Raw genomic sequence first — 56,396 nt, forward strand, 5'->3', positions numbered from 1 at the left:
GCCTGAGTGGCGACTACCATTGCTCCGGAGATGCCCAGCGACTGTGCGACACCAAACTGGAACTGGCTGAACATCATGTTGCTGACGGTGTTGGAGCCAGCCAGGAAGGCGCCGAGTGCGCCTACGGCGGGGGCGAGCAGCGGGTAGATGGCGCCGACGCTATCGGCGACGTAGCGCGCCATGACGATCGGCATGCTGGCCAGCTCGGCGCCGTTGACGCCGGAGTTGATCAGGATGCGCACCATCGGCACGGTGAACAGCAGGACGAAGCCGGCGCTGAGCAGCACGCCGCTGGATTCCTTTACCGCAGCCTTCAGCTCGGAAACGCGCATGCCGTGCAGGAAGAAGGTGATCAGCACCACCATGACGAGGATGCCGCCCGGGAGGTGCAGCGGCTCGATGCCTGCACTGACGCCGGTCTCGCCGAGGATGTTGGCAAAGGCGATGGAGACGGACTTCAGCGTGGCAGTGACCTGCGGGAATACGCGGCTGATGACCAGGATCGCACCGACCAGCACATAGGGCAGCCAGGCGCGGAAGGCGCTCATCGGGCGCGCCGCGATGTCGTCCAGCTTCATTTCGATGGTACCCAGCCATTCGGCCGGCCACTCTTTGGCGTCGGCGAAATCCCAGGTGCGCTTCGGGGTCAGGAAGTTGAAGCGTGCCGCGGTGGTGACGATAGCGAGACCGACCAGGCCGCCGAGCAGCGACGGGAACTCCGGGCCGAGGAAGATACCGGTGGCGGCGTAGGGCAGGGTGAACGCCAGACCAGCGAAGATCGCGAACGGCAACACTTCGAAGCCGGCTTTCCAGCTCTTCTCCTTGCCGAAGAAGCGCGTCAGCATCAGCACCATGACCAGCGGCATCACGGTGCCGACGATGGCATGGGTGATCGCCACACTGCTGGTGATCTGCTGCAGGAAGGCTTGCCAGCTGGAACCCTGGGCTGCCAGCTGCGCACCGATGGTGGCGGTATCCAGACCGCTATTGATGCCCACGACGATCGGCGTACCGACCGCGCCGAAAGACACCGGCGTGCTTTGTACCAGCATGCCGAGCAGGACCGCAGCCATCGCCGGGAAGCCAACCGCGACCAGCAGCGGCGCGGCGATGGCGGCCGGGGTGCCGAAGCCGGAGGCGCCTTCGATGAAGCAGCCGAACAGCCAGGCGATGATGATGGCCTGGATGCGGCGGTCAGGGCTGATGGTGGTGAAGCCGGCGCGAATGGCGGTGATGCCGCCAGAGTGCTTCAGCGTGTTCAGCAGCAGGATCGCACCGAAGATGATCCACAGCAGGCCGAGGGTAATCACCAGGCCCTGCAGCGTGGAGGCGATGATGCGGGTGAAGCTCATGTCCCAGATGAACAGGCCGATTGCCGCGGTGAACAGGTAGACCAGCGGCATGGCGCGGCTGGCGGGCCAGCGCAGGCCGATCAGCATCACGGCCGCGAGCAGAATGGGAGTGAAGGCGAATAGTGCGAGCAGTCCGTTGGACATGTCAGGCGTCCCCTACGGTTCGATTCATACGGGGCCCTGAGTGGACCGTGGAATGGTTGTCGTGCACAGATCTCATGCTGAGTCCTCTTATTGTTAGTCGCCTCTGTAAATTGGTAATACCAATTACCAGAAGCGAATGGCCAGCGTAAGAGCTGCGTCTGGGAGCGTCAATCAGGTGGGCATAGACTTTGGTCGCAGCCGCTGACCTTGTATGGCCGTGAGCCGACGGCTAGCATTCTTCGACTGGTAAGACCATTTCGAGGTGGATATGGACGTGGGCATGGTGCGTCAGCGGCGGCTGGCCGACGATATCGTCGCGCAGTTGGAAACCATGATTCTGGAAGGCACCCTCAAGGCCGGTGAACGGCTGCCGGCCGAGCGAATGCTGGCCGAGCGCTTCGGGGTGTCGCGGCCCTCCCTGCGCGAGGCGATCCAGAAGCTCGCGGCCAAGGGCCTGCTGATCAGTCGGCACGGTGGCGGCACCTTCGTCGCCGAGTCGCTGGGCTCCACCTTCAGCGACCCGTTGCTGCACCTGCTGGAAAACAACAGCGATGCCCAGCGCGACCTGCTGGAGTTCCGGCATACCCTGGAGGGCAGCTGTGCGTACTATGCGGCGCTGCGTGCGACCGAGGTGGATCAGAAGCGACTCACGGAGGCCTTCTCGGCATTGCAGGATTGCTACACCCGTGAGGGCAAGGTGACTCGCGCGGAAGAGGGCGCGGCCGACGCGCAGTTCCACCTGGCGATTGCCGAGGCCAGCCACAACGCGGTGCTGCTGCACACCATTCGTGGCCTATTCGATCTGCTCAAGCGCAACGTGGTGACCAATATCGGCGGCATGTACGCCCTGCGCGACGAGACTCGCGACATGCTGATGAGCCAGCATCGCGAGTTGTACGAGGCGATCATGGCGCGGCGTGCGGTGGAGGCGCGCGACGTCATCCATCGGCACATCAACTATGTACAGGAAGTGCTTGCCGAAGGTCAGCAGGAAGCCCAGCGGCTGGCGCGCGCGCAGCGTCGGCAGGAGCGGGTAGGGGCATCGCAGAAGGCAGGCTGAGACGTGAGCGAGGCAAGGCTGGCGGGCGAAGCGGTGCTGCCTCGCCCGGGACCGATCAGTCGTCCTTGCCCTTGGTACGCATGGCGCGCTGGATTTCCCGATCGGAATCTCGCTCCTTCTCGGTGTGGCGCTTGTCGAATTCCTTCTTGCCCTTGGCCAGGGCGATCTCGCACTTGATCATGTGCTTCTTCCAGTACAGCGACAGTGCTACGCAGGCGTAGCCCTTCTGCTGCACGGCACCGAACAGCTTGCCCAGCTCACGCTTGTTGAGCAGTAGCTTGCGAGTGCGGGTCGGGTCGGCGATGACGTGAGTGCTGGCGCTGGTCAGCGGCGTGATGTGCGCGCCCATCAGCCAGGCTTCGCCATCTTTGAGCAGCACATAGCTGTCGACCAGCTGCGCCTTGCCGGCGCGCATGCTCTTCACTTCCCAGCCGGCGAGGACGAGGCCGGCCTCGAACTTCTGCTCGATGAAGTAATCGTGTAGCGCTTTCTTGTTCAGCGCGATGGTCCCGGGGGACTGTTTCTTCTGTTTGGCCATAGGGGCGGCATTATAGGGAGTCCCGTTGCGGCTGGCGACAGCCTGCAACAGCGCCGGCGGCAGAAACTTGAGGGGCAGCCGCTAATCCCCGACAATGTGCCCGCTTCGCGCTGAGCGGCTTCGGCAAATGGTCGAGCCGCGGGTGCGGGCTGGCTGCGCCGACGTCTGGATGGCGCGCAATGAAACGACGACGTAGAAGGTCCGCATGACGACGCACATTCAACGTTCCGCGCTGCTGCCTTATCCCGCACACGCGCTGTTCGACATGGTCAACGACGTAGCCAGCTATCCGCAGTTCCTGCCCTGGTGCTCTGCGACCGAGGTGCTCTCCAGTAGCGAGACCGAAATGCATGCCAGCATGACCGTGGCCAAGGCTGGGCTCAGTCAGCGCTTCATGACGCGCAACGCGCTGGAGCTTGGCAAGCGCATCGAGATGAAGCTGGAAGAGGGGCCGTTCAGTCACCTGCATGGCATCTGGGAATTCAAGGCGCTGGGTGAGAAGGCCTGCAAGATCAGTCTCGATCTGACCTTCGATTACGCCGGGCCGCTGGTCAAGGCGACGCTTGGTCCGCTGTTCAATCAGGCCGCCAATACCCTGGTGGACGCCTTTTGCGAGCGAGCGAAACAGCTCTATGGATAAGCCGTCGATTGCCGTCGAAGTGGTCTATGCGCTTGCCGACAAGCAAAAGCTGCTGCAGATGACCGTGCCTGCCGGCACCACCGTCCGCGAGGCTGCGCTGCGTTCAGGGCTGGATGCACATTTTCCTGGTCTCGACCTCGCCAGCGCGCCGCTGGGAATATTCGGCAAGGCGGTGCCCAAGCCTGAAGAGCGGGTGCTGGCAGAGGGCGAGCGCGTCGAGATCTACCGGCCGCTGATAGCCGATCCGAAGGAGGTCCGTAAGCAGCGTGCGGCGAAAGCGGCGAAGAACAAGGCAGAGGATGCTTGAACGCTAGATAGCAAAACGCCCGGACTCGCCGGGCGTTTTTTCATTCGGTTTCCAGTGGTTCTGGAATCGGTACCGGAACGGCTTCCGCTTCGTCCACTTCGCGCTGGATCTGCTCCAGCAGCGATCCGGGCGCGGGGCGCTCTTCCGGCTGGCGGGGCGTGGCTGCGGGCGTGCTCGGGGCCTGAGGCTGGCGGCCGAGAATCTGTTCGTCACGGCTGACACCCGGCATGAAGTCACCGGCCAGGCCTGCGAGCTGATCGTTGGCATTGAACACCAGGCTTACGCGCTCCTGCTGGCGCTGACTGCCGCCGGGCTGAATGCTGTAGAGGTAATCCCAGCGATTGGGGTGGAAGGTGTCGGTGATCAGCGGGTTGCCCATGATAAACCGCACCTGCTGACGGGTCATTCCAGGTCGCAACTGGTCTATCATGTCCTGCGTGACGACATTGCCCTGTTGAATGTCGACCTTGTAAACCCCGGGAAATGAACAACCGGCGAGTGCGAACAGACCCACGAAGGTGAGGCTGGCCAGCATGAGCTTGGTGTTTTGCATCGGTGGGTGACTTCCACTATCTTGGCTGGGCAAAGAACCCGGATCATACCCGTATTGGAGGAGGCTGCGAAACAGCAGCAGCGAGAAAGCCAACCATGGTTGAAAATAGCGAACTACGTAAAGCAGGTCTCAAGGTAACGCTGCCGCGGGTCAAGATCCTGCAGATGCTGGATACGACCGATCGCCGTCACATGAGTGCCGAGGACGTCTACAAGGCATTGATGGAAGCGGGCGAAGATGTCGGTCTGGCGACCGTCTACCGTGTGTTGACTCAGTTCGAGGCGGCCGGCCTGGTAGTTCGGCACAACTTCGATGGTGGTCATGCCGTCTTCGAGCTGGCCGATAGCGGGCATCACGACCACATGGTCTGCGTCGATACGGGCGATGTCATCGAGTTCTTCGACCAGGAAATCGAAAAACTGCAGAAAGAAATCGTCAAGCGTCACGGCTACGAGCTGGTGGATCACAACCTGGTGCTCTACGTGCGCAAGAAGGACTGAGCCTCATAGATGTTGAAAAGGCGGCCATGGGCCGCCTTTTTTATGTCGCTCTGCCGGGCGTCAGGCCTGTGCGGAAGTGACCATCTGCCGGGCATGAGCCAAGGATTGTTCGGTCAGGTCGACGCCGCCGAGCATCCGTGCGATCTCCTCGACGCGTCCGGCTTGGTCCAGCTCGGCCACGGCCGTGCGGGTTTCATCGTTGCCGCGGGCCTTGTGCACGAACAGGTGGTGGTGTCCTTGCGCAGCCACCTGCGGCAGGTGCGTGACGGTCAAGACCTGGCCGCGCTCGCCGAGGCGGCGCAGCAGTTGGCCGACGATTTCCGCGGTAGGGCCGCCGATGCCGACATCGACTTCGTCGAACACCAGCGTCGGCACGCGCGACGTTTGTGCCGTGATCACCTGGATCGCCAGGCTGATCCGTGACAGCTCGCCGCCCGACGCGACCTTGGCCAGCGGGCGCAGTGGCTGGCCGGGGTTGGCGCTGACCAAGAACTCCACCTGTTCCAGGCCGTAGGGCGTGTACTCGCCTTCTGCTGCCGGCTTGAGCTGTACGCTGAAGCGCCCGCCGGGCATGCCCAGGCGCTGGATTTCTGCCTCGACCGCGCTCGCCAGCTCTTCGGCGGCTGCCTGGCGGTTGCGGCTCAGTTCGCCGGCTTTCTCCTCGTAGTGGCGAGCGTAGGCCGCCAGCTCTTCGCCGAGGCGCTCGACCGCTTCGTCATCGGCATTCAGCCCTTCCAGTTCTTCCAGCAGCTGCTGGTGCAGGTTGGGCAGTTCGCTCGGCTGTATGCGGTGCTTGCGCGCCAGGGTGTAGATGGTGTCCAGACGCTCCTCCAGCATCTGCTGGCGTTCCGGATCGGCGTCGAAATGGTCGACGAAGCGATTGAGCTCACCGATCGCCTCTTCGACCTGGATCTGCGCGCTGGCCAGTAGGTTGACCGCTTCGCTCAGTGCCTGCGGCTGATTCTGGAAGGCGGTCAGCCGCTGCAGGCTGCTGGTCAGGACAGAGAGCACGTTGCCGGCATCGCTTTCGCTGCACAGTTCCATGACCTGGCGGCAGGCGCCGAGCAGCTGTTCGGCGTTGGCCAGGTTCTTGTGTTCCTGTTCGAGCTGCTCCAGTTCGTGCTCGCCCAGCGCGAGATTCTCCAGCTCTTCCAGTTGATAGCTGAGCAGCTGGTGGCGTGCGCGCTGCTCGTCGCTGCTGTTGCTCAGCCGCTCCAGGGTCTGGCGCGTCTGCCGCCAACGCTGCGCGGCCAATTGCACCTGGCGCGCCAGTTCCTGGCTGCCGCTGTACTCGTCGAGTAGGCGCCGGTGGGTGTCGCCCTTGAGCAACGACTGGTGCTCGTGCTGGCTGTGGATATCGATCAGTAGTTCGCCCAGCGCCTTGAGGTCTCCCTGCGGGCAGGGCGTGCCGTTGATGTAGCCGCGCGAGCGGCCTTCGGCGGTGATCACCCGGCGCAGGATGCAAGGACCTTCGCTGTCCATATCGCGTTCGGCCAGCCAGGCGCGGGCGTCGGGGATGTCGTCCAGGTCGAAGCTGGCGAGGATGTCGGCTTTGTCCGCACCGATGCGCACCACGCTGCTGTCGGCCCGGTCGCCGAGGGTCAGGCCGAGGGCATCGAGCATGATCGACTTGCCCGCACCGGTTTCACCGCTGATCACGCTCATGCCGCGTTTCAGCTCGAGGTCCAGGTGTTCGACGATGGCGTAGTTGTGAACCGACAGATGAACCAGCATGGCGAGGCTCCCGATTTTGCGTGGCTGGCTATTTATACAGTGGTTTTCCTGCCGCCCACAAGCGCATAAGGATGAATGTGCCGTTGCTCGTCATTTCCCCCGCTGTACATCGCCTCATGCCCTTGAAGCCGGTTTTCGCGCCCCCATATAGCGGCACAAGCGCGGGCTGCTGCCCGCTGATCGTACTGAGAGGAGGACCCATGGCCGACGAGCAGAATCAGGATAACCAGAACCCGGAAACGCCAGAGCAATCGCAAGCGGACGTAGCCGAGGACCTGGCGGCCCGCGTGCAGTCGCTGGAGGAGCAGCTGGCGGCTGCGCAGGATCAGTCGCTGCGCGTGGCGGCAGAGCTGCAGAACATCCGTCGACGTGCCGAGCAGGATGTAGAGAAGGCGCACAAGTTCGCGCTGGAAAAGTTCGCCGGTGACCTGCTGGCGGTCGCCGACAGCCTGGAGCGCGGTCTGGAGCTGTCGAATCCGGACGACGAGGCGGTCAAGCCGATGCGCGAAGGCGTCGAACTGACCCTCAAGCTGCTGCTCGACACCCTGGCGCGCCATCAGCTGGAGCAGCTGGATCCGCATGGCGAGCCGTTCAATCCCGAGCATCACCAGGCCATGGCGATGGAGGAAAGCACCCACGTCGAGCCGGGCAGTGTGCTCAAGGTGTTCCAGAAAGGTTATCTGCTCAACGGCCGCCTGCTGCGTCCGGCAATGGTCGTGGTCAGCAAGGCGCCTGCCGACGCGCCGCCTTCGATCGATGAGAAGGCTTGAAATCGGCGTACCCAACCCCATCTGGTAGCCAAGCGTTTTTGTGTTACCCGCAGCCGGTAGACGGGCGCGGATCAATCGAAATTTGGAGAGCGAATTAAATGGGCAAGATCATCGGTATCGACCTGGGGACCACCAACTCCTGTGTCTCCATCATGGAAAACGGCAACGTCAAAGTCATCGAGAACGCCGAAGGCGGACGCACCACGCCGTCCATCATCGCCTACACCAACGATGGTGAGACGCTGGTTGGCCAGTCGGCCAAGCGCCAGGCAGTCACCAACCCGCAGAACACCCTGTACGCAGTCAAGCGCCTGATTGGCCGCCGTTTCGAAGAAGACGTCGTGCAGAAGGACATCAAGATGGTGCCCTACAGCATCGTCAAGGCCGATAACGGTGATGCCTGGGTGGAAGTGAAGGGTCAGAAGATGGCCCCTCCGCAGATTTCCGCCGAAGTGCTGAAAAAGATGAAGAAAACCGCCGAGGATTACCTGGGCGAGTCGGTCACCGAAGCGGTCATCACCGTGCCGGCCTACTTCAACGACAGCCAGCGTCAGGCCACCAAGGATGCCGGTCGCATCGCAGGTCTGGACGTCAAGCGCATCATCAACGAGCCGACTGCGGCCGCGCTGGCCTATGGCATGGACAAGGCCAAGGGCGACCACACCGTGATCGTCTATGACCTGGGTGGCGGTACCTTCGACGTGTCGGTGATCGAGATCGCCGAAGTCGACGGCGAGCACCAGTTCGAGGTGCTGGCTACCAACGGTGACACCTTCCTCGGTGGTGAGGACTTCGACATCCGCCTGATCGATTACCTCGTCGACGAATTCAAGAAAGAAACCGGCATGAACCTCAAGGGCGACCCGCTGGCCATGCAGCGCCTGAAGGAAGCCGCTGAGAAGGCCAAGATCGAGCTGTCCTCCAGCCAGCAGACCGACGTCAACCTGCCGTACATCACGGCTGACGCGTCCGGCCCGAAGCACCTGAACGTGAAGATCTCCCGCGCCAAGCTGGAGTCGCTGGTCGAGGATCTGGTCGAGCGCACCATCGAGCCTTGCCGCATCGCGCTGAAGGATGCCGGCATCGATGTGTCGAAGATCAATGACGTGATCCTGGTCGGTGGTCAGACCCGCATGCCGCTGGTGCAGCAGAAGGTCGCCGAGTTCTTCGGCAAGGAAGCGCGCAAGGACGTCAACCCGGACGAAGCCGTGGCCATGGGTGCTGCCATCCAGGGCGCCGTGCTGGCGGGCGACGTCAAGGACGTGCTGCTGCTCGACGTATCGCCGCTGACCCTGGGTATCGAGACGCTGGGCGGCGTGATGACTCCGCTGATCGAGAAGAACACCACCATCCCGACCAAGAAGTCGCAGGTGTTCTCCACTGCCGACGACAACCAGAGCGCCGTGACCATTCACGTGCTGCAGGGCGAGCGCAAGCAGGCCGCGCAGAACAAGTCGCTGGGTCGCTTCGATCTGGCCGAGATTCCGCCGGCTCCGCGCGGCATGCCGCAGATCGAAGTCACCTTCGATATCGACGCCAACGGCATCCTGCATGTGTCCGCCAAGGACAAGGCCACCGGCAAGCAGCAGTCCATCGTGATCAAGGCCAACTCGGGTCTGTCCGAGGAGGAAATCGAGCAGATGGTGCGTGACGCTGAGGCCAATGCCGAGGAAGACCGCAAGTTCGAGGAGCTGGCTACCGCACGCAACCAGGGCGATCAGCTGGTGCACGCCACCCGCAAGATGCTTACCGAAGCCGGCGACAAGGCCAGCGACGATGACAAGGCGGCGATCGAGAAGGCGCTTGGCGAGCTGGAAGTTGCCATCAAGGGCGACGACAAGGCTGAGATCGAAGCGAAGATCGCCGCGGTGTCCCAGGCCTCCACTCCGGTTGCGCAGAAGATGTACGCCGAGCAGGCTCAGGCCGGTGAAGGCCAACCCGCAGGTGAGCAGGCGAAGCCGGGCGACGACGTGGTCGACGCCGAGTTCGAAGAGGTCAAGGACAACAAGTAAGCCCCGGCTTGCTTCCGCTCCAGCCCGCCCCGACGCCATTGGGGCGGGCAAGACCGCCACGCGGGGGCTTGCTCCCGCGTCGGCGTGTCTGGAAGGCATGAAATTGAGGGTTCAGGATAGTTATGGCCAAACGCGATTTTTACGAGGTGCTGGGCGTCGAGCGCGGCGCCAGCGAGGCGGAGCTGAAAAAGGCTTACCGTCGCCTCGCCATGAAGCATCACCCCGACCGCAACCCGGGCGACAAGGCGGCTGAGGATGCCTTCAAGGAGGCCAATGAGGCCTATGAGGTGCTGTCCGATCCGAGCAAGCGTGCTGCCTACGATCAGTACGGACACGCCGGCGTCGATCCGCAGATGGGGGCGGGCGGAGCCGGTTATGGCGGCGCCAACTTCTCCGACATCTTTGGCGACGTGTTCAGCGATTTCTTCAGTGGTGGTCGTGGCGGCTCCCGCGGCGGCGCTCAGCGCGGCAGCGATCTGCGCTACACGCTGGAACTCGATCTGGAAGAAGCTGTGCGCGGCACCACGGTGACCATTCGCGTGCCGACCCTGGTCGAATGCAAGACCTGCGATGGCTCCGGGGCGAAGAAGGGTACCAGTCCGGTGACCTGTACCACCTGTGGCGGCATCGGCCAGGTGCGCATGCAGCAGGGCTTCTTCTCCGTACAGCAGACCTGCCCGCGCTGTCATGGCAGCGGCAAGATGATTTCCGACCCTTGCGGCAGCTGCCACGGCCAGGGTCGCGTCGAAGAGCAGAAGACGCTCTCGGTCAAGGTGCCGCCGGGCGTCGATACCGGCGACCGCATTCGCCTGTCTGGTGAGGGCGAGGCCGGAACCCAGGGCGGGCCGGCGGGCGACCTCTACGTGGTGGTCAACGTGCGCGAGCACGCGATCTTCCAGCGTGACGGCAAGCACCTGTATTGCGAGGTGCCGATCAGCTTCGCCGATGCGGCGCTGGGTGGTGAGCTCGAGGTGCCGACGCTGGATGGCCGGGTCAAGCTGAAGATCCCGGAAGGCACCCAGACCGGCAAGCAGTTCCGCCTGCGCGGTAAGGGTGTGGCGCCGGTGCGCGGTGGCGCAGCGGGCGATCTGATGTGTCGCGTCGTGGTCGAAACGCCGGTCAACCTGAGCAAGCGCCAGCGCGAGATGCTCGAGGAGTTCCGCGGCACGCTACAGGGCGACACCTCCCATTCACCCAAGGCCAGCGGCTGGTTCGAGGGTGTGAAGCGCTTTTTCGGTGATGTTTGAGTCGAGCTGAGGGCTTGAGGTCCGGTGCCTGGTGCATCGGCCTCGCCGTCGGTTTCCGGCTTGCAGCTTGGAGCTGATGTTATGCGACGTATTGCAGTGACGGGCGCCGCCGGGCGCATGGGCAAGACACTGATCGAGGCGGTGCAGCAGACAGGCGGCGTCGCCGGTCTGACCGCGGCCATCGATCGGCCGGACAGCACCCTGGTCGGTGCCGATGCAGGCGAGCTGGCAGCCATCGGGCGGCTGGGCGTGCCGCTGACCGGTGATGTCGCCAAGGCGGTCGACGAGTTCGACGTGCTGATCGACTTCACCCACCCTTCGGTGACGCTGAAGAATCTGGACGTCTGCCGGCGCGCCGGCAAGGCCATGGTGATCGGCACCACCGGCTTTTCGCCGGAAGAGAAGGAGCGCCTCGCGGCGGCGGCCAGGGAGATTCCGATCGTCTTCGCGGCCAACTTCAGCGTTGGCGTCAATCTCTGCCTCAAGCTGCTGGATACGGCGGCGCGGGTGCTGGGCGACGATGTGGACATCGAGATCATCGAGGCCCATCACCGGCACAAGGTGGATGCGCCGTCCGGCACTGCGCTGCGCATGGGTGAGGTGGTGGCCGAGGCGCTTGGGCGCGACCTGCAGAAGGTCGCCGTCTATGGTCGCGAAGGTCAGACTGGTGCGCGGCCGCGCGAGACCATCGGCTTCGCCACAGTGCGTGCCGGGGATGTTGTGGGTGACCACACCGTGCTGTTCGCCGCCGATGGCGAGCGTGTCGAGATCACCCACAAGGCTTCCAGCCGCATGACCTTCGCCAAGGGGGCAGTGCGCGCCGCGCTGTGGCTGGACGAGAAGCCGGCGGGCCTCTATGACATGCAGGACGTGCTCGGGCTGAAATGATTCGTTGCGCGCACTGGCTGTGCGGTGCCCCGTTCGGGTGCGCTGGGCGGCGATTTCGGCTGGACCGGAAAGGCGGTTTTGTGTAAGCTTCCCGCTTTAGTGTGTCCACTAAAAGTTGCGCAGAAATGAATCAAACAAAAAGCGGGATGACCTTCACACGTCATCCCGCTTTTTTACAATCTGCGTTTGCTCCAGCCTTGATCTACGGGAGGTCTCTTGACTAAGCCAGCCCTTACGCCAGCCATTCTGGCTCTTGCCGATGGCAGCATCTTTCGCGGCGAATCCATCGGCGCCGATGGGCAAACCATTGGTGAGGTGGTGTTCAACACCGCCATGACCGGCTATCAGGAAATCCTCACCGATCCCTCCTACGCCAAGCAGATCGTTACCCTCACATATCCCCATGTCGGCAACACCGGCACTACGCCGGAAGACGCCGAGTCCTGGAAAGTCTGGGCCGCTGGTCTGGTGATTCGCGACCTGCCATTGATTTCCAGCAACTGGCGCAACAAGCAATCACTGCCCGATTACCTCAAGGCCAACGGCACCGTTGCCATCGCCGGCATCGATACCCGTCGGCTGACCCGTATCCTGCGCGAGAAAGGTGCGCAGAACGGCTGCATCCTGGCTGGCGCCGACGCGACCGAAGAGAAGGCGCTGGAGCTGGCGCGCAGCTTCCCCGGTCTGAAGGGCATGGACCTGGCCAAGGAAGTCAGCGTGAAGGAGCGTTACGAGTGGCGTTCCAGTGTCTGGTGCCTGAAGGACGACGCGCATGCCGAGATCCCGGCCAGCGAGCTGCCCTACCATGTCGTCGCCTTCGACTACGGCGTGAAGTACAACATCCTGCGCATGCTGGTCGCCCGCGGTTGCCGCGTCACCGTGCTGCCGGCGCAGACGCCTGCCAGCGAAGCCCTGGCGCTGAATCCGGACGGCATCTTCCTGGCCAATGGCCCGGGTGACCCCGAGCCGTGCGACTACGCAATCAAGGCGATTCAGGAAGTCCTCGAAACCGACATTCCGGTATTCGGCATCTGCCTCGGCCACCAGCTGCTGGCGCTGGCCTCCGGCGCCAAGACCGTGAAGATGCCCAACGGTCACCACGGTGCGAACCACCCGGTGCAGGATCTGAAGACTGGCGTGGTGATGATTACCAGTCAGAACCACGGTTTCGCAGTGGACGAAGCCAGCCTGCCGGCCAATGTGCGCGCCACGCACAAGTCGCTGTTCGACGGCACCCTGCAAGGCATCGAGCGTACCGACAAGGATGCCTTCAGCTTCCAGGGCCACCCCGAGGCGAGCCCCGGCCCGCACGACGTCGCGCCGCTGTTCGACCGTTTCATCGAAGCCATGGCCAAGCGACAGTAAACGAGTCGCCTTGAGAGTGTAGCGAGCGCGGTCTGGGCAAGGCGCCCGGAACGCAACGACGAGACAGTACAGGTAGTACGGCGAGGAAGTGAGTACCGCGCAACGCAGCCCAGGCAGCGCGCAGTAACTCTCAAGATGACTCGCCGACTGACCCAAGGATTCGAGTAACGAAAATGCCAAAACGTACAGATATCAAAAGCATCCTCATCCTCGGCGCTGGCCCCATCGTCATCGGCCAAGCCTGCGAGTTCGACTATTCCGGTGCGCAGGCGTGCAAGGCGCTGAAGGAAGAAGGCTTCCGCGTCATCCTGGTGAACTCCAACCCGGCCACCATCATGACCGACCCGGCCATGGCCGACGCCACCTACATCGAGCCCATCAAGTGGGCCACCGTGGCCAAGATCATCGAGAAGGAGCGCCCCGACGCGCTGCTGCCGACCATGGGCGGCCAAACGGCGCTGAACTGCGCGCTGGACCTGGAAAAGCACGGTGTGCTGGAGAAGTTCGGTGTCGAGATGATCGGTGCCAACGCCGATACCATCGACAAGGCCGAAGACCGTTCGCGCTTCGACAAGGCGATGAAGAACATCGGCCTGGCCTGCCCAGAATCCGGTATTGCGCACAACATGGAAGAGGCCTACGCGGTTCTCGACAAGGTCGGCTTCCCGTGCATCATCCGTCCGTCGTTCACAATGGGCGGTACCGGTGGCGGCATCGCTTATAACCGTGAAGAGTTCGAAGAGATCTGCGCCCGTGGTCTGGATTTGTCTCCGACCAGCGAGCTGCTGATCGACGAGTCGCTGATCGGCTGGAAGGAATACGAGATGGAGGTGGTCCGCGACAAGAAGGACAACTGCATCATCGTCTGCTCCATCGAGAACTTCGATCCGATGGGCGTGCACACCGGCGACTCCATCACCGTAGCCCCGGCGCAGACCCTGACCGACAAGGAATATCAGATCATGCGCAACGCCTCGCTGGCGGTGCTGCGTGAGATCGGTGTGGAAACCGGCGGCTCCAACGTGCAGTTCGGCATCTGCCCGAACACCGGCCGCATGGTCGTGATCGAGATGAACCCGCGCGTGTCGCGTTCCTCGGCGCTGGCCTCCAAGGCCACCGGCTTCCCGATCGCCAAGATCGCCGCCAAGCTGGCCGTCGGTTACACCCTCGACGAACTGCAGAACGACATCACTGGCGGTCGCACGCCTGCCTCGTTCGAGCCGGCGATCGACTACGTCGTGACCAAGGTGCCGCGCTTCGCCTTCGAGAAATTCCCCAAGGCCGACGCCCGTCTGACCACTCAGATGAAGTCGGTCGGTGAGGTCATGGCCATCGGCCGTACCTTCCAGGAATCCATGCAGAAAGCGCTGCGCGGTCTGGAAGTCGGCGCCACCGGTTTCGATCCGAAGCTGAACCTGGCCGATGCCGAGGCCGAGAGCACCCTCAAGCGCGAGCTGACCGTGCCGGGCGCCGACCGCATCTGGTTCGTGGCCGACGCCTTCCGCGCCGGCAAGAGCGTCGAAGACGTGTTCGCCCTGACCAAGATCGATCCGTGGTTCCTGGTGCAGATCGAAGATCTGGTCAAGGACGAGGAGCAGGTCAAGACGCTCGGCCTGTCCAGCATCGACCGTGACCTGATGTACAAGCTCAAGCGCAAGGGTTTCTCCGACGCCCGTCTGGCCAAGCTGCTCGGCGTCACCGAAAAGAACCTGCGTAGCCATCGCCACAAGCTCAAGGTGCTGCCGGTTTACAAGCGCGTCGACACCTGCGCCGCCGAGTTCGCCACCGACACCGCCTACATGTACTCGACCTATGAGGAAGAGTGCGAAGCCAACCCGTCGAGCCGCGAGAAGATCATGATTCTCGGCGGCGGTCCCAACCGCATCGGCCAGGGCATCGAGTTCGACTACTGCTGCGTGCATGCCGCGCTGGCCATGCGTGAAGACGGTTACGAGACCATCATGGTCAACTGCAATCCGGAGACCGTTTCCACCGATTACGACACTTCCGACCGTCTGTATTTCGAGCCGGTGACCCTGGAAGATGTGCTGGAAATCGTCCGCGTCGAGCAGCCCAAGGGTGTGATCGTGCAGTACGGTGGTCAGACGCCGCTGAAGATCTGTCGCGCCCTGGAAGAAGCCGGCGTGCCGATCATCGGCACCAGCCCGGACGCGATCGACCGTGCCGAAGACCGCGAGCGTTTCCAGCAGATGGTGCAGCGCCTGAACCTGCGCCAGCCGCAGAACGCCACCGCGCGCAGCGAGGAAGAGGCGATCGCGGCTTCCAAGGCCATCGGTTATCCGCTGGTGGTGCGCCCGTCCTACGTACTGGGCGGTCGCGCGATGGAAATCGTCTACGAGGAAGAAGAGCTCAAGCGCTACATGCGCGAAGCGGTGCAGGTGTCCAATGACAGCCCGGTTCTGCTCGACCACTTCCTCAACTGCGCCATCGAGGTGGACGTCGATGCCGTCTGTGACGGCGAGACCGTGGTGATCGGCGGCATCATGCAGCATATCGAGCAGGCCGGCGTGCACTCCGGCGATTCGGCCTGCTCGCTGCCGGCTTACTCGCTGCCGCAGCACATCCAGGACGAGATCCGCGAGCAGGTGCGCAAGATGGCCCTGGAGCTCGACGTGGTCGGTCTGATGAACGTGCAAATGGCCGTGCAGGGCGAGGACATCTACGTGCTCGAGGTCAACCCGCGCGCCTCGCGTACCGTGCCGTTCGTCTCCAAGTGCATCGGCGAGTCGCTGGCCAAGGTCGCTGCGCGCGTCATGGCGGGCAAAAGCCTGGCCGAGGTCGGCTTCACCCGTGAGATCATCCCGACCTATTTCAGCGTCAAGGAAGCGGTGTTCCCGTTCGCCAAGTTCCCGGGTGTCGATACCATTCTCGGCCCGGAAATGAAGTCCACCGGCGAGGTGATGGGTGTCGGCGATAGCTTCGCCGAAGCCTTCGCCAAGGCCCAGCTGGGTGCCAGTGAAATCCTGCCGACCTCCGGCTGCGCCTTCCTCAGCGTGCGCGAAGACGACAAGCCCTACGTCGAGCAGGTCGCACGTGATCTGGTTGGCCTCGGCTTCGAGGTCGTTGCCACCGCTGGCACGGCGCGTATCATCGAGGCGGCCGGGCTGCCGGTGCGTCGCGTGAACAAGGTGACCGAAGGCCGTCCGCACGTGGTCGACATGATCAAGAATGACGAGGTCACGCTGATCATCAACACCACCGAAGGGCGTCAGTCCATCGCCGATTCGTATTCCATTCGTCGTAACGCCCTGCAACACAAGATCTGCATCACCACCACCATCGCCGGTGGTCAGGCGATCTGTGAGGCGCTCAAGTTCGGTCCCGAGAAGACCGTGCGCCGCTTGCAGGATCTCCATGCAGGAATCAACGCATGACAAAATTCCCCATGACCATCCAGGGCGCTCGCGCCCTGGAAGAAGAACTCAAGCATTTGAAAACCGTGCTGCGTCCGCAGATCACCCAGGCCATCGCCGAGGCGCGTGAGCTGGGTGACCTCAAGGAAAACGCCGAGTACCACGCGGCGCGTGAGCAGCAGGGCATGGTCGAGGCGCGCATTCGTGACATCGAGGGTCGTCTGCAGAATGCCCAGGTTATCGACATCGCCAGCATTCCGCCGACCGGCAAGGTGATCTTCGGAACCACCGTGGACATCGCCAATGTCGAGACGGACGAGCAGGTCACCTACCAGATCGTCGGTGACGACGAGGCCGATATCAAACAGGGCAAGCTGTCGGTGAGTTCACCGATCGCGCGGGCACTGATCGGCAAGGAAGAGGGCGATGTGGTGGCGGTCAAAACACCCAGCGGACTGATCGAGTACGAGATTGTCGAAGTCCGCCATATCTGATCGGCAGCCTGCGCACGCCGGTTTCATCACTTGGCAGCTGACCCAGACCTTCTGGGTCGGCGGTCTGTGGTTGCTGCAGTTCCTGGTGCTGCCTGCGCTCGGCCGGATCGGCCTGGCGCCAATGCTGGTCGAGGAGATTGCCGGAAGTCTACGCCCTCTGATGGTCGGCTTCGCCGCATTCTGTGCCGCGCTGCAGGCGCTGGTGCTGGTCCAGGCCGTCGGCCTTCGCGGTTTGTGGCGTGACGTGCGTGGGCAGGTGCTGTTGGCAGTGATGGCCCTGGCCGGCACGCATCTGCTGATGAATGCTGGCTGGTTCGAGTCCATTTACTGGGGCAGTTTCAGCGTTCTGGCGATGGCCCTGGGCGGCCTGATGCTGGTATTGCAGCCTGCGCCAGGGCGAGCGCAATGAATTGCCGCGGCAGGTTGCTGCCGCAGCGGTTTCAGGCCTGGAAGCGATGGATGTTCGACAGCTGTTTGTTCGGCTTCGGATTCTTGCGATAGACCAGTGCCATCTTGCCGATGGTTTGTACCAGCTCGCACTTTCCGATCGCGCACAGCTCTTCCATCAAGGCACGACGATCTTCGCGCTCGGTAAGACGAAACTGGATCTTGATAAGCTCATGATCGTTCAGGGCTCGCTCCAGTTCGGCCTGAACGCCTTCGGTCAGCCCGTTTTCGGCTACGATCAGAACCGGTTTCAGATGGTGGCCGATGGACTTGTACTGTTTCTTCTGCTCGTTGGTGAGCGGCATATTTCGACCCTTGCGTCAGAACCCTTGAAAAACGGCGGCTAGTGTACCCGAGAGGTGCAGGGCCGCACAGATGAGGTATCAGCTTGGCACGCTCCAAGACCAGCCCACGGTGGCTCAAAGAACATTTCGACGATCCTTACGTGAAGATGGCGCAACGCGACGGCTACCGTTCGCGCGCCAGCTACAAGCTGCTGGAAATCCAGGAGAAGGATCGCATCCTGCGCCCTGGCATGACGGTGGTCGACCTCGGTGCGGCGCCGGGTGGCTGGTCTCAGGTCACCAGTCGGGTCATCGGCGACAAGGGTCGGCTGATCGCGTCTGACATTCTTTCGATGGACAGCATCGCCGACGTAACCTTTATTCAAGGCGATTTCACAGAAGACGAGGTCTTCGCTCAGATCCTGGAGGCCATCGGGGATAATCCCGTCGACCTTGTGATTTCGGATATGGCCCCCAATATGAGTGGGGTGAGGGCGGCGGATCAGCCGCGCGCGATGTTTCTCTGCGAGCTGGCGCTCGATCTGGCGAGCCGCGTGCTGCGTCCGGGTGGTGATTTTTTGATCAAGATATTTCAGGGTGAGGGCTTCGATGCCTACCTGAGAGAGGTTCGGCAGAACTTCGAGAAAGTGCAAATGCGCAAGCCGCTGTCGTCGCGCGACCGGTCTCGCGAGCAATATCTGCTCGCTCGTGGCTTTAGGGGCGGGCAAGACGACTAGCGCGTACGCTGGCGTCCGAGATCAAGGCGACCGTTTCTAGCGGTTGCGAGTCCAATGGACGGGCACATGAGGCTAGGGCTAGGCTGTTTCATAGGGTTACAGACCGGCTGCCTGTTTCATTAAGTTGTGTAGTAAGTTAGGCCAAGCAACCTATCGGCCGTCATGCGGGCCCGCAGACAACGGGTTTGCTCCAGAGGGTAGTGAATTGAACGACATGGCAAAAAACCTGATTCTGTGGCTGATCATCGCCGCCGTCTTGGTCACGGTGATGAATAACTTCTCCAGCCCGACCGAGCCGCAGACGCTGAACTACTCGGATTTCCTCGAGCAAGTCAAGGAAGGGCGCGTCGAGCGCGTGACCGTCGATGGCTTCGTCATCATTGGCAAACGGAGCGACGGCGATACCTTCAAGACCATTCGCCCTGCGATCCAGGACAACGGCCTGATCGGTGACCTGCTCGACAACAATGTGCTGATCGAGGGCAAGCAGCCTGAGCAGCAGAGCATCTGGACCCAGCTGCTGGTGGCCAGCTTCCCGATCCTGGTGATCATCGCCGTGTTCATGTTCTTCATGCGGCAGATGCAGGGCGGTGCCGGCGGCAAGGGCGGGCCGATGAGCTTCGGCAAGAGCAAGGCTCGGTTGCTCTCCGAGGATCAGGTCAAGACCACCTTCGCTGACGTCGCGGGTTGCGACGAGGCCAAGGAAGAAGTACATGAGCTGGTGGAGTTTCTCCGCGACCCGGGTAAGTTCCAGCGTCTCGGTGGCCGTATTCCGCGCGGTGTGTTGATGGTCGGCCCGCCCGGTACCGGTAAGACGCTGCTGGCCAAGGCAATCGCCGGCGAAGCCAAGGTGCCGTTCTTCACCATTTCGGGTTCGGATTTCGTCGAGATGTTCGTCGGTGTCGGCGCCAGCCGTGTCCGTGACATGTTCGAGCAGGCCAAGAAGCATGCGCCGTGCATCATCTTCATCGACGAGATCGACGCAGTTGGCCGCCATCGTGGTGCCGGCCTTGGCGGCGGACATGACGAGCGCGAGCAGACCCTCAACCAGTTGCTGGTGGAGATGGACGGTTTCGAGATGAACGACGGCATTATCGTCATCGCGGCTACCAACCGCCCAGACGTGCTCGATCCGGCGCTGCTGCGTCCGGGCCGTTTCGACCGCCAGGTCGTTGTTGGCTTGCCGGACATCCGCGGTCGCGAGCAGATCCTCAAGGTGCATATGCGCAAGGTGCCGGTCAGCGAGAACGTCGAGCCGGCGGTTATCGCCCGCGGTACACCGGGGTTTTCGGGCGCGGACCTGGCCAATCTGGTCAACGAGGCGTCGCTGTTCGCTGCGCGGGCGAACAAGCGCATTGTCGAGATGCGCGAGTTTGAGTTGGCGAAGGACAAGATCATGATGGGCGCCGAGCGCAAGTCCATGGTCATGTCCGAGAAGGAGAAGCTCAACACGGCCTATCACGAGGCGGGACATGCCATCGTGGGGCGCGTAGTGCCGGAGCACGATCCGGTGTACAAGGTTTCGATCATCCCGCGTGGGCGGGCGTTGGGCGTCACCATGTTCCTCCCGGAAGAGGATCGCTACAGCCTGTCGAAGCGCGCGCTGATCAGTCAGATCTGCTCGCTGTTTGGCGGCCGGATTGCGGAGGAGATGACCCTGGGGTTCGAAGGTGTCACGACTGGCGCCTCCAACGACATCATGCGCGCCACGCAACTGGCGCGGAACATGGTGACCAAGTGGGGGTTGTCCGAAAAGCTTGGTCCGCTGATGTATGCCGAAGAGGAAGGCGAAGTCTTTCTCGGTCGCAGTGCCGGTAGTCAGCATGCCAACGTGTCCGGCGAGACCGCCAAGCTCATCGATGAGGAAGTGCGCAGCATCATCGATCATTGCTACGGCACGGCCAAGCAGATCCTGACAGACAATCGCGACAAGCTGGACATGATGGCCGAGGCCCTCATGAAGTACGAAACGATCGATGCGCCGCAGATCGACGACATCATGGCCGGACGCCCGCCGCGTGAGCCACGCGACTGGGAGGGTGGTTCTGGAACATCCGGAACGCCGGTGGTACCGGATGACAGTCGCCCGCAGACTCCGATCGGTGGTCCGGCCGGCGAGCACTGAGGGCAGCGCGCCGAACACGTGTCATGAGCTGAATCCAGAAGGGGCGCATAGGCGCCCCTTCTGGTGTAAATTGTTCTCCCCGCTGTGCCATGGTGGTGCAGCTGGTGTGGATCGCCTGCCCAGGCGTCCCAACGTTCAAGGCTCGTGAATGAATAACTCGTCTTCACCTGCTCGACTGGTCTGCGGCAGTCGGGTTCTCGATCTATCCCGTCCCCATGTCATGGGGATTCTCAATGTCACCCCTGATTCCTTCTCCGACGGTGGCCGCTTCGCCGAGCGCGACGCCGCCTTGCGCCACGCGCAGGCGATGGTCACGGCTGGCGCCACGCTGATCGATGTCGGGGGTGAGTCGACGCGTCCGGGCGCGCGCTCGGTATCGCCTACTGAGGAGTTGGAGCGAGTCGCTCCGATCGTCGAGGCCATCGCCCGCGAGCTGGACGTCGTCATCTCGGTCGACACTTCGACGCCGGCCGTGATACGTGAGTGTGCGCGTCTCGGGGCTGGACTGATCAACGACGTGCGCTCGCTGCGGCGCGATGGCGCGCTGGATGCTGCGGCCGACAGCGGTCTGCCGGTCTGTCTCATGCATATGCGCGGCGAGCCAGGTGATATGCAGGATGATCCGCGTTACGACGATATCACTGAGGAAGTAGCGTCTTTCCTCGGTGACCGAATGGTTGCCTGCGCAGCTGCAGGCATTCCGACCGAGCGCATCGTGCTCGACCCGGGGTTCGGGTTTGCCAAGACGCTGGATCACAATCTCGTGCTGTTCAAGCATCTGGAGGCGCTTCACCAATTGGGTCGCCCTCTGCTGGTAGGTGTGTCACGCAAGAGCATGATCGGTGGCGTGCTAGGGCGCCCGGTGGCTGAGCGGTTGTATGGCAGCCTGGCGCTAGCGGCTCTTGCCGTCAGCAAGGGGGCGCAGATCGTGCGGGTGCATGATGTTGCCGAAACGGTTGATGTAGTTCGAATGATTGCCGCAGTGCAGGCGGCAGAGTAGGGAAAGCACCATGACTAGAAAGTACTTCGGCACCGACGGCATTCGTGGCCACGTAGGGCAGGCGCCCATTACCCCTGACTTCATGCTCAAGTTGGGGTGGGCGGCGGGCATGGCCTTTCGCAAACAGGGCAAGTGCCGAATCCTGATCGGCAAGGACACCCGTATCTCGGGCTACATGTTCGAGTCGGCACTGCAGGCTGGGCTCTCCGCTGCTGGAGCCGATGTGTTGCTGCTAGGGCCGATGCCGACTCCGGCGGTTGCCTACCTGACACGTACCTTTCATGCCGAGGCCGGGATCGTTATCAGTGCCTCGCACAATCCCCATCACGACAACGGCATCAAGTTCTTTTCCGGTCGCGGCACCAAGCTCCCCGACGAGGTGGAGCTGATGATCGAGGAGCTGATCGACACGCCGATGACGGTCGTCGAGTCGGCTCAGTTGGGCAAAGCGTCGCGGATCAACGATGCGGCCGGTCGCTATATCGAGTTCTGCAAGAGCAGCGTGCCGACCAGTACTGATTTCTCCGGGCTCAAGCTGGTAGTCGATTGCGCTCACGGCGCTACCTACAAGGTCGCGCCCAGCGTGTTCCGCGAGCTTGGGGCAGAGGTCGTGGTGATTGGTGCACAGCCGGATGGGCTGAACATCAATGCCGATGTTGGTTCAACCCACGTCGGGCAATTGCAGAAAGCGGTCGTTGAGCATGGCGCAGACCTCGGCATCGCCTTTGACGGTGACGGCGACCGGGTGATGATGGTCGACCATACCGGTGCGGTCGTCGATGGCGATGAGCTGCTTTACATCATTGCGACCGATCTGCAGGAGCGCGAGCGTCTGGCCGGTGGCGTGGTGGGCACGCTGATGAGCAACCTCGGGCTAGAGCTTGCGTTGAAGGCGCGTGAGATTCCATTCACGCGTGCCAAGGTCGGCGATCGCTATGTGATCGCGGAAATGCTTGATCGTGGCTGGGTTCTCGGTGGCGAGAATTCCGGGCACATCGTCTGCGCTCAGCACACCACGACGGGTGATGCGATCATCGCGGCCTTGCAGGTGGTACTGGCTCTTCGTCGCCGTGAGCAGACCCTCGCCCAGGAGCGTCTGGCGTGGCACAAGTGTCCGCAGGTACTGATCAATGTGCGCTTCTCAGGCGATCGTGATCCGATTGCTCATCCCAGTGTCAAGGCTGCGTGCGATAGCGTCACCGAGCGCATGGGTGGGCGTGGGCGCGTCCTGCTGCGCAAGTCTGGTACCGAGCCGCTGGTGCGGGTAATGGTCGAGGGCGATGACGAGACTCAGGTGCGGTGCATGGCGGAAGAGTTGGCCAAGGTCGTAACCGAAGTTTGTGCGTGAAGCTGCTTGCCAGGGGCGCAGTCGTTGAGTAACATCTGCGCCCACTTTGACCGATGAGGTAAAGCATGCGTCGCCCCATGGTAGCTGGTAACTGGAAAATGAACGGTACCCGCGCTAGCGTCGCAGAGCTGATCGAGTCTTTTCAGCAGCAGGTATTGCCTGCGGCAGTCGAGATTGCGGTATTTCCCTCCTTTGTGCATGTCAGTCAGGTCTTGAGCGCGCTCGGTGGGGCAAAAGTGTCCGTCGGTGCCCAGGATTGTGCGTTGCAGTCGGGGTTTGGTGCTTTGACCGGTGAGGTCTCGGCCGAACAGCTTGTTGATGCGGGTTGCAAGTGGGTATTGGTTGGGCATTCCGAGCGCCGCCTGTTGTTGGGTGAGACGGACGAAGTGGTCAGCCAGAAGTTTGCGGCAGCGCAGTCGAGTGGTTTGATGCCTGTGCTGTGCGTCGGTGAGGCGCTCGAGGAGCGCGAAGCCGGTAGGACGCTCGAGGTAGTGGCGCGGCAGCTGGGTCGGGTTCTCGATGATCAGGGAGTCGAGGCGTTTCAGTCTGCGGTGGTCGCTTACGAGCCTGTCTGGGCTATCGGCTCGGGCTTAACGGCGACGCCAGGGCAAGCGCAGGAAGTACATGCTGCCATTCGTGAGCAGCTGGCCCGTAACGATCGCCGCATCGCTGAGGGTGTAAGGCTGCTGTATGGTGGTAGCGTCAAGGCGGAGAATGCAGCCGAGCTGTTCGCCATGGCGGATATTGATGGGGGGTTAGTTGGTGGAGCCTCTCTGAAAGCGGATGAATTCGGTGCGATCTGTCGCGCCGCGGGGAACTGAACAGATGTTGCAGACTGTTGTGATCGTGGTGCATCTGCTGGTTGCTCTTGGTGTGGTTGCGCTGGTGCTGCTGCAGCAGGGCAAGGGTGCGGATGCTGGTGCGTCTTTCGGTTCCGGTGCTTCGGCAACCGTTTTCGGAAGCCAAGGTTCTGCTACCTTTTTGAGTCGACTTACTGCTATACTTGCTGGCGTTTTTTTTCTGACCAGCCTTGGGTTGGCGTTCTTCGCCAAGCAGCAGGCTGATCAATTGTCTCAGGCTGGGCTGCCTGATCCGGCTGTTCTGGAAGTGCCGGTAAGCAAGCCCGCGGTAGAAGATGTTCCGGTGCTCGAAGAGCAAAAGGCGACGGAGACTGCTGGCGACGTGCCTGAGGTGGGAGAGGGGCAATAAGGTTTTTGCCGAGGTGGTGGAATTGGTAGACACGCTACCTTGAGGTGGTAGTGGCCATAGGCTGTAGGGGTTCGAGTCCCCTCCTCGGTACCAAACAAGCAGGCCCGCCTAGTGCGGGCTTTCTTGTGTTTGAGGGTTTCGGTTGACCTGTATTGGGTATGGGTCGTATAATTCGTGCCCAGTTTGACGCGGGGTGGAGCAGTCTGGTAGCTCGTCGGGCTCATAACCCGAAGGTCGTTGGTTCAAATCCAGCCCCCGCAACCAGTCAATAAAGAGCCCCTGTACAGGGGCTTTTTATTAGCTTGAGGCCAGGTCGCCGGCATTTACAGGCGGTCAGAAGGGATGGGCGTTTCGCCCATTTTTCATTTGTACAGCATGCGCGAGGGACTTCGATGTCGAGCAAGCTAGAACAGTTGCAGGCCTTGTTGGCCCCGGTGGTTGAGGCGCTTGGCTATCAATGCTGGGGGATCGAGTTCATTTCCCAGGGCCGTCATTCGCTGTTGCGTGTCTATATCGATCATGCCAACGGCATTCTCATTGATGACTGCGAGAAGGTCAGCCGGCAACTGAGCGGTGTCCTCGATGTGGAGGACCCGATCAGCGTGGACTACACCCTTGAGGTGTCCTCTCCGGGAATGGACCGGCCGCTGTTCACGATCGAGCAATACAGCGCCCATGTCGGTGAACAAGTAAAAATAAAGCTGCGCTCGCCCTTCGAGGGCAGGCGCAATTTCCAGGGTCTTCTCCGTGGGGTGGAAGAGCAGGACATTGTTGTGCTGGTTGATGACCATGAGTATCTGCTGCCGATCGACATGATCGATAAGGCCAACATAGTTCCCCGTTTTGACTGAGCGGATCCCGCGGACCCAATGGATTGCGAAAGGCGAGGCGTACGATGAGCAAAGAAGTACTGCTGGTTGTGGAGTCGGTGTCCAATGAAAAGGGCGTACCGGCAAGTGTGATTTTCGAGGCGTTGGAGCTGGCTTTGGCCACAGCGACCAAGAAACGCTACGAAGACGACGTTGATCTGCGTGTGGAAATCAATCGCCACAACGGCAGTTACGAGACTTTCCGTCGCTGGACCGTGGTCGACGACGAGCATTTCGAGGATCCGGCCCACCAATTGGCCTTGGATCAGGCCCAGGAGCGTAATCCGGACGCCAAGCTCGGTGATGTGTTCGAGGAGAAGATCGAGTCCATCGAGTTCGGTCGCATTGCGGCGCAGACTGCCAAGCAGGTCATCGTGCAGAAAGTACGCGAGGCCGAGCGTGCGCAGGTAGTCGAGGCCTATCGCGATCGTCTGGGTGAAATCATCTCCGGAACGGTCAAGAAAGTGACCCGCGACAGCGTCATTGTCGATCTGGGCAACAACGCCGAAGCGCTGCTGGCCCGGGAAGACATCATCGCGCGTGAAACCTTCCGCGTCGGTGCCCGTGTTCGCGCCTTGCTCAAGGAAATTCGCACCGAGAACCGCGGCCCGCAGCTGATCCTGTCGCGCACTGCGCCGCAGATGCTGATCGAGCTGTTTCGCATCGAGGTGCCTGAGATCGCCGAGGGCTTGATTGAGGTGATGGGGGCGTCGCGTGACCCAGGTTCGCGGGCCAAGATCGCTGTTCGTTCCAAGGACAAGCGCATCGATCCCCAGGGCGCCTGTATCGGTATGCGTGGATCGCGGGTTCAGGCAGTGTCCGGCGAAATCGGTGGTGAGCGGGTCGACATCGTGCTGTGGGACGAGAACCCAGCGCAGTTCGTCATCAATGCCATGGCGCCTGCCGAAGTCGCAGCGATCATCGTCGACGAAGACGCACATGCCATGGATATCGCCGTCGCCGAGGACAACCTGGCCCAGGCCATCGGACGCGGCGGTCAGAACGTACGTCTGGCCAGCCAACTGACCGGCTGGACGCTGAATGTCATGACCGAAGCGGACATCCAGGCCAAGCAGCAGGAAGAGACCGGCGACATTCTGCGCAGCTTCATCGAAGAGCTGGATGTAGATGAGGAGCTCGCGCAGGTACTGGTAGAAGAGGGCTTCACTTCGCTGGAAGAAGTCGCCTATGTCCCGATGGAGGAGATGCTCGGCATCGATGGCTTCGACGAGGATATCGTCAACGAGCTGCGTACGCGGGCCAAGGATCGCCTGCTGACCAAGGCCATCGCCAACGAGGAAAAGCTTGCAGACGCTCAGCCGGCTGACGATCTGCTGGCGCTTGAAGGCATGGACAAAGAACTGGCGGTCGAGTTGGCCGTGCGGGGCGTCATCACCCGCGAAGACCTGGCCGAGCAGTCTATTGACGACCTGCTCGACATAGACGGCATCGATGAAGAGCGTGCCGGCAAGCTGATCATGGCCGCCCGAGCCCATTGGTTCGAGTAAGTAATTAGCGGCCTGAGGAGAGAAATGCATGACGCAAGTCACGGTGAAAGAACTGGCCCAGGTGGTCGACACACCGGTCGAGCGACTGCTTCAGCAGATGCGTGAGGCAGGACTGTCGCACACCAGCGCCGAGCAAGTAGTGACCGATAACGAAAAGCAGGCCCTGCTTGCCCATCTCAAGAGCAGCCATGGGGCGAAGGTGGATGAACCGCGCAAGATTACCTTGCAGCGCAAAACCACTACCAAGTTGAAGGTGGGTGGCAGCAAGACCATCAGTGTAGAGGTCCGTAAGAAGAAGACCTTCGTCAAGCGCAGCGCTGAAGAAATCGAAGCGGAAAAGCGTCGCGAGCTGGAAGAACAGCGTGCTGCCGAGGAAGCCGCGCGTGCCAAGGCCGAACAGGAAGCCCGCGAGCGCGCCGAAGAGGAGGCGCGTCGCCAGGCCGATGCAGCCAAGGCCGTGGCCGAGGCGCCTGCCCAGCCTGTCGAGCCCGCGAGCGGAGAGCCCGTGCCGGTAGCGGTCGAGCCTGCTGCTCCCGCTCCAGAGCGCAAGAAGGAAGAGCCTCGCCGTGTCGAGAAGCCGCGCAGCGATGACGACGAGCGTCGTGATCGCAAGCATGCGCAGCATCGGCCGTCGCTCAAGACCAAGGCGCCGCTGGCGCGCACCGTGCGTAGCGGTGAGGACGAAGCCGATGGCTTCCGTCGCGGTGGTCGCGGTGGCAAGAGCAAGCTCAAGAAGCGTAACCAGCATGGGTTCCAGAGCCCAACAGGACCAGTCGTGCGCGAAGTGTCGATCGGCGAGACCATCACTGTGGCCGAACTGGCCCAGCAGATGTCGGTGAAAGCGGCCGAAGTCATCAAGTTCATGTTCAAGATGGGGTCTCCGGTCACCATCAACCAGGTGCTGGATCAGGAGACCGCGCAGCTGGTCGCGGAGGAACTGGGCCACAAGGTCAAGCTGGTCAGCGACAATGCGCTGGAAGAACAGCTGGCCGAGCTGCTGAAGTTCGAAGGCGAGTCGGTCGCCCGTGCGCCGGTAGTGACCGTCATGGGTCACGTCGACCACGGTAAGACCTCGCTGCTCGACTACATCCGCCGTGCCAAGGTAGCTGTTGGCGAAGCTGGCGGTATCACCCAGCACATCGGCGCCTATCACGTCGAAACCGAGCGTGGCATGGTCACCTTCCTCGATACCCCGGGCCACGCGGCGTTTACCGCCATGCGTGCTCGCGGTGCCAAGGCCACGGACATCGTGATCCTGGTCGTGGCGGCCGATGACGGCGTCATGCCGCAGACCCAGGAAGCGGTACAGCATGCCAAGGCGGCTGGTGTTCCGATCGTGGTCGCGGTGAACAAGATCGATAAGCCGGACGCCAACCCGGACAACATCAAGAACGGCCTGGCCGCGCTCGATGTGATTCCGGAAGAGTGGGGCGGCGATACTCCGTTCATCCCGGTATCCGCCAAGATGGGTACTGGTGTCGACGAGCTGCTCGAAGCTGTACTGCTGCAGGCCGAGCTCCTCGAGCTGAAAGCGACGCCGTCGGCCCCGGGTCGTGGCGTGGTGGTCGAATCGCGTCTGGACAAGGGTCGTGGCCCGGTCGCTACCGTGCTGGTTCAGGACGGCACGCTGCGCCAGGGCGACATGGTTCTTTGCGGCGTCAACTTCGGTCGTGTTCGCGCCATGCTCGACGAGAACGGCAAGCCGGTGAAAGAAGCCGGTCCGGCGATTCCGGTCGAGATTCTCGGTCTGGATGGTACCCCGGAAGCCGGTGACGACCTGACTGTGGTTGCCGACGAGAAGAAGGCCCGCGAGGTTGCGCTGTTCCGTCAGGGCAAGTTCCGCGAGGTGAAGTTGGCTCGTGCGCATGCCGGCAAGCTGGAAAATATCTTCGAAACCATGGGGCAGGACGAGAAGAAGACGCTGAACATCGTCCTCAAGGCCGACGTACGCGGTTCCCTCGAGGCCCTGCAGGGATCGCTCAACGGGCTGGGCAACGACGAGGTGCAGGTGCGCGTGGTCGGTGGCGGCGTCGGTGGTATCACCGAGTCCGATGCCAACCTGGCGCTGGCATCCAACGCAGTGCTGTTCGGCTTCAACGTCCGTGCCGATGCAGGTGCGCGCAAGATCGTCGAGGCCGAGGGGCTGGACATGCGCTACTACAACGTCATCTACGACATCATCGAGGACGTCAAGAAGGCGCTCACCGGTATGCTCGGCAGCGACGTTCGCGAGAACATCCTTGGCATTGCCGAAGTGCGTGACGTCTTCCGTTCGCCGAAGTTCGGCGCGGTTGCCGGCTGCATGGTCACCGAGGGCATGGTGCACCGCAATCGTCCGATCCGCGTGCTGCGCGACGACGTCGTCATCTTCGAAGGCGAGCTGGAATCGCTGCGTCGTTTCAAGGACGACGTCGCCGAGGTTCGCGCCGGCATGGAGTGCGGCATTGGCGTGAAGAGCTACAACGACGTCAAGGTCGGCGACAAGATCGAAGTGTTCGAAAAGGTCGAAGTGGCGCGTTCGCTGTAAGCAAGCGTCAATCTGAAAGCTGGGAGCAAGGAGTCGGTGGTCGCCTGGGTGCGGTTACTGCTTCGAGCTTCCAGCTTTCGGCTTTTAATCGGGTAGAAATTTATGGCCAAAGAATTCAGTCGTACCCAGCGTATCGGCGATCAGATGCAGCGCGAATTGGCGCTGCTTATCCAGCGTGAGATCAAGGATCCGCGTCTGGGCCTGATTACCATCACCGCGGTCGACGTCAGTCGCGATCTGTCCCATGCAAAGATCTTCATCACCATCATGGGGCAGGACGACGATCAGGAAGCGGTCAAGGGTAACCTGCGCATCCTCAACGATGCTGCAGGATTCCTGCGCATGCAGCTGGGCAAGAGCATGAAGCTGCGTACTGTTCCGCAACTGCACTTCAACTACGACGCCAGCATTCGTCGCGGTGTCGAGCTGAGCTCGCTGATCGAGCGCGCCGTGGCCGAAGATCGCAAGCACAGTGACGAGCGCGGAGAGTAAGCGTGGCACAGGTCAAGCGTGTACGACGCAATGTCAGTGGCATCATCCTGCTGGACAAGCCGCGCGGGTTCACCTCCAACGCGGCGCTGCAGAAGGTTCGCTGGCTGCTCAATGCGGAGAAGGCCGGGCATACCGGCAGCCTCGATCCACTGGCGACCGGGGTGTTGCCGCTGTGTTTCGGAGAAGCCACCAAGTTCTCGCAGTACCTTCTGGATGCGGACAAGGCCTACGAGACGGTGATGCAGCTCGGCGTGACCACTACCACCGCGGATGCCGAGGGCGAGGTTCTGGAGCGTAAGCCGGTGATGGTTACCCCTGAACAGCTGGAGGCACTGCTGCCGCAGTTTCGCGGCGATATCCTGCAGGTGCCGCCGATGTACTCGGCGCTCAAGCGCGACGGCCAGCCGCTATACAAGCTGGCGCGTGCCGGTGAAGTGGTGGAGCGCGAGCCGCGTTCTGTTAATATTGCGCGCTTGGAGTTGCTCGCGCTCGAAGGCGACAAGGCGCGACTGGCTGTGACCTGCAGCAAGGGCACCTATATCCGGACCTTGGTGGAAGACATCGGCCGGTTGCTCGGCTGCGGCGCGCATGTCGCCGAGCTGAGGCGCACCCAGGCCGGTCCGTTCGACCTTTCGCAGACGGTGACGCTCGAGACACTGGAGCGGGCGCATGCTGACGGCGGCTCCGAGGCCCTGGATGGATTCTTGCAACCGGTGGACAGCGGGCTGGAGCATTGGCCGTTGTTGCAGTTGTCGGAGCACAGCGCTTACTACTGGCTGCACGGACAGCCGGTGCGGGCACCGGAGGCGCCGCAGTACGGCATGGTTCGCGTACAGGATAACAATGGTCGCTTCATCGGTATCGGTGAAGTGAGCGAAGACGGGCGCATTGCGCCACGTCGGTTGATTCGGTCGGAATGACCGTTACGCAGCGCGTTCGCGCGCTGCGTCAGAGGGTGGCTGTCAGCAGGCACGGTCATTTCTCTTTATTAAACACGGGATGATTCCCGGCCTGTTCACTCAAGGAGCCCTATCATGGCACTGAGCGTTGAAGAAAAAGCCCAGATCGTTAACGAGTACAAGCAAGCTGAAGGCGACACCGGTTCCCCGGAAGTGCAGGTAGCCCTGCTGACCGCCAACATCAACAAGCTGCAGGACCACTTCAAGGCCAACGGCAAAGATCACCACTCGCGTCGTGGTCTGATCCGCATGGTTAACCAGCGCCGCAAGCTGCTGGATTACCTGAAGGGTAAGGACACCACTCGTTACAGCACCCTGATCGGTCGTCTGGGTCTGCGTCGCTAAGACGCGCCCGCGCTGGAAGCCGGAAGCTGGAAGCCTGAAGTTGAAAGTGGGACATCCCTGCAATCAGCTTCGGTCTTCCAGCTTTTGGCTTTCTTGCAGGTCGTTTCGGGCCGACTCCCGAGCGTTCTGCCAATTTCCCCAAGGCAACAAAGAGAAGGAAAAACCGTGAATCCGGTAATCAAGAAGTTTCAATTCGGTCAGTCGACCGTAACCCTGGAAACGGGCCGTATCGCTCGCCAGGCCTCCGGCGCAGTGCTGGTCACCGTCGATGACGACGTCACCGTGCTGGTGACCGTGGTCGGTGCCAAGACCGCCGATCCGAGCAAGGGGTTCTTTCCGCTCTCCGTGCATTACCAGGAGAAGACCTATGCAGCCGGCAAGATCCCCGGTGGTTTCTTCAAGCGTGAGGCGCGTCCTTCCGAGAAGGAAACCCTGACCTCGCGTCTGATCGATCGCCCGATCCGTCCGCTGTTCCCGGAAGGTTTCCAGAATGAAGTGCAGGTCATCTGCACCGTTGTTTCCACCAGCAAGAAGACCGATCCGGACATCGCTGCGATGATCGGTACTTCGGCCGCCCTGGCTGTTTCCGGCATTCCGTTCGACGGCCCGATCGGCGCCGCACGCGTGGCTTTCCACCCGGAAACCGGCTACCTGCTGAACCCGAACTACGAGCAGCTCAAGGCTTCCAGCCTGGACATGGTCGTGGCCGGCACCAAGGACGCCGTACTGATGGTCGAGTCGGAAGCCAAAGAGCTGACCGAAGACCAGATGCTGGGCGCCGTGCTGTTCGCCCATGACGAGTTCCAGGCCGTGATCAAGGCGGTCGAAGAACTCGCCGCCGAAGCCGGCAAGCCGCGCTGGGACTGGACTGCTCCGCAGGCCAACACCGCGCTGTTGGACGCCATCCGTGCCGAGTTCGGTGAAGCCATCTCCCAGGCCTACACCATCACCATCAAGCAGGATCGCTATGCGCGCCTGGGCGAGCTGAAGGACCAGGTCGTTGCCAAGTTCTCTGGTGAAGAAGGCCAGCCGTCTGCCGGCGAAGTGAAGGATGCCTTCGGTGAGATCGAGTACCGCACCGTTCGCGAGAACATCGTCAACGGCAAGCCGCGCATCGACGGTCGCGACACCCGCACCGTTCGCGGGCTGAACATCGAAGTCGGCGTGCTCGACAAGACCCACGGTTCGGCTCTGTTCACCCGTGGCGAAACCCAGGCCCTGGTCGTTGCGACCCTCGGTACTGCCCGTGACGCGCAGCTGCTCGACACCCTGGAAGGCGAGAAGAAAGACCCCTTCATGCTGCACTACAACTTCCCGCCGTACTCGGTTGGTGAGTGTGGTCGCATGGGTGCTACCGGTCGCCGCGAAATCGGCCACGGTCGTCTGGCCCGTCGCGGCGTCGCCGCCATGCTGCCGAGCGCCGACGAATTCCCGTACACCATCCGCGTGGTTTCCGAGATCACCGAATCCAACGGTTCCAGCTCCATGGCATCGGTCTGTGGTGCCTCGCTGGCACTGATGGATGCGGGCGTGCCGATGAAGGCGCCGGTGGCCGGTATCGCCATGGGCCTGGTGAAGGAAGGCGAGAAGTTTGCCGTTCTGACCGACATTCTCGGTGACGAGGACCACCTCGGCGACATGGACTTCAAGGTTGCTGGTACCGCCAAGGGCGTAACCGCGCTGCAGATGGACATCAAGATCCAGGGCATCACCGAAGAGATCATGGAAATCGCTCTGGGCCAGGCCTTGGAAGCGCGCCTGAACATCCTCGGCCAGATGAACCAGGTCATTGCCCAGTCGCGCAGCGAGCTGTCGGCCAACGCACCGACCATGCTGGCGATGAAGATCGACCAGGACAAGATCCGCGACGTGATCGGCAAGGGCGGCGCCACCATCCGTGCGATCTGCGAAGAGACCAAAGCCTCGATCGACATCGAAGACGATGGCTCGATCAAGATCTTCGGCGAGACCAAGGACGCCGCCGAGGCAGCCAAGCAGCGCGTGCTGTCGATCACGGCTGAAGCCGAAATCGGCAAGATCTATGTGGGTAAGGTCGAGCGGATCGTCGACTTCGGTGCCTTCGTCAACATTCTGCCGGGCAAGGACGGTCTGGTGCACATCTCGCAGATCAGCGATCAGCGCATCGAGAAGGTGACCGACGTACTGAAGGAAGGTCAGGAAGTGAAGGTGTTGGTGCTGGACGTGGACAACCGCGGTCGTATCAAGCTTTCGATCAAGGACGTCGCGGCCGCCGAAGCTTCCGGCGTCTGATTCGTGCTGTAGTGGATGAAAGGGCCCTTCGGGGCCTTTTCTCGTTTCTGGGGTCACGAGATTGCAAGATGCACGCGCGCACAGCCATGAACTTGCAATGTGCAACTGAGAGAAGGACGTGCCGTTTAATTAACTTATTGATTTTTATGGTAAAAAATATTTTCAAAAGTTGGCATGCAGCTTGCGCCTGTTATTCACGAGTCTGCGGTTCGGAGTCATACCGCAGAAACCACGAGAACAGGAGTGACATCTATGAAGACTATTCAGACACTGACTGCCACCGCCATTGCCGCTGCTCTTAGCCTGCCGTTCGCTGGCGCCGCTCTGGCCGATACCACGCCTGCCATCGACAAGACCGATACCGTCATGCTGGCCGCCAATACTATGGATGATGCCGGTGATGCCGCTTCCGATACCTGGATCACCACCAAGGTGAAATCCACCCTGCTGGCCGAGGATGCGACTCCGGGTATGGATATCGAAGTGGAAACCAAGGACGGCGTCGTTTCGCTGTCCGGTACAGTGGCAACCGAGGCGGAGAAAGAAGCAGCCATCGCCAAGGCACGTGGCATCGAAGGCGTGAAGGACGTCTCCGCTGATGGCCTGAAAGCCGTCGACTGATTCTGTTTTCAGCGCAGATTAAGAAACCCCGCCAAATGGCGGGGTTTTGCATTGGGGCTAGTTTCCTCGCTGGCTCTCGATCTGTCGGAGCCTGTTGCCTTCGAAGCGCAGGAAGTGAAGCATGCCGTGGTTGGGCCCATAGACCCACTCTTCGACCGGCACCTCCTGAGCGTAGCCATAGTCGTCGATAACCTGCTTATAGCCGATCAGCGAACTGCTGGCCGGCTCGCCGCACTTGCTGCGAACCTCTGCCGTGCTGGCATCCAGGCTCACCAGCCGGCTGTTGCAGCGATAGGTCGATGAGGCTTCGGCGAGGAAACTGGCCGAAAGCAGGGCGAGTAGGGCGGCGGACAGGTGACGGACCATTGGTTGGCTCCAGACTCAGTTGGCTCGACGGGTTTCGATGCGTACCAGGCGGTTGCCTTCGAAAGTCAGAATGCTGAGCATTCCGTTACGCGGCCCGTAGACCCATTCTTCCAGCATAAGCTCATGACGGTCATGCCGGCCCAGGCGATAGCCGACGACGTCGCGGTGTTGCGGCGCACCGCATTTGCGCTCGACTTCGAAGGTGCGATCGCCGGTAGTGACCAGCTGATTGCCGCAGCGTAGCGTGTCGGCCGTGGCACTCGCGCTGATCAGCAGGGCGGCGAGCAAGTATCCTTTCTTCATTCTTCGCTTCCCAAATTCAGGGTTGTAGCAATCCGGCCGTCGCTGCCGGCCTCGGTAGTACCGGTATCCAGCAGGTAGATGCGCTCTGGTGTCAGCCCGGCCTGGACGAGATAGCTCTTGATCGAGGCAGCGCGCTCACGACTCAGACGGCGTAGCAAGGCAGGACTCTGTGCCCAGGAATCGATGATCGCTTGGCGAAGGTGCTGGGCTCGGGTTTCACTTTCCAGGTCGCTCCATTCCGCTGGAGGTTGTTGCTTCAGCCGGCTGCGATAGATGCCCTCCAGAAGCGGCGCCTGATCCTGCTCGTCCACGGTAAGCTGCGCGGGATCGGACGGTACCTTGTCGCCTCGGCGCTGCAGGATACGGTACTGAATCTGGCGATACTCGTCCTGTAGACGTTGTTCGGCGAGGAGCGGGCCGTCCGTTGCCGTGGCGCTCATGCCTTCGATCTCAAGACGCAGCCCGGGTCGCTGTTTCAGCCCGGCGGCCAGGGTATCCAGGGTCTGGCGCGCCGCTGGGTCCAGTTCGCTGTTGCCCGGAGCAAAATCGATGTGGCTCAGGTCGCTCTGGTCGCCACCAGCCAGCCCGGCGATGAACTTGAACGGGGCTTTGGCCGCACGCACCATCAGGTTGCGCAACGTTTGCCAGATGATCGGCATGACGCTGAACTGCGGATTGTTCAGGTCGCCCTGCACGGGCAGCTCGATGGAGATCGTGCCGTTGCTGTCCTTCAGTAGTGCGACCGCCAAGCGTACCGGCAGATCCACCGCGTCGGGACTGTCCACCTTTTCGCCGAGTTGCAACTGCTCCAGGACCACCTTGTTGTCGGCGTTCAGCTGGCCGTTCTGGATGCGATAGTGCAGGTCCAGGTTGAGGCGTCCCTTGCGGATCCGATAGCCAGCAAACTTGCCTGCATAAGGCGTCAGGGTGGTCAGCTCGACCTGGCGGAAACTGGTGGCGATATCCAGGCGCTGCAGCGGGTCGAAGGGCGTCAGGCTGCCCTTGATGCTCACGGGTGCGTACTGATCCACCTTGCCGGCAATGTTCACTGAGGCTGGCTTCTGCTCGCGATTGTCCAGCGTGCCAATGTCGCCATTGAGCGACTGGATGGCGGTGACGAAGGGCGGGCGCAGGCTGAAGTCGGCGAAGTTGGCCGATCCGTCGACGATGGCGATGCCGCCGATGCGGATGGCCAATGGTTCCGAGGCCTGCTCCTTGGAAGCCTCTTGCGCGGTCGATTCGCTGCGCTCGACCAGCAGGTCGTTGATGTTGGTGCTCAGATCTGGGTTGATGATGAAGCGGGCGTAGGGTTGGTTCAGATCGATCCGTTCGATTTCCAGGCTCCGTGGGTGCTGGTAATCGAGACCGTTGAGCTGCAGCCGCTGCCATTTGATGAAGTCGCGATTGTTGATGGTATCGAGCGTGTGCAGCTGCGTGGCGTCGACACTACCGCGAACGTTGAACGCCAATGGCTCGATGCCCTGCAGGTTGACCTGCAGTTCGCTGCTGAGCATGCCGCTGCGTAGCTCCAGGCTCACCAGTGGGCTGAGGTAGGCCTGAGCGATGCGCAGGTCTATGTCGCGGGTGGTTACTGCCAGCTCACCGCTGACCGGGCTGAGCTGCAGCTGTCCCTGGGCCTGGAGCGTCCCCTGCTTGCCGACCCCCGTGTCCAGCTTCAGCGAGAAGGGGCGGGTAGCTAGGCTGTCGAAATCGCTGATGTCCAGGTTCAGCGGGCCGAGCTCCAGCTCGACCTCCTCATCCGGGACGCGATCGGTCAGGTGCACCCGGTAATCACGCAGCTGAGCATCGTGCAGCAATACCTGCCATGGTTCGCCAGATTTCCGGGCTTCGCTGTCCGGAGTCTGGTCGTCGGCATTCGACGGGGACGCACTTGTGGCGAACAGCTTCTGCCAGTCCAGCTCGCCATCGGCTTCACGGGCGGCCCAGGTTTCCAGGTTGCGGCTGCGCAGCTTGCCGATACTGACCTGCCGCCTGGCCAGGTCCAGCGTCGTTTCGCTCAGCTCCAGGCGCTCCAGGCGCACCAGCTTGCGCCCGTCCGGGCTGTCGAGGGCCAGCGGCGCCAGGGTGGCCTGGGCGTTATCCAGCGTCAGGGCCAGGCCGTCGCTGAGATCGAGGCGGTAGCCGGTACTCAGGTCGATGTTGCCATCCTGCAGAACCAGTGGCGCTGCGTCGCGCACGTAGGGCCAGAAGGCCTCGAGCGGTAGCTTGCTGATCTGCAGCTGGCCGCGGGAGGCTAGCGGCTGCAAGCTGAGGTCGCCTTGCCAATCGATGCGTCCGCCACTCGCGCCGCTGGCGGTGAGGCGTGCGTCGGCGCTGTCGTCGCTGCGGGTGGCGAGGTTGTGCAGCTCGAGGTCCAGGGAGTCGTAGACCAGCTCGATGGGCTCGCTCGGGCGCCGATCCTCGAAAGCGACGTGGCCGCGTACCAGCCGCAACTGGTCGATGCGCAGCGCGAGCAGGTCGCGTTCGCCGTCGTCGGACGGCTCTGCGGGAGGAATATCGAAGAGGTGACTGAGGTTCAGGGTGCCGTCATTGGCAACACGGACTTCGGTATGCGGTGCCACCAACTCGAGGGTAGCCAGGTGCAGCGTACGTTGCCAGAGGCTCGCCCATTGCAGATCGAGGTAGAGCTGCTCGAAGGCCAGCGGGCGATCATTCTCGTCACCGATGCGCAGGTCGAACAGGGAGAGCTCAAGGCTGAAGGGATTGAACTCGACACGTTGCAGACTGGCCGGCACCGTCGCGTAGGCCGCAAGCTGCTGATTAGCGATGCGCTGGGCAATGCCTGGCAGGATCAGGAAGCCAAGCAGGCTGTAGCAGATCAGCACGAGCGCCAGGCCGCTGAACGCTCGCTTCATTCCATTGGGCATGACCGGAAGTATTCCTGGCGGATGGTTGCCTTGGAGTATGGCATGGGTGCGCGGTTCCCGAATCGGCCCGATATGGGCATTGGGCAGCGCGCCGCAGATTGGCGATGGCGGACGCGGCATGCGCCTCAGCCGCGTGGCGGCAAGCCCATGCGTCGGCGTGCGCGATGCACCGAGGCATTGCGTACTGCCCAGCGTAGCGCTGGTGCGGTACTGCGTACGCCGCTGCGAAGCAGCTGACGGCGCGCGTCGCTCAGCGATATGCCGAACATGGCTGCGGCCCATTCCGGCAGCAACTCAACGCCAGCGTGCAACATTAGCGTGCCGAACGGCCGTAGCAGTGGGCTTGGTGCCGGAGCGGTGCGCAGTATGCGCAGGATCTCCAGGGCGCGTTCGTCGATCCGCAGCTGCGGGCGGAGCCGTTCGAGGTACGCCTCGACTTCGGCGCGCGAGCGTGGAACTTCACTGGCGCCGAGCCGCTCGGCAATCAGTGCGACCTCGGCGTAGTAGCGATCCTGGTCGGCTGCGCAGAGACTGGGGTCGCGGTAGCGCAGGTGCGATTTGAGAAAGCTGCTGACTTCGGCGACATGCACCCAGGTCAGCAGGTCGGGATCGGAGGCGGCGTAGGGTCGACCATCCGGTGCCGTCCCGGCCACGTCCAGGTGGATGCGTCGGACCCGCTCGATCAGGCGTTCGGCATCGGCGTGGCTGCCGAACGTCGTGGCGGCGATGAACTGCCCGGTACGCCGCAGACGGCCGAGCAGGTCCTCGCGAAAGTTCGAATGATCCCAGACGCCCGACAGCGCCAATGGGTGCAGCGCTTGCAATAGCAGTGCAGAGATCCCGCCGACCATCATCGAGGTGAAGTCGCCATGCACGCGCCAGCACACTGACTCAGGCCCGAACAGGCCGGGATCGCCCGGAGGGTTTTCGTAGTCGACACCGCCAATCGCCAGGCCGGTTAGGCTGAGCACGCGGGTTTCGATATGACGGCGGAGGAATTCCATGGCGACAGCGCTGGTGGCTTGGCAAGCGGCGATGGTACCTGAAGAGGCGCAGAGGGCTCGCCAGTTGGCGGGGTAAAAGGAGGGCAAGAAGACCGGACAGCGGCGCGCGCTGTCCGGTCGAGAGGGCTTATCAGCCGCGGTGGCGACCGCGGAAGAAGTCGATCAGACCCTGGGTCGAAGCGTCTTCGGCCGGTGCGGCATCGAAGCGGGTCATCTGATTGTAGACCGCCTTGCCAAGATCCTTGCCGAGCTCGACGCCCCACTGGTCAAAGGAGTTGATACCCCAGATCACGCCCTGGACGAATACCTTGTGCTCGTATAGCGCAATCAGCGCACCGAGGCGGCCGGGGCTGATGGTCTCCATCACCAAGGTGTTGCTCGGTCGATTGCCCGGGATCACCTTGTGCGGCGCCAGGCGCTGAATCTCATCTTCGTTAAGGCCTTTGGCGCGCAGTTCTGCTTCGGCTTCCTCGCGGGTCTTGCCGCGCATCAGCGCCTGGCTCTGCGACAGGCAGTTGGCGTAGAGCCATTCATGGTGATCGGCCACTGGATTGTGGCTGACCACCGGCACGATGAAGTCGGCCGGAATCAGCGGTGTGCCTTGGTGCAGCAGTTGGTGGTAGGCATGCTGGCCATTGCAGCCGACGCCGCCCCAGATCACCGGGCCGGTGCTGTAAGTCACCGGCGTGCCATCCTGGCGCACGCTCTTGCCGTTGGACTCCATGTCCATCTGCTGCAGGTGCTTGACGAAGTTACGCAGGTAATGGTCGTAGGGCAGGAAAGCGTAACTCTGCGCACCCCAGAAGTTGTGGTACCAGATGCCGAGCATCGCCAGCAGCACCGGCATGTTGCTTTCGAAAGGCTCGCTGAGGAAGTGCTGGTCCATGCTGTAGGCACCGGACAGCAGATCCTTGAAGTTGGACATGCCGATGGCCAGGGCGATGGGCAGACCGATCGCCGACCAGAGCGAGTAGCGCCCGCCGACCCAGTCCCACATCGGGAAGATGTTCTTTTCGCGAATGCCGAAGTCGATGGCCGCCTGCTTGTTGCTGGTGACGGCGATGAAGTGGCGGTAGAGCTTCTCTTCGGTGCCGCCCTTGCCTAGATACCAGGTGCGCGCAGCCTGGGCGTTCTTCAGTGTCTCGAGGGTACCGAAGGTCTTGCTGGAAATGATGAACAGCGTGGTCTCGACATTCAGCTTGGCGGTCACTTCGCGGAATTCGCTGCCGTCGATGTTGGCCAGGTAGTGCGTACGCACGCCGTGCTGGGTGAAGGGCAGCAGCGCCTCGGAGACCAGTTGCGGGCCGAGGAACGAGCCGCCGATACCGATGTTCACCACGTCGGTGATGGTCTTGTCGCTGAAGCCGCGCCACAGGTTGTTGTGGATGCGAGTAACGATGTCGGTCATCTGCGCCAGGGCAGTGTGCACGTCACGCATGACGTTCCTGCCGTCGACCATCACCGAGTCGCCCATGGGGCGGCGCAGGGCCGTGTGCAGCACCGGTCGGTTTTCCGAGGCGTTGATGCGTTCGCCTTCGAACATGGCGTGCGCGGCTTGCTCGACCCCGGCCTCGCGGGCCAGGTTGACCAGCAGGGTGCGGGTTTCGGGCGTGATGAGGTTTTTCGAGTAGTCCAGAAACAGGCCGCTGCAGGAAACCGACAGGTCAGCGAAGCGGGTCGGGTCGGCCTTGAATGCTTCGCGCATGCTGAAGTTCTGCATGGCCAGGCGGTGTTCTTCCAGGGCCTTCCAGGACGGCAGGCCGGTGACATCGAGCGGATGCTGGTAGTAGCTCATGGTGATGCGGCTTCCTTTGCTTTGACAGGCCGCTGAACCCCCGTGAATTCGCGCAGCGAGCGCGCATGTTGCCTCGCGGATTCAGTGATGTGTATGACCGTGCTGGCACGCCGGCACTCGTTCCTGAATGCTGCGGATGCTGGCCGAACCCGGCTTTCACCGAGCCGGCGAAGGCACATCCTATGCCATCAGAGACAGCTCAGACAGAGAAAACCCCTGCTGCGTTCCGGGCTTTCGCCTTCTATTCAATTCGCGCCGGCGTGCTGTCTGGGCGCCGATGCTGCACACAACGAAAAAGCCCGAAGTGCAGAACACTTCGGGCTTCCATTCGACGACACCTGAACGGTGACTCAGGCGACCTGTACCGGGATGGCGTTGCTGGTATGGCTCAGCTCGCCGTCGGCACCCATGTACAGCACATGGGGTTTGAAATTGGCCAGCTCGGCCTCGCTGTAGTGCGCATAGGCGCAGATGATCAGGCGATGACCGACACCTGCCTTGTGGGCCGCGGCACCGTTGACCGAAATGATCTTCGAACCTTCCTCGCCGCGGATGGCGTAGGTGGTGAAGCGCTCGCCGTTGTCGACGTTATAGATCTGGATCTGTTCGTATTCGCGGATACCGGCCAGGTCCAGCCACTCGCCATCGATGGCGCAGGAGCCTTCGTAGTCGAGCACCGAGTGAGTTACCTGGGCGCGGTGCAGTTTGGCCTTGAGCATGATGGCGTGCATGGCAGGGTCCTCCGGGTGCGCAAGCGGCGCAGAGTGTGCCCGAAGCCTCGAACGTGATCAAGGCTGCGGACAATTGGCTGGGATCAGGCCGATGTGTGGATGTCCACCAGCAGGTTGTCGATCAGCCGCGTCTTGCCCAGGAAGGCTGCGGCGAGAATGACCAGCTCGGCAGACGCGTCGCTTACCGGCTGCAGGTCGATCGCATTGCGAACTTCCAGATAGTCCGGCCGTAGTCCCGCAGCGCGCAGGCTTTCCAGACCTTCGGCGACGAGTGTCGAGTAGTCGCGTCGGCCGTTCTGGATCGCATCTTTCAGCTGGGTCAGCGTTCGGTACAGCAGCGGTGCCGTGGCACGCTCGTCGGCGCTCAGATAGCCGTTTCGCGAGGACAGCGCCAGGCCATCCACGTCGCGCACGGTGGGCTCGGAGATGATCTGCACAGGCATGTTCAGGTCGCGCACCATGGTGCGGATCACCGCCAGCTGCTGGAAATCCTTCTGGCCGAACACGGCGAGGTCCGGCAGGACCATGTTGAACAGCTTGCTGACCACCGTGGAGACGCCATCGAAATGGCCGGGACGACTGCCGCCGCAGAGGCCTTCGGATACACCGGGTACGCGAACGATGGTCTGGTTGGCCTGGCCGTGGGGGTACATCTCCTCGACGCTGGGCGCGAAGAGCAGGTGGCAGCCGGCGTCGAACAGCTTGTCCTGATCTGCGGCGAGGGTGCGCGGATAGTTGTCCAGGTCTTCGTTGGGGCCGAACTGCAGCGGGTTGACGAAGATGCTCGCGACGACGAAATCGGCACGCTGACCGGCTTTCTTCACCAACGCGATGTGGCCGGCGTGCAGGTTGCCCATGGTTGGCACGAAGCCGATGCGCTTGCCCTCGCCGCGCGCGCGGGCAACCGCGGCGCGCAGGTCGGCGATGGTCTTGACGACGTTCATGCGGAGAACCCGTGTTCGGCTGCAGGGAATTCGGCGGCTTTGACCGCCTTGACATAGCCGGCGATGGCCGAGGGGATGTCGCCATGCTCACGCATGAAGTTTTTCACGAACTTCGGTACGCGGCCACTGAGCGACAGTCCGAGCATATCGTGCAGCACCAGCACCTGGCCGTCGGTGTCGCTGCCGGCGCCGATGCCGATTACCGGAATCTGCACGGCACGGGTGATGCGTGCGGCCAGCTCGCTGGGCACGCATTCGAGCAGCAACATGGCGGCGCCGGAGGCTTCAAGCGACTTGGCATCCTCCAGCATCTGCTGCGCCTGCGCTTCTTCACGGCCCTGTACCTTGTAGCCACCGAACAGGTTGACCGCTTGCGGCGTCAGCCCCATGTGCGCGCACACCGGAATGCCGCGGTCGGCCAGCAGGCGGATCGACTCGGCCAGCCAGGCGGTGCCTTCCAGCTTGATCATGTGGGCTCCGGCCTGCATCAGCACTGCAGAGTTGTTCAGGGTCTGCTCGGTGGTGGCGTTGGCCATGAACGGCAGGTCGGCGACGATCATCGCGCCACGGTTGCCGCGCTTGACGCTGGCGGTGTGGTAGGCCATGTCGGCGACGGTGACCGGCAGGGTGCTGTCGTGACCTTGCAGGACCATGCCGAGTGAATCGCCGATCAGCAGTATCTCGACGCCTGCGTCGCAGGCGGTCTTGGCGAAGGTGGCGTCATAGCAGGTGAGCATGACGATCTTCTCGCCCTTCTGCTTGAGCCCTTGCAGCGTGGTCAGGGTGACGTCTGGCATGAATGCCGTCCTCTTCGAGCCTCGGAGGTCAGGATTGCCATGCGGTGCACCTATAGTGTGCCAAGGCCGCGGATGGCAGAGGGCGCTTATAGTCCCGGCGGCGGCAGCCTAAGTCAATCGCGAGTGTTACCTACGCGTTACGTTCGTTACCGCGGCGGTGATACCTGCATCGGCGAGTCGCTCCAGCCCGCTGAACGGGCAGGCTGCGAGCAGGTCGACGAGCCGTCGCCCATCGGCCAGCACCAGCTCCGGCGGGGCGATCTCGGCCAATGGATAGAGCACGAAAGGGCGGGCCTGCATGTGATAGTGCGGAACCTTGAGTCGCGGCTCGTCGATCAGGCGCTCGCCGAACAGCAGGATATCCAGATCCAGGGTGCGCGGACCCCAGCGTTCGGCCTTGCGCTCGCGGCCCTGGGCCAGCTCGATACGTTGCAGGGCATCGAGCAGGTCCAGAGGCTGGAGGTCGGTATCCAGTGCCGTGACGGCATTGACATAGCGTGGCTGGTCGGCAGGTCCGAGCGGATCGCTGGCATAAAGGGATGAGACCGCGACCAGCCTGGTCTGCGGCAGCTCGGCCAGTGCCTGCAGAGCGCCACGCAGCTGTCGCTGGGGATCGGCCAGGTTGCTGCCCAGGCCGATATAGGCGCGCTCCATCTCAGTCGGCCGAACCGGCAGGAGTGTCGCCCGGGCCGCGCCGCCGGCGACCGCCGCGACGACGCTTCTTGGCGCCGCCGTCATCCTTGCCGCTGAGGCCGCGAATCATGTTGCGGCGCTCGCTGTCACTGGCTTCCTGATAGTCGGTCCACCAGTCGCCGAGGCCGCCGGTTTTCTCCCCGGCGCTTTCGCGCAGCAGCAGGAAGTCGTAGCCGGCACGGAAGCGTGGGTTCTCCAGCAACTGGTCGGCACGTCGCCCCTGCCGGCGTGGCAGACGCTCCTGCATGTCCCAGATCTCGCGCATGGGAATGGTAAAACGCTTCGGAATGGCGGTGCGCTGGCACTGCTCCCAGATGATGTCGTGGGCGGCTTCCTGCATCGCCGGAATCGGCGGCATGCCGCGGTCCTGCAGCTCCAGCACGCGGGCCGGCAGGGCTGGCCAGAGCAGTGCGGCGAAGAGAAACGCCGGTGTTACCGGCTTGCCCTGCTGGATGCGCAGGTCGGTATTGGCCAGCGCATTGCGAATCAGCGTACCGGCGTACCCGGGGTTGCGCTCCAGCGCGGCGGCACTAGCCGGGAACAGCGGGGCGAACAGATCGTATTCGAGTAGCAGTTCGAAGGTGCGCTCGGCCTTGCCGCCGAGGAACAGCTTGAGCACCTCGTCGAACAGGCGTGCCGAGGGAATGCCGTCGAGCAGGTCTGCCAAGTCGACGATGGGCTCGGCGCTGTGGCGCTCGATTTCGAAATCGAGCTTGGCGGCGAAACGCACCGCGCGCAGCATGCGTACCGGGTCTTCCTGGTAGCGCTGCTCGGGGTCACCGATCAGGCGGATCAGGCAATTGCGGATGTCGTGCACGCCACGGGTGTGGTCGAGGATGCGCTCGGTGGTCGGGTCGTAGTACAGCGCATTGATGGTGAAGTCGCGGCGCTGCGCGTCGTCTTCGAGGGTGCCATAGATGTTGTCGCGCAGGATACGGCCGCTCTCGTTACGCGAGGCGAGATGGCTGGCGTCGTCGTCATCCTCTTCCGGATGGTTGGCGCGGAAGGTGGCAACCTCGATGATCTCGCGCCCGAAATGCACATGCACCAGCTTGAAACGCCGACCGATCACGCGTGCGTTGCGGAATTCGGCTCGAACCTGCTCGGGCGTTGCGCTGGTGGCGACGTCGTAATCCTTGGGATTGAGCTGCAGCAACAGATCGCGCACACAGCCACCCACGACATAGGCCTCGTAGCCGGCCTGCTGCAGGCGCTCGACCACGCTCACCGCATGACGGCTGATCTCGTTGCGATGCAGGGAATGCTGCCGGCTGGACAGAATTTCAGGTGTGCGACGGGGATGCGGGATGCGGCGCAGCGGAAGACGAAAAGACTGGAACAGCTTTTTCAGCATGAGGGGCAACTGTGTGGCGGAATGACGGGCCGGCGTCGCGAAAGCCGCGAAACCTGCGCGGATTCTAGCACCGGGACTGCCGGATGGTGAACGAAGCGCAGGGTAGTGTCAAAAAGCTTCGCGTGTAGCGTGACGAGGGTTCTGCCCGGTGCAACGCGGAAGGAAATGTCTGGACGGGGCGTGCGGAAGGAAACCGCGGAGTCAGATAGCACTGAGGGGAGCCGAAGCTCCCCTCTGAATGATGTCGCGTGCTTTATTTATTGTTATTGGTCATGCAGGCGTGCTGTTCTTGTTGTTCGCCTGTTCCGTCCGGCCGTAGCCATCAGGAGCGCTCCTACACTGGGAGCTAATAGCAAACGGATTTCTTTGGTCGCTGACTTTGCCTCGATCTACGATCCAACCAGTTCAGGCGCTGCTTTAGCAGTTTTTGTTGTTCTCGGCCTGGTCGTGGGGTTAGCCCCGTGGCAAGTCCTCTCCAAAAGAATCAGTTAGCTGCGCCTCCGCCTTCTTGTCGTTGTTTTGCTGGAGCCGTTACGTCTTGTTCTTATTGTGGGATCTGCTTGTTATTGTTGTTGTGCCATTAAGTAAGCAGTTGCCGTGCCAGCTTTTTAAAAGCCTTTTATTTCAAGCATTTGCGTATTTTCAGCGGTGCGAGCTGTAAGAAAAAACCGGGGCACCGTTACCGATGCTCCCGGTTTCTGTTACGAGCGATGCGAGGGCGGTAACAGATTACCCGGTGACGCTACCCGACTTGCGGCGGGGAATGCCCAGGCGCTGGCGTCGCTCCCACAGGCATTTGCGACTGATTCCCAGCTTGCGCGCCAGTTCGGTTTCGGTCATGTGATCCTGATGCTCGAGCACGAAATGCTGAAAGTAGTCTTCCAGCGAAAGGTCTTCGGTCGGCTCGTTGCCGCCGACCACGCCACGCATGGCGCCAAGCGGCTCATCGAAGTCATCGTCCAGCTCATCCAGCTCGATATCGATGCCCAGCAGTTCGGCGTCGATCTCCGGGCTCTCGCTGAGGATGGCGGCACGCTCGATGGCATTCTCCAGTTCGCGGACATTGCCCGGCCAGGAATAGTGGCGGATCGCTTGTTCGGCGTCGCGAGAGAAACGCAGTTCATCACTGTTCAAGCGTTCAGCCTGACGGGCGAGGAAGGCCTTGGCGATTTCCAGCACGTCATTGCCACGTTCACGCAGCGGCGGAAGCTTGAGGGCGATGACATGCAGGCGATAGTAGAGGTCTTCACGGAACTGGCCGGTCTTGGCCAGCGTTTTCAGGTCGCGGTGGGTGGCGGCGATCAGGCGCACATCGACTTTCTGCGACTGCACCGAGCCGACGCGGCGGATCTCGCCTTCCTGCAGCACTCTGAGCAGGCGCGCCTGGGCTTCGAGCGGAAGCTCACCGATCTCATCGAGGAACAGCGTGCCCCCATCGGCCGCTTCCACAAGCCCGGCGCGCCCCGCGCTGGCGCCGGTGAAGGCGCCTTTCTCATGGCCGAACAGTTCCGACTCGATCAAGGTTTCCGGAATCGCCGCGCAATTCACCGAGATCATCGGTGCCTTGGCCCGGCGTGAGAGGTTGTGCAGGGCCCGCGCCACCAGTTCTTTGCCGGTCCCGGACTCACCCTGGATAAGGACATTCGAGTCAGTCGGCGCAACCTTGCGGATCTTGCTGAACAGTTCCTGCATCGGCGTGCAATGGCCGATGATACCGATGTCGTCGCGCGAGGCGGCGCCCGGCGCTGCGCCTGCATTGCGAGTAGCTTGGGTTTGTGTGGTGGCGGCCTGCTGATGATCGCTGAGGATACGCGCCACAGTCTGCAGCATCTCGTCGTGATCGAACGGTTTGGCGATGTAATCCACCGCTCCCATCTTCATCGAATCCACCGCCGAGCGCAGGCTGGCGTAGCTGGTCATGATCAGCACCGGTGTGCCTTCGGCGAGCTTGATCAATTCGGTGCCCGGTGCGCCGGGCAGCCTAAGGTCGCTGATGATGAGATCGAAACCCGGGATGCTGTAGCGATCCTGCGCCTCCTGTACCGAGCCGGCTTCGCTGACCTCGTACTGGTTGCGTTCGAGGAGGCGCCGCAGGGCGGAGCGGATGATGGTTTCGTCTTCGACGATCAGAATATGTGACATCAGTACTCTCTCGACGGTCTGGAGGCAGAGCCGGCGCAGGGCCGGTACGGCAGTCGCCTCTTCAACTTACGGCATGTGACGCTTCGACATGCCGCGGCAGGGTGATGCGAAAACGGGTGCCGCGTTGTGTTTCCGGGTCGGCCGGGCTGTCGATATCGATCTGGCCATAATGCTCTTCAATGATCGAATAGACCAGCGCGAGGCCCAGGCCGGTGCCTTCGCCCGGATCCTTGGTGGTGAAGAATGGCTCGAACAGGCGGTCCTGAATTTCCTTGGGAATGCCGCTGCCTTCGTCTTCCACCACCAGGTACACGGTCTGCTCGGCGACCTCGCTGCTGATGCGGATCAAGCCGCCCGGCGGCGATGCGTCGCGGGCATTGGAAAGCAGGTTAATCAGCACCTGGGCCAGTCGCTGCGGGTCGCCTTCGGCCAGGTGCTCCGGGGCGCAGGCGTTGACGAAGCGCACCTCGGTGCGATTGCGGTTGAGTGATAGCAGGGCGATGGCATCCTGCGTGACCTGTGCCAGGCTCACCGGATACTGCCGCTGCTGGCGCTCGCCGGCATGGGCGAAGCTCATCAGCGACTGCACGATGCGCGACACGCGCTTGGTCTGTTCGATGATCTGGCCGCTGATTTCGACGATTTCCTCGTCGGCTTCGCGTTCATCACGCAGATTCTGCGCCAGGCAGGCAATACCGGTGATCGGATTGCCGATTTCGTGCGCCACGCCGGCTGCCAGCCGGCCGATGCTGGCCAGGCGCTCGGAGTGCACCAGACGATCCTCCAGCTCCTGCGTTTCGGTCAGGTCTTCCATCAGCAGAACCAGGCCGCTGTTGCTCGGGGCCAGCGGCTCGGCGATCGCCGCCTTGTGCAGGTTGAGGCAGCGGCGATGACCGTTGTGCGCCAGGCGCTGCTTGTGCAGGTGCTCATCGGGTTGTTCGATGAAGTCGATCAGCAGGCTCCGCCAAGGTTCGGCGATGGTCGAGAGGCGCGAGCCGACCACCTGCAGCGCCGCGATCCCGGTGAGCTCCTCGAGCGCGCGGTTCCACATGAGGATTTCCTGATCCTTGGCCAGCGAGCAGACGCCCATGGGCAGCTCCTGCAGGGTCTGCCGGTGGTAGCGACGCAGCGCATCGAGTTCGGCGGCCAGGCCGGTCAGGCGTGAGTGATAGTCCTCCAGGCGGCTCTCGATGAAGTGGATGTCCTCGGTGATGTAGCCCTCGGCGCCGTTCTTGTAGGGCAGGAAGTTCTCGACGATGTCCTGGGCGACACTGGGCCCCATGAGTCCGGACAGGTTGGCTTCGATGCGGTCGCGCAGGCGGCGCAGCGCGTAGGGTCGGTGCTCGTCGAACGGCAACTGCAGGTCACGCAGGGCCTGTTCCACCTCGCGTTGGGCGGTCTTGGCTCCCAGCGGCTTGGCCAGTTGGGTGGCGAATTCCTGCGGCGAGGCAGCCAGCAACTCGCGTCGTTGCGGGCGGCGGACGTTCTCCACGGCGCAGGCCTCGGCGGCGCTCTGCTCCTCCGGGCTGGTTTCGCTGAAGATCGAGAACAGCGAGAACGCGAGCACGTTGACCGCCAGCGAAGCGATTGCCGCCAGGTGCCAGCTGGTGTCGTCCAGCACGTAGACGACGTTGAACAGCGGAATGTAGAAGCCATCCAGGTTGCCCACCAGCGGCAGCAGCATGGTCACCACCCAGACGCCGATGCCGGCCAGCAGGCCGGCGATGTAGCCGCGCCGATTGGCAGTCGGCCAGTAGAGCACCGAGAGCACGCCGGGCAGGAACTGCAGGGTGGCGACGAAGGCGACGATGCCGAGATTGGACAGGTCCTGCTCGGCACCGAGCAGCAGGTAGAAGCCGTAACCGGCCATGATGATGGCGAAGATCAGGCTGCGCCGCGTCCATTTCAGCCAACGGTAGATGTTGCCCTCGCTCGACGGCTGATAGAGCGGCAGGACCAGATGGTTGAGCGCCATGCCGGACAGCGCCAGGGTGCTGACGATGATCAGCCCGCTGGAGGCCGACAGCCCCCCGACGAAAGCCAGCAGTGCCAGCATCTCGCTCTGCGCGGCGATCCCCAGACCGAGCGTGAAATACTCCGGGTTGGTGCTTACGCCCAGCTTCAGCCCGGCCCAGAGAATCAGCGGCACGGCCAGGCTCATCAATAGCAGATAGAGCGGCAGGCCCCAGCTGGCGCTGACCAGGCCACGCGGGTTGAGGTTTTCGGTGAAGGTCATGTGATACATGTGCGGCATCACGATGGCCGAAGCGAAGAACACCAGCAGCAGGGTGCGCCACGGGCCTTCCTGCAGCGGCGTATGCAACGCCTGCAGCGCCGATTGGTTCTGCAGCAGCCAGATCTCCAGCTGGTGCGGACCGCCGAACACCACGTACAGCGCGTACAGACCGATGGCGCCGAAGGTCGCCAGCTTGACGATCGATTCGAAGGCGATGGCGAACACCAGCCCTTCGTGCTTCTCCCGCGTGGCGATGTGGCGGGCCCCGAAGAGGATCGTGAACAGCATGATCATCAGGCAGTAGCCCAGTGCGACGCGTTCCTGCAGGGGCTCGAGGGTGAGGATGCCGATCGCGTCGGCGACCGCCTGGATCTGCAGGGCCAGCAGCGGCAGCATGCCGATCAGCATGACGATGGTGGTCAGCGCGCCGCTCCAGGTGCTGCGGAAGCGGAAGGCCACCAGATCGGCCAGGGACGACAGTTGGTAGGTGCGGGTGATGCGCAGGATCGGGTAGAGCAGCACCGGTGCCAGCAGGAACGCGCCACAGACGCCGAGGTAGGTAGCGAGAAACCCGTAGCCGTATTGATAGGCCAGGCCCACGGTGCCGTAGAAGGCCCAGGCACTGGCATAGACGCCGAGCGAGAGGGTGTAGGTCAGTGGGTGGCGGATGATCCAGCGCGGAATCAGTCCGCGCTCGCTGACCCAGGCGACACCGAACAGCATGAACAGGTAGGCGGCGCTGATCAGGATCAGGTGGCTCAGGCTAAAGCTCGTCTGCATCACGCTGGCTCTGGAGAATGAAGGTCACCACGATCAGGATCAGCCACAGCAGGTAGGGCCGATACCAGGCACCGTTGGGGTCGATCCACCAGTCCATGATGGCCGGGGAGAACAGATAGATCCCCACCACCAGGAGCAGCACCAGTCGGTAGATATACATGCCGGGTCTCGTGTCGAAAGTGAGGGCGATGGTAGAGCAGCGGCACGCTGCTAGCCACCGGTGACGGGCAAATGCTGCTCAGCGCAGCTGAGCCTCGGCCAGGGTTCGGGTCCGCGGAATGCGCCCGGCATCCCAATTGCCAATCGCCCAGCCGAGGATCTCCGCCGGCAGGGCACCGTCCAGTTCGGTCGGTGGTTGCTGACCAAGGGCGCGCAGTGCGCGCAGCAGCAGTGGGCTGGCTTCCTCGGCTTGCAGCGGTGGTGATCGATAGCGCTTGCCGAGCTTGTGGCCGTCCGGCTGAATGATCAGCGGCAGATGCAGGTAGCGCGGCTGCGGCAAGCCGAGGATTTCCTGCAGGTAGAGCTGACGCGGCGTCGAATCGAGCAGGTCGGCGCCGCGCACCACATCGGTGACGCCTTGCCAGGCGTCGTCCAGCACCACGGCCAGCTGATAGGCGATCAGGCCATCGCGGCGGCGGATGACGAAGTCGCCGACCTCGCGCCCCAGGTGCTGGCGGAATTCGCCCTGTACACGGTCGACGAAGCCGTACTCACGATCGGGCACGCGCAGGCGGATGGCGGCATCTTCGAGGCCGTGTGCGGCGTTGCGGCAGAAGCCGGGGTAGGGGCCCGGGTAGTCTTCGAGCTGCTTGCGCGAGCAGGTGCAGGCATACGCCAACCCTTCCTCCAGCAAGTGCTCGACCGTATCCCGGTAGACGGCATGGCGCTGACTCTGGCGCAGCATTTCGCCGTCCCATTCGAAGCCGTAGCTCTGCAGTGTCTCGACGATCGCTTGCTGCGCACCGGGCATCTCTCGGGGCGGGTCGATGTCTTCCATGCGCAGCAGCCAGCGACCGCCCACCGAGCGGGCATCGAGATAGGAGGCAAGGGCGGCGAGCAGTGAGCCGAAATGCAGATAGCCGCTCGGCGTCGGGGCGAAACGGCCAACATAGCGGGCGGGTTGGGGTGAGCTGGACAAGGGCATGGCGGGGCCGGCGCGATCAGGGATGGCGGGGCGGGTGAGGCGGTTGCCGGGCCTGGAAATGAAGCGGGGCGCCGAAGCGCCCCGTTCGGGATCAGGAACCGATCTGCTTTTCCTTGATCTCCGCCAGCGTCTTGCAATCGATGCAGAGCGTGGCGGTGGGGCGGGCTTCCAGGCGACGGATGCCGATCTCGACACCGCAGGAATCGCACCAGCCGTATTCATTGTCTTCGATCAGTTGCAGCGTCTCGTCGATCTTCTTGATCAGCTTGCGCTCGCGGTCGCGGGCACGCAGTTCCAGGCTGAACTCTTCTTCCTGGCTGGCGCGGTCGGCCGGGTCCGGGAAGTTGGCTGCCTCGTCCTGCATGTGATGGACGGTGCGATCGACTTCTTCCATCAGCTCCTGCTTCCACTTGTTCAGGATGCCGGTGAAATGGGCGCGCATCTTCTCGCTCATGTACTCCTCGCCCTTGCTTTCCTTATAGGGCTCGAAGGCGCGAATCAGTTGCTTGCTCGACGGTGTTTCTTTGGTAATGGGCATGGATGAACGCCTCTCGCTATGTCCATTGCGCAGGATGATTTGTCCCTTGCCGGCCCGTGCCGGCCCTGCGGCTGCAAGCGGGCGAACTTACCAGATCGGATCGGGGTGCGCTACTCCCCAATCCGACAGTGGCTGCGGCGGCCTTGGGACCTTGGGTAGAATTCACGTTTTATCGTCAACAGGAAGGTCAGATGACCTCGTCGTACAGCGCACGCAGTCGCGCAATCGAACCTTTCCACGTCATGGCGCTGTTGGAGCGGGCCAACCAGCTGCAAGTTCAAGGCCGCGACGTCATTCACCTGGAAATCGGCGAACCGGACTTCACCACCGCGCAACCCATCGTCGCCGCCGGGCAGGCCGCGCTGGCGGCCGGTCATACGCGCTACACCGCCGCGCGCGGCCTGCCGCAGCTGCGCGAGGCGATTGCCGGCTTCTATGCCCAGCGCTATCACTTGAGCATTGACCCCGAGCGCATCCTGATTACTCCCGGTGGCTCCGGTGCGCTGCTGCTGGCCTCCAGCCTGCTGGTCGACCCTGGCAAGCACTGGCTGCTGGCCGATCCGGGCTATCCATGCAACCGGCACTTCCTGCGCCTGGTGGAAGGTGCTGCGCAACTGGTGCCGGTCGGCCCGGAGGTGCGCTATCAGCTGACCCCCGAGCTGGTCGAGCGTTACTGGGATCGCGACAGCGTCGGTGCGCTGGTGGCGTCACCGGCCAACCCCACCGGAACGCTGCTCGAGCGTGCCGAACTGGCCGCCCTTTCGGCGGCGCTGAAGGAGCGTGGCGGCCATCTGGTGGTCGACGAGATCTATCATGGGCTGACCTACGGCACGGACGCGGCCAGCGTGCTGGAGGTCGATGACGACGCCTTCGTGCTCAACAGCTTTTCCAAATACTTCGGCATGACCGGTTGGCGCCTGGGTTGGCTGGTGGCGCCGCCCGCCGCTGTGCCGGAGCTGGAGAAGCTGGCGCAGAACCTCTACATCAGCGCGCCGAGCATGGCTCAGCACGCAGCCCTGGCCTGTTTCGAACCGGCGACCCTGGAAATTCTCGAGGCGCGGCGCGCAGAGTTCGCCCGTCGCCGTGACTTCCTCCTGCCCGCCCTGCGCGAGCTGGGCTTCGGCATCGCGGTCGAACCGCAGGGCGCCTTCTATCTGTACGCCGACATCAGTGCCTTCGGTGGCGATGCGTATGCGTTCTGTCAGCACATGCTGGAAACCGAGTTCGTTGCGATCACGCCGGGGCTGGACTTCGGCCGTCACCAGGCCGGACACCATGTGCGTTTCGCCTACACGCAGGATCTGCCGCGCCTCGAACAGGCCGTCGAGCGCATCGCCCGCGGCCTGCGCAGCTGGCAATCCTGATGCGTTTCGCGCAACCGCTGGAGCGGGGGCGACTGGTCAGGCGCTACAAGCGTTTTCTCGCCGATGTCGTGACTGACGAAGGCGAGGCGCTGTGCATTCACTGTCCCAACACCGGCTCGATGCTCAACTGCATGAGCGAGGGCGCGCGGGTGTGGTTCCAGCGCAGCAGCGATCCGCGACGCAAGTTGCCGGGCACCTGGGAGCTGGTGGAGACGCCGCAGGGGCGGCTGGCCTGCGTGAATACCGCGCGAGCCAATCCACTGGTCGAGGAAGCGTTGCTGAACGGGCAGATCGCCGAGTTGGCAGGCTTCTCAGCGCTCAAGCGCGAGGTGGCCTATGGCGTGGAAAACAGTCGGGTGGATTTCCGTCTCGACTATGCCGGCCTGCCGGCCTACGTCGAGGTCAAGAGCGTTACGCTGGGGTTCGACGACACCGCCGTGGCCGCCTTTCCCGATGCGGTGACAACACGCGGCAGTCGTCATCTGCGAGAGCTGGCTGCGCTCGCGCGCAGCGGGGTGCGCGCCGTGCAGCTGTACTGCGTCAATCTCAGCGGCATCGAGGCGGTACGCCCGGCAGTGGAAATCGACCCGACCTATGCGGCGGCGCTGCATGAGGCGATTGCGGCGGGAGTGGAGGTACTGGCGTATGGCGTCGAGCTGTCCCCGCACGAGCTGCGCTTGAGTCGGCCGCTGCCCGTGCTGCTGTGAGCACGCTCGGCTCGGTGGATGAAAATTTTTATCCGGGCTGGGGAACAAAGCGCTTTCTGTCTGGCCTCAACGAAGCTGGAAAATGCATCCCTTCATGCTCGCAGAGGCTCTGCTCCGCCGCGCAGCGCGGTGTCGACGCGGCCTCGCCCGCATCGGCGGCATATCCGGCGGTGCCATTCGATGCGCCGAGAGGTGTCGTTGGCAAAGATTATTTCGGACGTTCGCCCTGGCGCGAGCGTCGTCGATGAGGCTAAAGAGAATGCGAATCCTCGTTTGCGGTGCCGGTGGTCAGGTTGGGCGCGAGCTGGCCGAGCGTGCGGCGAGTTTCGGCCTGGATGTGCTGGCTCCGAATCGCACCGAGCTGGATATCGTCCGGTCAGAACAAATTGCGGCGGCCATGGCGCAGCGCCCCGGTCTGATCATCAATGCGGCTGCCTACACCCATGTGGACAACGCCGAGTCTCACAGCGAGCAGGCCTATGCCGTCAACCGCGATGGTGCGCGCAATCTTGCCGAGGCTGCCGGGCGTGCGGGCGTGCCGCTGTTCCACATCTCCACCGACTATGTGTTTTCCGGCGAAGCCGACAGACCCTATACCGAGGACGATGCAACCGCTCCGACGGGTGTCTATGGGGCGAGCAAGCTGGCCGGCGAGCAGATCATCCGTGACTGCCTGCCCGCGCACCTGATCCTGCGTACCAGTTGGGTGTACGGCGTCCACGGGCACAATTTCGTCAAGACCATGTTGCGGTTGGCGCGTCAGCGCGATGCGCTTGGCGTGGTGAGCGACCAGCTGGGATGTCCGACCCAGGCCGGCAGTATCGCCGCCGTGCTGCTGGAACTGGCGCGCCGCTATGCCGCCGGCGACAGGCTGGCCTGGGGCGTTTATCACTACAGCGGTACACCGGCCTGCTCGTGGTACGACTTCGCCGTAGAGATCTTCCGTCAAGGTGAGGCGGCCGGACTGCTAGCCAGGCAGCCCGAGGTGTCGCCGATCACGACTGCACAATACCCGACACCGGCGCGCCGTCCGGCCTGGTCAGTGCTCGACTGCCGTCGCTTCGAGTCGACCTTTGGTCTGGCGCCTCGGCCATGGAAGCTCGAGCTCGCCGAGGTGCTCGACGTGTTGCAGCAAGCGGAGCCGGCTGCCGTCGTCAGGCAGCGCAGCTTTCGCGTCTGATTCGCCCACCCGACGGAGACCCGGCTTCCGTGCGAGCGTCCGCTCGCCAGTGTATTCTTGCGCCCCCGCGCCTCGACGCGGCCTGAAGTTCGGCTCTGGAGGGGCGACATGGTAGTGGTGTTGGCGATCCTGCCGATCTTCGGTCTGATCTCGCTCGGTTATCTGTTTGGCTGGCGCCAGTGGTTGAGCAACGAAGGTGCCGCCGGGCTGGCCAGCGTGACCTTCAAGCTGTTCATGCCTGCGGTGCTGTTCAATGGCATCGCTCGCGCCGAGCTGGGCGAGGGCATGTCGCCGATGTTGCTGCTGGCATACTTCGCCCCGGTGCTGCTGATTTTTCTGCTGGTGAACGTCGTTGCGCATCGCCTGAAGGGGCGAGCGAGCCCTCTGGGGCTGACCGCAGCCTACTCGAACAACGTGCTGGTCGGCATTCCCCTGGTGAGCACGCTGCTCGGGGCCGAGAGTCTGGTCTACGTGTTCGCCATTCTGGTGTTCCACAGCTTGGTGCTGTTCTCTTTGCAGAGTTTCTACGCCGCGCTCGGTGATGGCGACAGGGTCAGCGCGCCGTCGCTGTTGAAGAACCTGGCCAACCCCTTGATCGTCGGCCTGCTGCTCGGAGCCTTGTTGAACCTGAGCGGCCTGTTGCTGCCCGAGCCGTTGTGGCGAGTGATTGGCTGGCTCGCGCAGGCGGCGCTGCCCTGCGCGTTGATGGTGCTGGGTATCAGTCTGTCACGTTATCGCCTGCGGCCTAGCGCGTCGGTCGTCGTGCTCACATTGGCCAAGCTGGTCCTGTTCCCGGCGCTGGTGTGGTGGCTGAGTGGTTGCTTGCCCGGGCTGAGTCAGGAGGCGCGCAGCGTGCTGGTGCTGCTGGCAGCCTGTCCGAGTGGCGTAAATGTGCTGGCCTTCGTCAAGCATGCCGACGACAGCCGCGCGGTCAGCTCCACCGTATTTCTGTCGACGCTGGCGGCCGCCGTCAGCCTGCCGCTATGGATGCTGCTGACGACCAGCTGACTGCCGAACATCCCGGCGTCTGGCGCTGAACGTCCTTCCGAACCGGACTGTCACAAGAGCACAGTCCAGAAAATACGGAGAGTACGGCATGCTGAAGTTCATCGGCGGTACCGCGGGCGTCATCTTCATCATTGGCCTGATCGTGGTGATCGGCATCTTCAAACTGCTGTTCTGATGGCTTGGCGTCTGGCTGCCGGATGCTTCCGCGGCTTCATTTGCCGTCGCGCTGCTCGTGGACGGCCATGATGTCCTCCAGGCGCAAGCCGGTCAGGCCATGGATGGTCCGCCAGAGATAGAAGAAGATCGCCATCATCATCAGCATGCTGGGTATGGCGATCATCGGATAGCTGAGCAGGGTCATGCGTCCCAGTTCGGCGTTGAACGCTTCGCTGCCGGCCGGACTGTGCACGATCCATTTGGCCAGGACGTAGTTCATGAAGGACGAGAAGAAGAAGGTGCCGCTGAGCAGGTAGGTCGCCCGTAGCAGGCGGGTTTCGAAATGAGCGACCTGACCGTTGCGTTCCAGCTGCTCGTGGATCTTGTCCACATTGAGCACCTTCGGGTTGTACAGAAGGGTACGAATCAACGGGTAGCGCGTGCGAGTTGAGGCCAGCACGCCGATGCCGATGATCCCCGGTACGGCCGCTTCCTTGATCGCCAGCCATTGGGTGTCGAGCTGCAACAGACCGATGCCGCCGGTGA

General features: G+C 62.6%; 52 protein-coding genes and 2 tRNA genes (2 of these 54 cut by a window edge). 33 read left to right on the plus strand and 21 right to left on the minus strand.

What is annotated here, in order from left to right; translation table 11 throughout:
- Positions 1–1,496, minus strand: the 5' portion of a protein-coding gene (locus ACX1DW_RS21720; protein WP_458992365.1) for an L-lactate permease. It extends 199 nt beyond the left edge of the window; 1,496 of the gene's 1,695 nt are visible here — the first part of the coding sequence; the start codon lies at positions 1,494–1,496; its stop codon lies off the left edge, out of view.
- 268 nt (positions 1,497–1,764) lie between these two features.
- Here ACX1DW_RS21720 and ACX1DW_RS21725 point away from each other — a divergent pair, with 268 nt between their 5' ends.
- Entirely contained in the window at positions 1,765–2,556 is a 792-nt protein-coding gene (locus ACX1DW_RS21725) for a GntR family transcriptional regulator (protein ID WP_102838557.1), read from the plus strand.
- A gap of 55 nt (positions 2,557–2,611) precedes the next feature.
- Here ACX1DW_RS21725 and smpB read toward each other — a convergent pair whose 3' ends face one another.
- A complete protein-coding gene (gene smpB, locus ACX1DW_RS21730) occupies positions 2,612–3,094 on the minus strand; it encodes an SsrA-binding protein SmpB (protein WP_003293251.1) in 483 nt (160 codons plus the stop codon).
- Positions 3,095–3,299: 205 nt separating this feature from the next.
- On the opposite strand from smpB, the gene ACX1DW_RS21735 reads away from it, so the two are divergent.
- Both ACX1DW_RS21735 and ACX1DW_RS21740 read left to right on the plus strand, forming a co-directional pair.
- Positions 3,300–3,734 carry a type II toxin-antitoxin system RatA family toxin gene (locus tag ACX1DW_RS21735; RefSeq protein ID WP_063541267.1) on the plus strand — a complete coding sequence of 145 codons (435 nt, stop codon included), beginning with the start codon at positions 3,300–3,302 and terminating at the stop codon, positions 3,732–3,734.
- Positions 3,727–4,041 carry an RnfH family protein gene (locus ACX1DW_RS21740; RefSeq protein ID WP_102838556.1) on the plus strand — a complete coding sequence of 105 codons (315 nt, stop codon included), beginning with the start codon at positions 3,727–3,729 and terminating at the stop codon, positions 4,039–4,041. The genes ACX1DW_RS21735 and ACX1DW_RS21740 overlap by 8 nt, the downstream gene beginning before the upstream one ends.
- A gap of 40 nt (positions 4,042–4,081) precedes the next feature.
- Here the strand turns inward: ACX1DW_RS21740 and ACX1DW_RS21745 are convergent, their stop codons facing one another.
- Complete coding sequence (locus ACX1DW_RS21745; protein ID WP_063541269.1) at positions 4,082–4,594, minus strand: outer membrane protein assembly factor BamE; 513 nt, start codon at positions 4,592–4,594, stop codon at positions 4,082–4,084.
- Positions 4,595–4,689: 95 nt separating this feature from the next.
- Between ACX1DW_RS21745 and fur the strand changes: the two genes are divergently transcribed.
- The gene (fur, locus tag ACX1DW_RS21750) at positions 4,690–5,094 is read left to right on the plus strand and encodes a ferric iron uptake transcriptional regulator (protein WP_011914390.1); all 405 of its coding nucleotides are present in this window, start codon (positions 4,690–4,692) and stop codon (positions 5,092–5,094) included.
- A gap of 60 nt (positions 5,095–5,154) precedes the next feature.
- Here the strand turns inward: fur and recN are convergent, their stop codons facing one another.
- Positions 5,155–6,828, minus strand: coding sequence for a DNA repair protein RecN (recN, locus tag ACX1DW_RS21755; protein WP_458992366.1), 1,674 nt, complete (start codon positions 6,826–6,828; stop codon positions 5,155–5,157).
- Between the two features lie 200 nt (positions 6,829–7,028).
- Between recN and grpE the strand changes: the two genes are divergently transcribed.
- From grpE to ACX1DW_RS21795, 8 genes are all read left to right on the plus strand, one after another.
- Positions 7,029–7,598, plus strand: coding sequence for a nucleotide exchange factor GrpE (gene grpE / locus ACX1DW_RS21760; RefSeq protein ID WP_102838554.1), 570 nt, complete (start codon positions 7,029–7,031; stop codon positions 7,596–7,598).
- A gap of 98 nt (positions 7,599–7,696) precedes the next feature.
- Complete coding sequence (dnaK, locus tag ACX1DW_RS21765) at positions 7,697–9,610, plus strand: molecular chaperone DnaK (RefSeq protein WP_063541272.1); 1,914 nt, start codon at positions 7,697–7,699, stop codon at positions 9,608–9,610.
- A 122-nt stretch (positions 9,611–9,732) separates the two neighbouring features.
- The gene (dnaJ, locus tag ACX1DW_RS21770) at positions 9,733–10,857 is read left to right on the plus strand and encodes a molecular chaperone DnaJ (protein WP_063541273.1); all 1,125 of its coding nucleotides are present in this window, start codon (positions 9,733–9,735) and stop codon (positions 10,855–10,857) included.
- Between the two features lie 81 nt (positions 10,858–10,938).
- On the plus strand, positions 10,939–11,745 hold the full coding sequence (gene dapB, locus ACX1DW_RS21775) for a 4-hydroxy-tetrahydrodipicolinate reductase (RefSeq protein WP_063541274.1): 807 nt from the start codon (positions 10,939–10,941) through the stop codon (positions 11,743–11,745).
- Positions 11,746–11,961: 216 nt separating this feature from the next.
- Complete coding sequence (carA, locus tag ACX1DW_RS21780) at positions 11,962–13,110, plus strand: glutamine-hydrolyzing carbamoyl-phosphate synthase small subunit (RefSeq protein ID WP_125882572.1); 1,149 nt, start codon at positions 11,962–11,964, stop codon at positions 13,108–13,110.
- A 173-nt stretch (positions 13,111–13,283) separates the two neighbouring features.
- Positions 13,284–16,505: a carbamoyl-phosphate synthase large subunit gene (carB, locus tag ACX1DW_RS21785; protein WP_102838549.1), complete on the plus strand. Its 3,222-nt coding sequence runs from the start codon at positions 13,284–13,286 to the stop codon at positions 16,503–16,505.
- A complete protein-coding gene (gene greA / locus ACX1DW_RS21790; protein ID WP_063541277.1) occupies positions 16,502–16,978 on the plus strand; it encodes a transcription elongation factor GreA in 477 nt (158 codons plus the stop codon). Before carB ends, greA begins: the two co-directional genes overlap by 4 nt.
- On the plus strand, positions 16,956–17,387 hold the full coding sequence (locus ACX1DW_RS21795; RefSeq protein WP_267931134.1) for a DUF4149 domain-containing protein: 432 nt from the start codon (positions 16,956–16,958) through the stop codon (positions 17,385–17,387). Before greA ends, ACX1DW_RS21795 begins: the two co-directional genes overlap by 23 nt.
- 31 nt (positions 17,388–17,418) lie before the next feature.
- On the opposite strand, the gene ACX1DW_RS21800 is transcribed toward ACX1DW_RS21795, so the two are convergent.
- Positions 17,419–17,730 (minus strand): YhbY family RNA-binding protein, encoded by a 312-nt coding sequence (locus tag ACX1DW_RS21800; protein WP_063541279.1) that lies wholly within the window; start codon positions 17,728–17,730, stop codon positions 17,419–17,421.
- Between the two features lie 83 nt (positions 17,731–17,813).
- Between ACX1DW_RS21800 and rlmE the strand changes: the two genes are divergently transcribed.
- From rlmE to ACX1DW_RS21880, 16 genes are all read left to right on the plus strand, one after another.
- A complete protein-coding gene (rlmE, locus tag ACX1DW_RS21805) occupies positions 17,814–18,446 on the plus strand; it encodes a 23S rRNA (uridine(2552)-2'-O)-methyltransferase RlmE (protein WP_458992367.1) in 633 nt (210 codons plus the stop codon).
- Between the two features lie 214 nt (positions 18,447–18,660).
- Positions 18,661–20,571 carry an ATP-dependent zinc metalloprotease FtsH gene (gene ftsH, locus ACX1DW_RS21810; protein WP_458993425.1) on the plus strand — a complete coding sequence of 637 codons (1,911 nt, stop codon included), beginning with the start codon at positions 18,661–18,663 and terminating at the stop codon, positions 20,569–20,571.
- 148 nt (positions 20,572–20,719) lie between these two features.
- Positions 20,720–21,571: a dihydropteroate synthase gene (folP, locus tag ACX1DW_RS21815; protein ID WP_133455717.1), complete on the plus strand. Its 852-nt coding sequence runs from the start codon at positions 20,720–20,722 to the stop codon at positions 21,569–21,571.
- A 10-nt stretch (positions 21,572–21,581) separates the two neighbouring features.
- Positions 21,582–22,919 (plus strand): phosphoglucosamine mutase, encoded by a 1,338-nt coding sequence (glmM, locus tag ACX1DW_RS21820; protein ID WP_102838544.1) that lies wholly within the window; start codon positions 21,582–21,584, stop codon positions 22,917–22,919.
- A 65-nt stretch (positions 22,920–22,984) separates the two neighbouring features.
- Positions 22,985–23,740, plus strand: coding sequence for a triose-phosphate isomerase (gene tpiA / locus ACX1DW_RS21825; protein ID WP_458992368.1), 756 nt, complete (start codon positions 22,985–22,987; stop codon positions 23,738–23,740).
- Between the two features lie 4 nt (positions 23,741–23,744).
- Complete coding sequence (gene secG, locus ACX1DW_RS21830) at positions 23,745–24,128, plus strand: preprotein translocase subunit SecG (protein WP_458992369.1); 384 nt, start codon at positions 23,745–23,747, stop codon at positions 24,126–24,128.
- A gap of 7 nt (positions 24,129–24,135) precedes the next feature.
- Positions 24,136–24,221: transfer RNA gene (locus ACX1DW_RS21835), tRNA-Leu, on the plus strand.
- Between the two features lie 94 nt (positions 24,222–24,315).
- Positions 24,316–24,392 (plus strand) — tRNA-Met (locus ACX1DW_RS21840).
- Between the two features lie 128 nt (positions 24,393–24,520).
- Complete coding sequence (gene rimP, locus ACX1DW_RS21845; protein WP_102838541.1) at positions 24,521–24,979, plus strand: ribosome maturation factor RimP; 459 nt, start codon at positions 24,521–24,523, stop codon at positions 24,977–24,979.
- A gap of 44 nt (positions 24,980–25,023) precedes the next feature.
- Entirely contained in the window at positions 25,024–26,505 is a 1,482-nt protein-coding gene (gene nusA / locus ACX1DW_RS21850) for a transcription termination factor NusA (RefSeq protein ID WP_458992370.1), read from the plus strand.
- Between the two features lie 28 nt (positions 26,506–26,533).
- The gene (gene infB / locus ACX1DW_RS21855) at positions 26,534–29,032 is read left to right on the plus strand and encodes a translation initiation factor IF-2 (RefSeq protein ID WP_133455721.1); all 2,499 of its coding nucleotides are present in this window, start codon (positions 26,534–26,536) and stop codon (positions 29,030–29,032) included.
- A 102-nt stretch (positions 29,033–29,134) separates the two neighbouring features.
- Positions 29,135–29,524, plus strand: coding sequence for a 30S ribosome-binding factor RbfA (gene rbfA / locus ACX1DW_RS21860; protein ID WP_090523108.1), 390 nt, complete (start codon positions 29,135–29,137; stop codon positions 29,522–29,524).
- Between the two features lie 2 nt (positions 29,525–29,526).
- Positions 29,527–30,444 carry a tRNA pseudouridine(55) synthase TruB gene (gene truB, locus ACX1DW_RS21865; protein WP_133455722.1) on the plus strand — a complete coding sequence of 306 codons (918 nt, stop codon included), beginning with the start codon at positions 29,527–29,529 and terminating at the stop codon, positions 30,442–30,444.
- Between the two features lie 114 nt (positions 30,445–30,558).
- The gene (gene rpsO / locus ACX1DW_RS21870; RefSeq protein WP_003293213.1) at positions 30,559–30,828 is read left to right on the plus strand and encodes a 30S ribosomal protein S15; all 270 of its coding nucleotides are present in this window, start codon (positions 30,559–30,561) and stop codon (positions 30,826–30,828) included.
- Positions 30,829–30,993: 165 nt separating this feature from the next.
- Entirely contained in the window at positions 30,994–33,099 is a 2,106-nt protein-coding gene (gene pnp / locus ACX1DW_RS21875) for a polyribonucleotide nucleotidyltransferase (protein ID WP_102838536.1), read from the plus strand.
- Positions 33,100–33,351: 252 nt separating this feature from the next.
- Positions 33,352–33,720 (plus strand): BON domain-containing protein, encoded by a 369-nt coding sequence (locus ACX1DW_RS21880; protein WP_102838535.1) that lies wholly within the window; start codon positions 33,352–33,354, stop codon positions 33,718–33,720.
- Positions 33,721–33,777: 57 nt separating this feature from the next.
- Here ACX1DW_RS21880 and ACX1DW_RS21885 read toward each other — a convergent pair whose 3' ends face one another.
- The 15 genes from ACX1DW_RS21885 to dksA form a co-directional block, all read right to left on the minus strand.
- On the minus strand, positions 33,778–34,086 hold the full coding sequence (locus tag ACX1DW_RS21885; RefSeq protein WP_270053943.1) for a DUF2845 domain-containing protein: 309 nt from the start codon (positions 34,084–34,086) through the stop codon (positions 33,778–33,780).
- Positions 34,087–34,101: 15 nt separating this feature from the next.
- Positions 34,102–34,389: a DUF2845 domain-containing protein gene (locus ACX1DW_RS21890; RefSeq protein ID WP_063541293.1), complete on the minus strand. Its 288-nt coding sequence runs from the start codon at positions 34,387–34,389 to the stop codon at positions 34,102–34,104.
- Positions 34,386–37,277, minus strand: a complete 2,892-nt coding sequence (locus ACX1DW_RS21895; protein ID WP_458992371.1) for a DUF748 domain-containing protein — start codon at positions 37,275–37,277, stop codon at positions 34,386–34,388. Before ACX1DW_RS21895 ends, ACX1DW_RS21890 begins: the two co-directional genes overlap by 4 nt.
- A 125-nt stretch (positions 37,278–37,402) precedes the next feature.
- Positions 37,403–38,281, minus strand: a complete 879-nt coding sequence (locus ACX1DW_RS21900; RefSeq protein ID WP_458992372.1) for an oxygenase MpaB family protein — start codon at positions 38,279–38,281, stop codon at positions 37,403–37,405.
- A 130-nt stretch (positions 38,282–38,411) separates the two neighbouring features.
- The gene (pgi, locus tag ACX1DW_RS21905) at positions 38,412–40,076 is read right to left on the minus strand and encodes a glucose-6-phosphate isomerase (protein WP_458992373.1); all 1,665 of its coding nucleotides are present in this window, start codon (positions 40,074–40,076) and stop codon (positions 38,412–38,414) included.
- Positions 40,077–40,426: 350 nt separating this feature from the next.
- Complete coding sequence (gene panD, locus ACX1DW_RS21910; protein WP_014597581.1) at positions 40,427–40,807, minus strand: aspartate 1-decarboxylase; 381 nt, start codon at positions 40,805–40,807, stop codon at positions 40,427–40,429.
- Positions 40,808–40,890: 83 nt separating this feature from the next.
- Positions 40,891–41,751 (minus strand): pantoate--beta-alanine ligase, encoded by an 861-nt coding sequence (panC, locus tag ACX1DW_RS21915; RefSeq protein ID WP_458992374.1) that lies wholly within the window; start codon positions 41,749–41,751, stop codon positions 40,891–40,893.
- A complete protein-coding gene (gene panB, locus ACX1DW_RS21920; RefSeq protein WP_458992375.1) occupies positions 41,748–42,548 on the minus strand; it encodes a 3-methyl-2-oxobutanoate hydroxymethyltransferase in 801 nt (266 codons plus the stop codon). Before panB ends, panC begins: the two co-directional genes overlap by 4 nt.
- Before the next feature lie 126 nt (positions 42,549–42,674).
- The gene (gene folK / locus ACX1DW_RS21925; protein WP_458992376.1) at positions 42,675–43,202 is read right to left on the minus strand and encodes a 2-amino-4-hydroxy-6-hydroxymethyldihydropteridine diphosphokinase; all 528 of its coding nucleotides are present in this window, start codon (positions 43,200–43,202) and stop codon (positions 42,675–42,677) included.
- A 1-nt stretch (position 43,203) separates the two neighbouring features.
- Positions 43,204–44,595, minus strand: a complete 1,392-nt coding sequence (locus tag ACX1DW_RS21930; protein ID WP_458992377.1) for a polynucleotide adenylyltransferase PcnB — start codon at positions 44,593–44,595, stop codon at positions 43,204–43,206.
- Positions 44,596–45,324: 729 nt separating this feature from the next.
- Complete coding sequence (locus ACX1DW_RS21935; protein ID WP_133455731.1) at positions 45,325–46,737, minus strand: sigma-54-dependent transcriptional regulator; 1,413 nt, start codon at positions 46,735–46,737, stop codon at positions 45,325–45,327.
- A 61-nt stretch (positions 46,738–46,798) separates the two neighbouring features.
- Positions 46,799–49,753 carry a sensor histidine kinase gene (locus tag ACX1DW_RS21940; protein ID WP_458992378.1) on the minus strand — a complete coding sequence of 985 codons (2,955 nt, stop codon included), beginning with the start codon at positions 49,751–49,753 and terminating at the stop codon, positions 46,799–46,801.
- Entirely contained in the window at positions 49,737–49,913 is a 177-nt protein-coding gene (locus tag ACX1DW_RS21945; RefSeq protein ID WP_003095129.1) for a hypothetical protein, read from the minus strand. Before ACX1DW_RS21945 ends, ACX1DW_RS21940 begins: the two co-directional genes overlap by 17 nt.
- A 78-nt stretch (positions 49,914–49,991) precedes the next feature.
- Complete coding sequence (gluQRS, locus tag ACX1DW_RS21950) at positions 49,992–50,897, minus strand: tRNA glutamyl-Q(34) synthetase GluQRS (protein WP_458992379.1); 906 nt, start codon at positions 50,895–50,897, stop codon at positions 49,992–49,994.
- A 91-nt stretch (positions 50,898–50,988) separates the two neighbouring features.
- Positions 50,989–51,435, minus strand: coding sequence for an RNA polymerase-binding protein DksA (gene dksA, locus ACX1DW_RS21955; RefSeq protein WP_063540429.1), 447 nt, complete (start codon positions 51,433–51,435; stop codon positions 50,989–50,991).
- Between the two features lie 191 nt (positions 51,436–51,626).
- Between dksA and ACX1DW_RS21960 the strand changes: the two genes are divergently transcribed.
- The 5 genes from ACX1DW_RS21960 (at position 51,627) to ACX1DW_RS21980 (ending at position 55,869) form a co-directional block, all read left to right on the plus strand.
- The gene (locus ACX1DW_RS21960) at positions 51,627–52,799 is read left to right on the plus strand and encodes a pyridoxal phosphate-dependent aminotransferase (RefSeq protein WP_458992380.1); all 1,173 of its coding nucleotides are present in this window, start codon (positions 51,627–51,629) and stop codon (positions 52,797–52,799) included.
- On the plus strand, positions 52,799–53,506 hold the full coding sequence (sfsA, locus tag ACX1DW_RS21965; RefSeq protein ID WP_102838523.1) for a DNA/RNA nuclease SfsA: 708 nt from the start codon (positions 52,799–52,801) through the stop codon (positions 53,504–53,506). The genes ACX1DW_RS21960 and sfsA overlap by 1 nt, the downstream gene beginning before the upstream one ends.
- A gap of 259 nt (positions 53,507–53,765) precedes the next feature.
- Positions 53,766–54,686 carry a dTDP-4-dehydrorhamnose reductase gene (rfbD, locus tag ACX1DW_RS21970; RefSeq protein ID WP_458992381.1) on the plus strand — a complete coding sequence of 307 codons (921 nt, stop codon included), beginning with the start codon at positions 53,766–53,768 and terminating at the stop codon, positions 54,684–54,686.
- 108 nt (positions 54,687–54,794) lie between these two features.
- Positions 54,795–55,694, plus strand: a complete 900-nt coding sequence (locus ACX1DW_RS21975; RefSeq protein WP_458992382.1) for an AEC family transporter — start codon at positions 54,795–54,797, stop codon at positions 55,692–55,694.
- 88 nt (positions 55,695–55,782) lie between these two features.
- Positions 55,783–55,869 carry a small membrane protein YohP gene (locus ACX1DW_RS21980; RefSeq protein ID WP_442807067.1) on the plus strand — a complete coding sequence of 29 codons (87 nt, stop codon included), beginning with the start codon at positions 55,783–55,785 and terminating at the stop codon, positions 55,867–55,869.
- A gap of 36 nt (positions 55,870–55,905) precedes the next feature.
- Here the strand turns inward: ACX1DW_RS21980 and ACX1DW_RS21985 are convergent, their stop codons facing one another.
- On the minus strand, positions 55,906–56,396 hold the 3' portion of the coding sequence (locus ACX1DW_RS21985; RefSeq protein ID WP_458993426.1) for a VC0807 family protein. It continues 235 nt past the right edge of the window; 491 of the gene's 726 nt are visible here — the last part of the coding sequence; the start codon falls outside the window, past its right edge; the stop codon is at positions 55,906–55,908.

The sequence above is a fragment of the Stutzerimonas sp. KH-1 genome (assembly GCF_054483855.1).

Coding starts and splice junctions, on each gene's coding strand:
- ACX1DW_RS21935 (WP_133455731.1), bottom strand. CDS start 46,737: ATGTCACATATTCTGATCGTCGAAGACGAAACCATCATCCGCTCCGCC.
- grpE (WP_102838554.1), top strand. CDS start 7,029: ATGGCCGACGAGCAGAATCAGGATAACCAGAACCCGGAAACGCCAGAG.
- rimP (WP_102838541.1), top strand. CDS start 24,521: ATGTCGAGCAAGCTAGAACAGTTGCAGGCCTTGTTGGCCCCGGTGGTT.
- nusA (WP_458992370.1), top strand. CDS start 25,024: ATGAGCAAAGAAGTACTGCTGGTTGTGGAGTCGGTGTCCAATGAAAAG.
- ACX1DW_RS21890 (WP_063541293.1), bottom strand. CDS start 34,389: ATGAAGAAAGGATACTTGCTCGCCGCCCTGCTGATCAGCGCGAGTGCC.
- tpiA (WP_458992368.1), top strand. CDS start 22,985: ATGCGTCGCCCCATGGTAGCTGGTAACTGGAAAATGAACGGTACCCGC.
- secG (WP_458992369.1), top strand. CDS start 23,745: ATGTTGCAGACTGTTGTGATCGTGGTGCATCTGCTGGTTGCTCTTGGT.
- rbfA (WP_090523108.1), top strand. CDS start 29,135: ATGGCCAAAGAATTCAGTCGTACCCAGCGTATCGGCGATCAGATGCAG.
- ftsH (WP_458993425.1), top strand. CDS start 18,661: ATGGCAAAAAACCTGATTCTGTGGCTGATCATCGCCGCCGTCTTGGTC.
- pgi (WP_458992373.1), bottom strand. CDS start 40,076: ATGAGCTACTACCAGCATCCGCTCGATGTCACCGGCCTGCCGTCCTGG.
- sfsA (WP_102838523.1), top strand. CDS start 52,799: ATGCGTTTCGCGCAACCGCTGGAGCGGGGGCGACTGGTCAGGCGCTAC.
- ACX1DW_RS21940 (WP_458992378.1), bottom strand. CDS start 49,753: ATGCAGACGAGCTTTAGCCTGAGCCACCTGATCCTGATCAGCGCCGCC.
- panD (WP_014597581.1), bottom strand. CDS start 40,807: ATGCACGCCATCATGCTCAAGGCCAAACTGCACCGCGCCCAGGTAACT.
- carB (WP_102838549.1), top strand. CDS start 13,284: ATGCCAAAACGTACAGATATCAAAAGCATCCTCATCCTCGGCGCTGGC.
- ACX1DW_RS21740 (WP_102838556.1), top strand. CDS start 3,727: ATGGATAAGCCGTCGATTGCCGTCGAAGTGGTCTATGCGCTTGCCGAC.
- greA (WP_063541277.1), top strand. CDS start 16,502: ATGACAAAATTCCCCATGACCATCCAGGGCGCTCGCGCCCTGGAAGAA.
- ACX1DW_RS21885 (WP_270053943.1), bottom strand. CDS start 34,086: ATGGTCCGTCACCTGTCCGCCGCCCTACTCGCCCTGCTTTCGGCCAGT.
- gluQRS (WP_458992379.1), bottom strand. CDS start 50,897: ATGCCCTTGTCCAGCTCACCCCAACCCGCCCGCTATGTTGGCCGTTTC.
- ACX1DW_RS21880 (WP_102838535.1), top strand. CDS start 33,352: ATGAAGACTATTCAGACACTGACTGCCACCGCCATTGCCGCTGCTCTT.
- ACX1DW_RS21930 (WP_458992377.1), bottom strand. CDS start 44,595: ATGCTGAAAAAGCTGTTCCAGTCTTTTCGTCTTCCGCTGCGCCGCATC.
- folP (WP_133455717.1), top strand. CDS start 20,720: ATGAATAACTCGTCTTCACCTGCTCGACTGGTCTGCGGCAGTCGGGTT.
- panC (WP_458992374.1), bottom strand. CDS start 41,751: ATGAACGTCGTCAAGACCATCGCCGACCTGCGCGCCGCGGTTGCCCGC.
- fur (WP_011914390.1), top strand. CDS start 4,690: ATGGTTGAAAATAGCGAACTACGTAAAGCAGGTCTCAAGGTAACGCTG.
- dapB (WP_063541274.1), top strand. CDS start 10,939: ATGCGACGTATTGCAGTGACGGGCGCCGCCGGGCGCATGGGCAAGACA.
- ACX1DW_RS21800 (WP_063541279.1), bottom strand. CDS start 17,730: ATGCCGCTCACCAACGAGCAGAAGAAACAGTACAAGTCCATCGGCCAC.
- dnaK (WP_063541272.1), top strand. CDS start 7,697: ATGGGCAAGATCATCGGTATCGACCTGGGGACCACCAACTCCTGTGTC.
- ACX1DW_RS21745 (WP_063541269.1), bottom strand. CDS start 4,594: ATGCAAAACACCAAGCTCATGCTGGCCAGCCTCACCTTCGTGGGTCTG.
- ACX1DW_RS21725 (WP_102838557.1), top strand. CDS start 1,765: ATGGACGTGGGCATGGTGCGTCAGCGGCGGCTGGCCGACGATATCGTC.
- smpB (WP_003293251.1), bottom strand. CDS start 3,094: ATGGCCAAACAGAAGAAACAGTCCCCCGGGACCATCGCGCTGAACAAG.
- ACX1DW_RS21960 (WP_458992380.1), top strand. CDS start 51,627: ATGACCTCGTCGTACAGCGCACGCAGTCGCGCAATCGAACCTTTCCAC.
- glmM (WP_102838544.1), top strand. CDS start 21,582: ATGACTAGAAAGTACTTCGGCACCGACGGCATTCGTGGCCACGTAGGG.
- ACX1DW_RS21945 (WP_003095129.1), bottom strand. CDS start 49,913: ATGTATATCTACCGACTGGTGCTGCTCCTGGTGGTGGGGATCTATCTG.
- ACX1DW_RS21895 (WP_458992371.1), bottom strand. CDS start 37,277: ATGCCCAATGGAATGAAGCGAGCGTTCAGCGGCCTGGCGCTCGTGCTG.
- ACX1DW_RS21980 (WP_442807067.1), top strand. CDS start 55,783: ATGCTGAAGTTCATCGGCGGTACCGCGGGCGTCATCTTCATCATTGGC.
- ACX1DW_RS21900 (WP_458992372.1), bottom strand. CDS start 38,281: ATGGAATTCCTCCGCCGTCATATCGAAACCCGCGTGCTCAGCCTAACC.
- infB (WP_133455721.1), top strand. CDS start 26,534: ATGACGCAAGTCACGGTGAAAGAACTGGCCCAGGTGGTCGACACACCG.
- dnaJ (WP_063541273.1), top strand. CDS start 9,733: ATGGCCAAACGCGATTTTTACGAGGTGCTGGGCGTCGAGCGCGGCGCC.
- dksA (WP_063540429.1), bottom strand. CDS start 51,435: ATGCCCATTACCAAAGAAACACCGTCGAGCAAGCAACTGATTCGCGCC.
- recN (WP_458992366.1), bottom strand. CDS start 6,828: ATGCTGGTTCATCTGTCGGTTCACAACTACGCCATCGTCGAACACCTG.
- rpsO (WP_003293213.1), top strand. CDS start 30,559: ATGGCACTGAGCGTTGAAGAAAAAGCCCAGATCGTTAACGAGTACAAG.
- rfbD (WP_458992381.1), top strand. CDS start 53,766: ATGCGAATCCTCGTTTGCGGTGCCGGTGGTCAGGTTGGGCGCGAGCTG.
- ACX1DW_RS21735 (WP_063541267.1), top strand. CDS start 3,300: ATGACGACGCACATTCAACGTTCCGCGCTGCTGCCTTATCCCGCACAC.
- folK (WP_458992376.1), bottom strand. CDS start 43,202: ATGGAGCGCGCCTATATCGGCCTGGGCAGCAACCTGGCCGATCCCCAG.
- ACX1DW_RS21975 (WP_458992382.1), top strand. CDS start 54,795: ATGGTAGTGGTGTTGGCGATCCTGCCGATCTTCGGTCTGATCTCGCTC.
- panB (WP_458992375.1), bottom strand. CDS start 42,548: ATGCCAGACGTCACCCTGACCACGCTGCAAGGGCTCAAGCAGAAGGGC.